This window comes from Leifsonia sp. Leaf336 (genome assembly GCF_001423695.1).
Classification (GTDB): Bacteria; Actinomycetota; Actinomycetes; order Actinomycetales; family Microbacteriaceae; genus Leifsonia.
In genome coordinates this window covers 169,810-223,976 of the sequence record NZ_LMOZ01000001.1, presented here as the reverse complement: position 1 = coordinate 223,976, position 54,167 = coordinate 169,810, and the positions used below count along the sequence as shown (strand labels likewise).

Here is a 54,167-nt window from a genome sequence, read left to right as displayed (position 1 = left end):
GTCACCGCCGCGCCATGTGCCGTGAGGTCGGCAACGAGCGTGCGGCCGCCTCGCCCTCCGAAAGACGGGTCGGCGTCGAGCTCGTGGAGGCGGCGCTCATCGCGATCGACGACGAGCACGTGGGCCCCGGCGTCGAGGAACCGGAGGGCGCAGGTCGTTCCGATACCCCCGGCGCCGGCGATGACGACGCGGGCCCCGTCGAGGCCGAGCCAATCGGGCGTGCGCGTCGGCGCCTCCTGGGCACTGGTCTGGATCGTCACCGAGGCCACCTCACTTCGTCGTGTTGGACTTCATCATATGAAAGTCACTTTCGTCGGATGAATTTACGCTCCGCTTCACCCTGGTGTCAAACCCCGACGGCGCGGAGCATCCGCGCGACGGCCGACAGCGCCGCCGGATGGCCGGGCTCGTTCAGGAAGCCGTGCAGGGCCCCGGGAGCCCTGCACACCTCGGTGTCGACTCCTGCGGCGATCAGCGCGCAGGCGAACGCCTCCGCCGACGCGCGCAGCCGGTCGCGCTCGGCCGTCAGCAGCAGCGTGGGCGGCAGGCCGTCGAGCGCGGCTCCCGCCGGGAAGGCGTAGGGGTCGCCAGGGTCGGCGCCGCCCAGGTAGTTGGCCGTGATGGCCGCCACCGCCTCGGGTGGAAAGGTCAGCGCAACAGGCACACCCTCCAGGGCCGCGAGCAGCGACGCGTCGGCCGCGGGCAGCTCGGCGTGCAGCACGGGGTAGGCCAGCAGGAGCGCACTCGGCGCCGCGCCCGCCCGGTCGCGCAGCCGGACCGCCGCCCCCGCGGCCAGGTTGCCGCCGGCGCTCGCCCCGCCGAGGGCGACGCGGTCGACCGCGGCGCCCAGCTCGGAGGCGTGCGCCACAGCCCAGTCGAACGCGGCGACCGTCTGCAGCGACGCCACCGGGAAGGCGGCACGCGGGCCCGGACGCATGAGGAAGAGCTCCTCCGGGGACGGCATGCCGTCGACTCCGTCCGGCTCCGGCAGTCCGGCGGCACCCTCCTGCGGTGCGAGCGTGTAGTCGACGGACACCACGCTCACCCCGCCGGCGGCGAGCGCGCGGGCCACGGCGTCCGCCTCCGGCATGTCGAGGTCGCCGAACATGAAGGCGCCGCCGTGCAGCCACACCAGCGCCGCGCCCGAGGGCTCCTCGGCGCGGTAGATCCGGGCTCCGAACGTGAATCCTGCAGCGTCGAGTACGATGTCGTCATTCATTGTGTGAAAATCTCTTTCATATTGATGGTGACTGTTGATTGGATCGATCGATGACGTCCCGCATCCCCCGGCTCCGTCCCGACGAGCTCGACGCCGAGCAGGCCCGGCTCTACGACGCGATCGCGGGCGGACCCCGCGCGGCCGGACCTCAGCACTTCCCCCTCCGCGACGCCGACGGAGCGCTGCGCGGACCGTTCAACGCGTTCCTCCTCGCGCCGCCGCTCGGCGACGCCGTGCAGAGTCTCGGTTCGGCCCTCCGCTACCGCGGTGCGCTCCCCGACCGCGCCAGGGAGCTGGCGATCCTCCTCGTCGCCCGGCACTGGGACAGCGCGTTCGAGTGGGAGGCGCACAGCGCGGTGGGCCGTGCGGTCGGCCTCACCGACCCCGAGTTGGAGGCGCTGCACGCGGGTCGCGTCGGCGCCTTCAGCGGGGACGAGGGCGTGGTCGCCCGCGTGACGGCCGCTCTGCTCGCGGGTGACCTCGACGACGCCGGCTGGGCGGAGGCCGAGGCGGCGATCGGAGCCGACGGGGTCTTCGAGGTCAGCACCCTCGTCGGGTACTACGGGTTGCTCGCGCTGCAGCTCCGCGTCTTCGGCGTGGACAGGCACGGGGGCGGGGAGTGAGGCCTGACGCGGCCTTGCGCTCCCCAACGCACTGAGATACGGTTTCACTCCATGAAAGCCCCTGACGGCAACCGCTACCGCATCGAGGCTCTCGCCAAGGGTCTCGACGTGCTCAGCCTCTTCGACGAGACGACGACGTCGCTCAAGCTCCGCGACATCTGCGACCGCACCGGCATCCCGATGCCCACCGCGTTCCGCGTCGTGGCGACCCTCGAAGAGAGCGGCTACCTGGAGCGCCTGGCCGACGGCACCATCCAGCCGGGCGTCGCGGTGCTCACGCTCGGCTCCGCCGCGCTCCGCGGCTCCAGCCTCGTGCAGCTGAGCGAGCAGCCCCTGCGCCAGCTGGCCGAGGCCACCGGCGAGACGGTCAACCTGGGCGTGCTGCTGCGCGACCAGGTTCTCTACCTGGCGCGCATCCGCAACACCGACCTCGTGACGGCGAACATCCAGGTCGGCTCGACGCTGCCCGCCGCCTTCACCTCCATGGGCAAGCTGCTGCTCTCGTACCTCGACACCGCGGAGCTGCGCGACCTCTATGCCGACGCCGACTTCGCGGCCGCAGGCCCCAACGCCGCGCACTCCGTCGGCGAGCTGGAGTCCCGGCTGGCGACCGTTCGCCAGCAGGGTTACGCGCTGCAGGACGAGGAGGTCGCTCCGGGCCTCCGCTCGGTCTCCGTCCCCGTGTTCGGCAGGGACGCCCGCCCGGCCGCAGCGATCAACATCGCGGTCAACACCACCCGTCACGACCTGGCCTCCCTGCGCGGGCCTCTGCTCGATAGCGCCCGTGCGACGGCCGCGGACATCTCCCTCCGCCTCCGTTCCGCCTGAGCCGGCGGCTCACCGCAGCACACGCACGCAGAAGGCGATCGCCGCCTCCAGCAGCGAGTCGCGATCGACGTCGCCCTGCCAGAGGTGCCCCGCGGCGGGGACCAGGGTCAGCTCCACAGGCGCGCCCACCCCGGTCAGCGTCGCCGCGAACAGCTCGCTCTGCGAGTGCGGCACCGCCTCATCGGCGAGCCCGTGCGCGATGAGGGTCGGCGGAGCGCCTGGTCGCACCTGGTGGCGAGGGCTCGCGGCGCGCGCCCGGGCCGGGTCGGCCGAGATGGGGTGCCCCAGCCAGCCGGCCTCGCGCGTTGCGGGGTCGGCCGACTGGCCGAGGGCGGCGGCGAGCGCCTCCAGGTCGGCAGGGCCGTACCAGTCGACGAGGCCGCTGACTCCGGAGTCGGGCTCGAGCGCGACGAGCGCCGCAAGGGTCGCCCCGGCGGACTCGCCCCAGAGCACGACGCGGGAGCCGTCGACACCGAGGTCGCCGGCATGCGCGCGCAGCCAGGCCAGCGCCGCGCGCACGTCGTCCACCTGCGCGGGGAAGACCGCGTCGCCGCTCAGCCGATAGTCGACGGACGCGACGGCCATGCCGGCCGCCGCGATTCGGGCGAAGGGGCTCGGCTCGCCGTGCATGGTCGGCACGAAGGTCCCGCGGTCGCCGGCGCGCCAGCCGCCTCCGTGCACGAAGACGACCAGCGGCGGTAGCGAGCCGAGCGGGTCGTGCGCGGTCGGCAGGTGGAGGTCGAGCCGCAGCGGCCCGGATCCCGCCGGCTCGGCGAAGACGTGCGCGCTCACGCGCTCGACGACATTCTCCGCGGTCACGGGCTCAGTCGTCGAGGAAGTTGTAGTCCGGCCGGAACACCGTGCCGTAGAGCTCGCCGGCCGCGCGCATCTGGTCGAACGACGGCGCGTAGAACTCCGACGGCTGCGGGATGCCCGGCTTCGTCGTGGGGGTTCCCATCGCGTGGAAGAAGCGTGCGAAGCCTCCCGTGCTCACGCCCAGCACCCGTGCGGTCGACTCGATGCGGAACGCGTGGATGGTGCCCTTGGGCACGTAGCCGAAGGCTCCCGCCTGCAGCACCCGGTCGTCCTTGAAGCCCTTCTCGTCGTCCATCCACAGATGCACGGCTCCGTCGATGACGAAGAAGATCTCGTGGGTGTACGGGTGGATGTGGGCCGGGATGATGTCGCCGGCGTTCCCCTCGGTCGTGAAGACGTCGTACTGGCCTTCGGTCTCGTCGCCCGTGAGCAGGACCGTGAACAGCGTGTCGAACACGACGCTCTTCTCGCCCTCCCCCTTGTCGAGGAAGAACGGGTTCGGGGCGCCGGGAAGAATGCCGGCGTGGGGATGGGGGCCTGGTCTCGTGGTCTCGTCCAGTGACATGGGTCAACCTCCTCGTTGAGTCGCGTCCTCAGCAGCCTGAGCGCACGGCGACGGGAAAGCCAGTACGTCTTGCCTACCGCGCGATAGGCCTGACCTCATGAACTTTCGTTCCGCAAAAGTTACTTTCATTTTCGTTCGGACCGTGCTAGAACCGACTCAAGTATCGGCAGCCGTGCCGATCGCGACGCAAAGGTGCACGCATGATGAACACAGCCAACTCCCGCCGCGGGCTGCGGCGGTCCCTGCTGGCCGCGGCCGCCCTCGCCGTGACCGTCGGGCTCGGCCTCGCCGGCTGCAGCGCGGGATCGCCGGCGGACCCCGCCACGAAGGGCGGATCGACCAGCAAGGCACTCCGCATCGGCTTCTCGCCGTTCACCCTCCAGGTGCCCGCTCTCAAGGGCCTCGCCGACGGCCTCACCGCAGCAGCCACCGCACAGGGCGACAAGGTCGTCACGGCGGACCCGAAGGGCGACCCGTCGACTCAGCTGCAGCAGCTGCAGCAGTGGGTGCAGCTCGGCCAGGTCGACGCCATCTGGGTCATCCCGCAGGCGGCCAAGACCATCGCCCCCGTACTGTCGCAGGCCACAGGCAAGGGCATTGTCGTCATCGCCTCCGGCATCCCCTCCGACTACGGCTTCAGCGGCAAGCAGCCGGGGATCACCTTCACCAACGTGGACAACGCCGACTACGGGACCAAGCTCGGCAGCCTGACGGCCGAGTGCATCGACAAGCGCCTGGACGGCAAGGGTCAGGTGATCTTCCTGCAGAGCCCGGCCGGCGCCCAGAGCACGACCGCGATCAACGAACAGTTCAAGAAGACGCTGACCGAGAAGTCGCCCGGCACGAAGATCGTCAACCAGCAGGACGCAGCCGACCGGCTGAAGTCGCAGCAGATCATCTCCAGCGCGCTGCAGGGGGCGCCGGGCGCCAACACGGTCGTCGGCACCGACGACGAGTCGAGTCTCGGCGGCCTGGCGGCGTTCACGCAGGCGGGCAAGGACCCGGCCAAGACCTGCATCGTCGGCGCGGGCGGCGGCACGGAGGCTCAGCAGGCCGTCAAGGACGGCAAGCTCTACGCCGACCTCGCTTTCGACTTCCAGGCCGACCTCATGCAGAACCTCAAGCAGCTGCACACGCTCGCCGCGGACCCGACCGCCAAGGGCACCCAGCTGACGACGCCGATCACCGTCATCACCAAGTGACGCGCTGAATCGGCGATGATCCGGAAGGACAGCACCATGACCACCCACGACGCCTCCGCGTCGAAGCAGGGCGCCGCCCGCTCCACCGCACCCCGCCCGGGTGCGGCGGAGCGGGACGGCGGCTCCGGCTCCGGCGTGCGCACCCTCGTCTTCCTGCGCGACCGCGGGATCATCGTCCTCTGGATCGTGCTCGTGGCGATCTTCGCCTTCTGGGCGAGCCCGTACTTCTTCACGCTGGCCAACGCCGCCCTGATCGCGAACGCCGCCGCACTCACCGCCGTCTTCGCGGCCGCCGTCGCCGTCGGCATCCTCAGCGGCGCGCTCGACCTCTCGATCCCCGGGTCGGCGACGATGGGCGCCGTCGTCGGCGCGACCATCATCCACAACGGCGGACCGGCCTGGGCCGGCATCCTCGCCGGGCTCGCCGTCGGCGCGGCCGTCGGCGCCGTCAACGGGGTGCTGGTGCTGCGCGGACTGAACCCGCTGGTGGTCACGATCGCCTCGCTGACCGTGCTCGGCGGCCTCGCCCAGCTCGTCGCGGGCGGCGTGCCGATCACCGGCATCACCCAGCTCGGCTGGATGGGCAGCACCTCCTACTTCGGCATCCCCGCCCCGGTCTTCGTCGTCGCCGTCGTGTACCTGGCCGGCTGGCTGTTCCTCACGAAGACCCGGTCGGGAGGCCGGCTGCTGGGCGTCGGCGGCAACATCGACGCCGTGCGACGTGTGGGCATCAACGCCGACCGGTACCGTGTCCTCGGCTTCATCCTCTCCGGTCTCTGCGCGGCGATCGGCGGCCTCCTGGTCACCGCCACCACCACGCAGGCGTCGCCGAACCCGAGCGTCGACCTGCTGTTCTCCGCGCTGACCGCGGTGGCGCTGTCCGGGATGCCGCTGACCGGCGGCCGCGGCAGCCTCCCGCGCGTGCTCGTCGGCGCTCTCATCATCGCGACCATCGCGAGCGCGCTCATCATCCGCGGCATCCAGCCGTACTGGTCGACGATCGCGACCGGCGTGCTGCTCGTGCTCGCCCTCGGCTTCGAGCGGCTGATGTCGCGCGCTGTCGCCAACCGGCTGGCCCCGCCGCCGCGGGCGACCCTCGACGGCGCGTCCACCACCCACATCCCCGCGCAGGAGGCCTGAGATGAACGGCATCGACCCGAACACGCTGTCCGACGCGGAGGCCCCCGGCCTGCGCCTGAGCGGCGTCGCCCTCAACTACGGCTTCGTCCGCGCCATCGACGGCGTCGACTTCGAGGTCGCCTCCGGTGAGGTCGTCGCGCTGCTCGGCGACAACGGCGCGGGCAAGTCCACGCTGCTCAAGGTCATGTCGGGCGCCCATCGGCCTTCCGAGGGCGCCATCGAGGTGAGCGGCCGGACGGTCGAGTTCCGGTCGCCCCGCGACGCCTCCGACGCGGGGGTCGAGATGGTCTACCAGGACCTCGCGCTCGTCGACGCCGCCGACATCGCCAGCAACCTGACGCTCGGCCGCGAACCCGTGCTCAAGGGGCCGCTGGGCTGGCTCGGCTTCCTCGACAAGCGCGCCATGAGGCGGGAGGCCGCCCGCGAGCTCGAGGCGCTCGGCGTCACGACCGCACCGGTGACCCGGCCCGTCGAGATGCTCTCGGGAGGTCAGCGTCAGGTCGTCGCGCTCGCCCGCTCGGCCGTGCGCGCCACCGCCCGCGGTCGCGGAGTCCTGCTCCTCGACGAGCCGACGGCGGCGCTCGGATACGCGCAGACCCGGCAGGTCGCCGACCTGATCACCCGCATGGCCGGCCGCGGGATCGCCGTGGTCGTCGTGACCCACAACCTCCCGCTGGCGTTCGAGGTCGCCGACCGCATCGTGGTGCTCAACCGCGGACGCAAGGTCGCCGACGTGGCGACGCGGGAGACGGACAACGACGCGGTCGTGGGTTGGATCACCGGTGCGCGGCCGCCGCAGGCCGGGCTGATCCCAACGGCGTGAGCGGGATCCTCGTCACGGGCGCGCGGCGCGGGCCTCGGCCTCCACGACCTCCACGAAGGCGGCGACGACCGGCTCGCGGCGGCGGCGCGTGCACAGCAGGATGGTCGCCGGTTCGATGTCGGTGATCGGGACGAACGCCAGCTCCGCGCGGCGGTAGTGCGTCGCCGCCGACGCCGCGGCGATGTTCACACCCATCCCGGCTCCGACGAGCGCGAGGATGCCGTCGATGTCCTGCGCGACGGGACCGACCCTCGGGTGGCTGCCGTCGGGCCGCGGGTCGACCAGCCACCACGCCACGGCCTTCGGGTCGCCGCCGGACACGGCGACGAACGTCTCGTCGCGCGTCTCGTCGATGCCGATGGACGTGCGCGACGCCAGCGGATGGTCGGCCGGCGTGACCAGGACGCGCGGCTCCGTCCACAGCGGCGTCGCGGTCACGACCTCCTCGTCGACCTGCAGCGGAGCGGGCGCGAAGACAGCGTCGACCCGCCCGGCCGTGAGCTCGACCTGCGGGTCGAAGAAGCCGACCTTGCGCATCTCGAGCCGGAGCCCCGGGATGCGCTGCACCGCGCTCGCGATGGCCCGCGACGTGAGGGGCCCCGCGCCCGCGGCGACCACGCCGATCCGGAGCACAGGGGCCGGGGTGGCGCGACGGCTGCCGATCCAGTCGAGCACGTCGCCATGGGCCTCCACCGCCCTCCGTGCGTGCGGCAGAAGCTGCTCCCCGGCCTCCGTGAGCTGCACGGCGCGGGAGGTCCGGTCGAAGAGCGGCTCGCCGACGGCCGACTCCAGACGCGCGATCTGCTGACTGAGCGACGGGGGCGCCATGTTCAGCCGGGCCGCGGCCGCGGCGAAGTGCAACTCCTCCGCGAGCACGCAGAAGTAGCGCAGCGTGTGAATGGGAACGTCCATCAGACTCCGACTATGGCAGATCCGGCGCGCGAAACGTCCTAGGGCGCGTCTGGGACGCCGTCACCCATGTCCCGCGCGTCGACCAGGTCCACGGCGAGGACGATCGCGACCACGGCCGCGACGACGGCGGCGCACAAGGCCAGGGCGATCACGAAAACGCGCACCCCCTGATCGTCCCGCGTCGGGTCACAGAAGCCGCTAAGGATGCGACGCGAAGGGCCGCCGCCCCTCAGGTCATGCCTCCACCCGCTCCTCCGGCTCCGCGGCCGCGACGGAGGCGCGAGCGGTGCGCCCCCGCCCGGTGACCGTCAGGTAGACGACCAGTACCAGGATGGCGGCGAGGAAGATCAGGCTGGTGACGATGGTGCCCAGGCCCAGGCCGCCGTCGGAGGTCGGCTGCGACAGGTAGTCGCCGAGCGACGCCCCGAGCGGACGCGTAAGGACGTACGCGATCCAGAACGCCACGATCGCGTTCAGCTTGAATCCGAAGTGGGCCAGCGCCACCACGCCGATCGCGACCGCGAAGACGATCACAGAGACCAGGTAGCCCAGGTTCAACTGCTCGGCGACGAGGTCGCCCGCGGCGGTTCCCAGGGCGAAGGTGAAGAGCACGGCGAGCCAGTAGAAGGCCTCCCGCCGCCGGGTCACGATGTCATGGATGGAGAGGGTTCGCTCGAACTTGTACCAGACGACGAACGTCGCGATCAGCGCGATCGCGAACACCGCCGTGGACACGGCCAACGGCACACCGAGACCATCGGTGAGATTGTCGGTGATCAGCGTGCCGACGATGCTGATCAGCACAACGGTGAGCCAGTAGAGGCCCGGGATGTACCGCGCGCTCCGGAACTGCGCCACGAAGGCGATGAGGAACACGACGGCCATCACCACGCTGGTCAGCTGCGTGCCGAGGTGGAGGCTGGAGGACAGCAGATCGGCAGCGGTCTCGCCGACGGTGGTGGCGAGGATCTTGATCGCCCAGAACGACGCGGTGGGTTCGGGCACTTTGTTCTCGCGGAGGGCGAGGCGGTTCGGCTCGGTCATTGGGCTCTCCTTCGAAGGATCGGATCGACTGATCGGGTCGGAACCCTCCGAACGCTACGGTCGACTCCCCAAGGCGTCGCTAAGAAACCGTTCGCGCGCGAATCGGCGCACGTTCAGCCGGCGCACAATCCGCGCGCAGCTTGCCCGTCTACGGTCGCGGAACGCCCCCGCAGCGGAAGGAAGGAGGGCGGCGATGCGAAGACTGTTCGCCGGAGTGATCGCGACCGCGGTCGTCCTCGTGGTCGGCTGGTTCGCCGTCGCGTACGTCGCTCCCGCGCTGACCGCCGGCGCGTCGGCGTCCGGCGCGAATGCACGCGCGGCCTCCGCTCCGAGCTGTCCGGCGGCCGCACCCGTCACGGTCGGCACGATCGTGGTGCCCGCCGGCCCTGTCGCCGGATTCTGCCAGCCGGAGCTCATCATGGCCGCCCACATCATGAACGCCGCGCGCGACCAGGGCATCGGCACCCGCACCCAGGCCGTCGGGGTCATGACCGCGATCGGCGAGTCCGGGCTCCGCAACCTCGACTACGGCGACGTCGCCGGCCCGGACAGCCGCGGGCTGTTCCAGCAGCGCGACAACGGCGCGTGGGGCACCCTGGCCGATCGGATGGATCCGTACACCGCCGCCACCCATTTCTTCGACAAGCTCATCACGATCGACGGCTGGCAGACGATGGCGCCCTCCGCCCTCGCGCACGCGGTGCAGGTCAACTCCGACCCGGGCTACTACGCCCAGTACTGGGAGGCGGCGCAGACCATCGTCGCCGCGCTCAGCGGGTAGTCGCGCCGCCGCGAGCAGAGTCGTCCGGCCGGCCCGCGCGACCTCCAGGAGACGCGGACCGGCCGGATCGACGGCGGGTGATAACGACGCTACTGGGCCGCGATCCCCTCGCCGCCGGCGCCTCCGGGCACGAGCACCGATCCGACCTTCGTCAGGCTGCCGTCGAGGTTCACGCGGAACCCGTCGACACCCCCTGCGGCGCCGGTCTGCACGTACAGGTACCGGCCGTCGCTCGTCACGGTGGCGTCGACGGTTCCGGCGCCGGTCGGGGTCGTGCCGAGCGCACTCAGCCCGCCCGCGCCCGCGTCGGCGTAACCGGAGAGGCTGCCGCTGCCCGCATTGGACGCGTAGAACCACGACCCGTCACGGGCGATCCAGCACGTGGCAGCCTGCCCGGTCGCGGAGGTCGCGATCGGCACGACCGCGCCGCTCGGAGCGATCGAGAAGGTGGCGACGGCGTTGGTCCCCGCCTCCGCGACCACCAGATGCGCGCCCGCGTCGAAGCCGACCGCGAACGGCACGGCCCCCGGCTCCACCGTCGTCACCGGGTGCGGGGAGAGCCCGCCGAGCCGGTCGACGCCGAACACGTCGATCGCGCTGCCGTTGCCCTTCGTGGTCACGACCAGCTGCGAGCCGCTCGGAGTGAAGGCGACCTGACCGGGTGTGTGCGTGAACTCGGGTGCGAGCGTGGGGTCGAGCCCGAGCGGCCGGTTCCAGACCGGGATGCGGATGAGGAAGTCGGCGACGCGCACGAAGCCCTGGACGGAGCCTCCCGACCGCGCGTTGAGGACGTAGACGAGACCGCCGTGCGCCGTCACGCTCACCGGGAACGACCCGCCCGAGCCGATGACCTCGCGCCGCACGAGCTGGTCGCCGTGCACGGCGAAGACGGTCACCGTGTTGCTTCCGGCGTTCACCGCATACAGGAGGCCGCGGTCGAGGACCAGCGAGCCCTGCGACGCGAGGTGATCGACGACCGAGCCGGCGAGCACTCCGCCGAGGCCGCCCGTCGGATAGGTCCCGACCTGGTGGAGCGAGCCGTCGGGTGCCCGGTCGTAGGCGACGACGGCGTTTCCGCCGACGCCGTCGGTCTGGACGAAGACCGCGGAGGAGGCTCGCGTGTCGGTGGAGGCGCCGGCGCCGGCGGGCGCGGCGAGTGCGGGGGCCGCGAAGAGCGCCGTCGCGGCGACGGCCGCCGCCGACGCGAGAGCAAGACGAACTGGGGTTCTCATGATTCTCCTTCGATCGTTCCGTTCCGGTGGCCGGAGATACCGGTCATCGAGCGCGACGCGGACGACGCGTTCGAGGGGTGAGTGTCGGTGGGCGCGGGATGCTTACCCCGCAGCCGGAACTTTCTCGCCGAGGGCGGCCGAGCAGCGCGAGCCGGAGGCCATACCATCGACCCATGGAGGTCGGTGATCGCGCGGAGACCGACGACTGGAGGCGCCGGCTGACCGCCGGTGGATCGGTCCAGCGCGACGCGCAGGAGGAGCTGTACCGGCTGCTCCTCCGCGTGGCGCGCGGCGAGGTCCGCCGTCGCTCGGCCTCCCTGCCGTTCGCGGGGCCAGAGCTCGACGACATCGCCCACCAGGCGGCGGCCGACGCGGTGATCGGCGTGCTGCGACGCCTGCACGAGTTCCGCGGCGAGAGCCGCTTCACGACCTGGGCCTACACGTTCGCGATCTTCGAGGTCTCGACGAAGACCGGCCGCCATTTCTGGCAGCACCGCACCCTGTCGCTCGACGCGTCCGGGTGGGAACGCCTCCCCGATCGCCTCGGGATCTCGCCGGAGGAAGCGGGGATGGCGGGGGAACTGCTGGGGGCGCTGCGGCACGCCATCGAGACGGTCCTGTCGCGACGGCAGCGGGAGGTGCTGCTCGCCGTGGTCGTCGAGGGCGTGCCGCTCGAGGCGCTCGCGGTCGCCCGGAGGACCAGCCGCGGAGCGCTCTACAAGGTGCTCTTCGACGCGCGAAGGAAGTTGCGGGGCTACCTTGTCACTAATCACTATCTGGACGAAGACGGCCCGGATGCAGACGAGCACTATGAAGACGGAGAGGAGGCGAGATGAGCGCGCGAACGCGGATCAGGGACTTCCTGGGGTCCGGTGAGCCCGACGCCGGTTGCGGCGAGACGATGTCGGTCATGCATGTCTTCGCCGAGCTCGTCCTCGCCGGGGTGGACGCGGCCGCCCGCTACCCGGGTGTCGCCCTCCACCTGTCCCGCTGCGCGGCCTGCGGCGACGACTACGCCGGCCTGCTGGCGGCGCTGCGGGCCTGACCACGCTGGCATCGCGGGTTCCTGCAGCGGGGTGGGAGGACCGCGATCCTCCAGCCGCCGCCCGCCGCCCGTACCAGCCGGCGTTCGACCGACAGCGTCGAACCGCAGAACGGGCAGGCGGGCAGCTCCGTGCTCGCTTCTCCGGTCTCCGCGACATCCGTTCGCATGCCGCCACGATCCGCTCTGTGCGGTCGGCGGAAAGGGGATTGCCAGAGCGCCCTTTCCATGATCCGCCGCGTCGTCACCACCTCGGGACGCCCCCGTCAAGCGCTTTCGTGGGGCCGGGCGCCCGGCTAGCTTCGCCCTCATGACCACCTACACCGCGACCAAGCCCATCGACGGCGACACCGACGCGTACTTCGCCTACATCGCCGATCCCGAGAACCTGCCGCAGTACTTCCCGCACATGGTGAGCGCTCACGAGCAGCCGGACGGCACCGTGGAGACGACCGCCCGCGTCGACACCGACCGCGACGGCCAAGAGGAGATCGTCACGGCGGACGCCCGCTTCGACGCCGACTTCGCCGCGAAGGAGATCAGCTGGTCGGCGCCGGGATCGCACGACTACAGCGGGTCGCTGCGGATCGCCGACGGCGCGGCGACGTTGACCATCGACACGACGGAGGACATCCCGGGCATCCAGCAGTCGCTGGAGGACGCGCTGGACGCGATCGCGGCGAACCTGCAGCGCACGGCCTGAGGCCGCACCGGTTCGGCACGGGCCGTCGCCGGACTAGATTGTCGCTACCGGCTCGTCCCCAGCCGGCTGAGCGACGGCGATGGCGGTGACCCGAGTGAGTTCTGAATCCCCTGCACGGGTGGAGCAGGCCTCCGACGACGAGCGCACCGTCATGATGCACCCGCGGCGCACCTTCCACGGGATCCTGCGGGCGGGCGCGCTCGCCTCCATCCTCCTCGTGGTGGCCGTCCTCCTCGCGCTGATCTGGGCGAACATCGGCGGGTACGAGGCGTTCTGGACCCAGCGGCTCGGGATCACGGCCGGCCCGTTCGCGCTCTCGTACGACCTGCGGACCTGGGTCAACAGCGGCCTGATGACCCTCTTCTTCCTGGCCGTCGGGCTGGAGGCCCGCCGAGAGCTCGACCTGGGCGACCTCCGCGAGCGCAGCCGCCTCATCCTCCCGATCACCGTCGGACTCGTCGGCATGGCGCTGCCGGTCGCCATCTACCTCCTGATCAACCACGGGCTCGACTCGGCCCGCGCCTGGGGCGTGGCGATGTCGACCGACACCGCGCTCGCGCTGGGGATCCTGACCTTGCTGGCCCGACGGGCCCCGAAGCGGACCCGCACGTTCCTCCTGACGGCCTTCGTCGTCGACGACGTCGCCGCGCTCATCATCATCGCCGTGCTCTACAGCGGGCCGATCTCCCCGATCCCGCTGGTCGCCGCGGTCGCCGCTTTCGCCGGCATCATCGTGGTGCGGAGGCTCAACCGGACACTCGGACGCAACCTCGCCCTCGTCCTCGGGGTGCTGATGTGGCTGGCTCTGCTGCTGAGCGGCATCGACCCTGTGGTCTCCGGCCTCGCCATCGGGCTGGCGACGACCGCGTACGTCCCGGTCCGCGCCGACCTGGAGCGCGCCACCGGGCTGGTGCACGACTACCGCGTGAGCCCGAACGCCGAACTGGCGCGGTCGGCCGCGGCCGGCCTCGCGGACTCGCTGTCCGAGAACGAACGCATCCTCTACCGGCTCAGCCCGTGGACGAGCTATGTCGTCGTGCCGATCTTCGCGCTGGCGAACGCGGGCGTGGTGATCACACCGGAACTGCTGGGTCGCTCCGCCGTCAGCGCGGTGACGATCGGCATCGTCGTCGGCTACGTCGTCGGCAAGCCGGTCTCGGTCGTCGGCAGCTCGTGGCTGCTGAGCAGGTTCTCCCGGGGACGCCTCCATCCCCAGGTCGGCTGGCTCTCCGTGCTGGGGAGCGGCACCGCGGCGGGCGTCGGCTTCACGGTCTCCCTGCTCATCGCCGGCATCGCCTTGTCCGGGCCGCAGCTGGCCGAGGCGAAGATCGGGATCTTCTTCTCGGTGATCGGCTCCGCCGCGCTGACGTGGCTGGTCTTCGCGTGCGTGCGATTCATCCCGGCGAACCGGCGGACCCTCGCCCTCAACGGGCGCCCCGATCCCACCCTGGACCTGCTGACCCCGATCGATCCGGATGCCGATCATCTGCGCGGGGCTGAGGACCCGCGGGTCACCGTCGTCGAGTACGGCGACTTCGAGTGCGGCTTCTGCGGCCGCGGCGAACCGACGGTGCGGGAGCTCCTCGAACGTCACCCCGATGTGGCGCTCGCGTGGCGGCACCTCCCCCTCACCGACGTGCACCCCAACGCGCTGCGTGCGGCGGAGGCTGCGGAGGCCGCGGGCGCGCAGGGGGCGTTCTGGCCGATGCACGACCTCCTGCTGGCGCACCAGGACCGCCTCGGCATCCGCGATCTCGAAGGCTACGCCCAGCAGCTCGGGATCGATCAGCAGCGGTTCCTCGACGACCTCCGCTCCCACGCCTTCGCCGACCGCATCAGGCACGACATCGCCAGCGCCGAGGAGAGCGGCGCCGCGGGCACTCCCACCTACTTCATCAACGGCCAGCGCCACGAGGGTCCGGTCGACATCGACTCGCTCTCGAAGTCGATCGAGACCGCCCGGGTCGGCGCGACCGCGCCGGCGTGATCGGCATGATGGGCCCGATCGGGCCTGATCGACGAATCCTCATGATCTCCTAGGCCAGGCGGTCCGCCTAGGGCTACGCTGAGCGCGCCGGGCCCCCACCTTGCACTTCTTCCTCCTCCTCCAAGGGGCTTCTCATGACCGATAGCTCTTCCGGCTCACCTACCGTCGTGCTCGTGCACGGCGCCTTCGCCGACGCCTCGAGCTGGGCCGCCGTCACCGACATCCTCCTGAAGGCCGGCGTCCCGGTCCTCGGCCCCGCCGTGCCGCTTCGCGGTCTGGCGAGCGACGCGGCATACATCGCCTCCGTGTTCGCCCAGATCGACGGCCCGATCGTCGCGGTCGGCCACTCCTACGGAGGCGCGCTCATCAGCATCGCCGCTGCGGACGCCCCGAACGTGAAGTCCCTCGTGTTCGTCTCCGGCTTCTTGCCCGAGGTCGGGGAGGCCCTCGGCGAGGTGGAGGGCACCTCACGCGACAGCGCGCTCGCCCCCGCACTCGTGCAGCGCACGTACCCCACCGGCGCGGGCGATGCCACGGCCGTCGAGCTCTACGTCGACACCGAGCAGTTCCCACGGGTGTTCGCTGGCGACCTCCCCGAAGACCAGGCGCAGGTCTTCGCCGCCACCCAGCGTCCTGTCGCCGCGGCGGCGTTCGATGAGAAGCCAGGGGCGGCGGCGTGGAAGTCGCTGCCGTCGTGGGCCGTCGTCGCCCGCGGCGACAAGGCCGCCGGCTCCGACGTCCTCCTGTCGATGGCCCAGCGGGCCGGCGCGAAGATCCTCGAGCTCGAGGGCTCCCACCTGATCATGGTCTCGCAGCCGCAGCCCGTCGCGGAGGTCATCATGACCGCATTGAAGGCCGTGGACCGATGACCGAGGACGCGACACCCGACGCTCCACGCGATGCGCTGGCCGGTCGGCTGAAACGCACCGAGCTGCAGCACAGGCCGTCGTCGATCCCTGGACGGGACATCGTCCAGGTGCTCACCGAGATCCCGGCCGGAGTCGAGTCGGGCTGGCACACGCATCCCGGAGAAGAGGTCGGGTACATCCTCGCCGGACACGTCGAGATGAAGATCGCCGGACGCGACCCGCTGCTCCTGAACGCCGGCGACCCCTTCCTCATGCCGCCCGGCACCGCTCACAACGCCCGCGACCTCGGACCCGAGACCGGGATGATGCTCTCCACCTACATCGTCGACCCCGCGGAGCCGCTGGCGAGTTTCGTGGAAGCGCCCTGACGGCGTCGACTCCCCTCACCTCTAGCGCAGATTGGTTTTGTCCCCGTACTATGTGGACAACCTCCGCGCCAGCGGACTACGACAGAGGAGTCGTTCATGACGATCGCGATCATCGGTGCCGGCATCGGCGGGCTGGTCACCGCCCTCAGCCTCCACGAGGCGGGCTTCGACGACATCCGGGTCTACGAGCGGGTGCGGGAGCTGCGACCGCTCGGCGTCGGCATCAACCTCCTGCCGCACGCGGTCCGCGAACTCACCGAGCTCGGGCTGCGCGACGACGTGGAGGCCATCGCCGCCGCGCCTCGCCGGCTCGGCTACGTCAACCGTCACGGCCAGCCCATCTGGAGCGAGCCCCGCGGCACCGCGGCCGGATACCGGTGGCCGCAGCTCTCCGTGCATCGGGGCGAGTTGCAGCTGGCGCTGGTGGAGGCCGTGCGCGACCGGCTCGGCGCCGACACGATCCGCCTCGGCCACCGGCTCACCTCGCTCGACGCGACGGACGACAGCGCCCGCGCCGTCTTCGAGACGCTCGACGACGAGGTCGCGGTCGACGCCGACCTCGTGATCGGCGCCGACGGCATCCACTCGGCCGTGCGCGCACTGCGCTACCCCGATGAGGGCGCGCCGCGCTGGAACGGCCTCACCCTCTGGCGCGGCACCGCGGTCGTGCCCGCGTTCCTCGACGGAGCCACCATGATCATGGCCGGCGACGACCAGCTGAAGTTCGTGGCCTACCCGCTGCGGCACGAGCCGGACGGGTCGGTGACGGTGAATTTCATCGCCGAGCAGCGCTCGGACGGGTCGCGCGCCGAGACCGTCGACTGGAACCGCCAGGTACCGATCGCCCCGATCGCCGCGCTCTTCGACGCGTGGAGGTTCGACTGGCTCGACGTTCCGGCCGTCATCGCGAGCGCGCACGAGCTGCTCGAGTACCCGATGGTCGACCGCGATCCGCTGCCACGGTGGACGTTCGGCCGGTCGACGCTGCTGGGCGACGCCGCGCACGCCATGTACCCGAACGGGTCGAACGGCGCCTCGCAGGCCGTCCTCGACGCCCGCACGCTCGCGTACTCGCTCGCCACCGCGGCCGATCCCGCGGAGGGCCTCCGCCGCTATGAGGAGGTCAGGCGCCCGGCGACAGCCGACCTCCTCGCCCTCACCCGGCAGCATGGGCCCGAGCGCGTGATGGTCCTCGCGCACGAGCGGGCGCCGCAGGGCTTCGCCGACATCACCGACGTGATCCCGGCCGCCGAGCTGCAGGAGATCGCCGACGCGTACAAGCGCACCGCGGGCTTCCATCCCGAGGCGCTCAACACCCGGGCGTCGCTCGACGCGCGACGGGGTGCCGGCGCATGAGCGACACCGTCGGCGCCCTCGACTCCCGACGCCTCGCCGCGCTCATCTCGCCCCTGCGCCGCCACCTCCTCGCCCTCAGCCGCGAGACCGCCGGACTGCCCGACGTGCCCGACTCGCAGGTGGAGGTGCTGCGCGCCCTCCCCCGCGGCACCGTGAGCACGCCGAGCGCACTCGCACGCAGGCTCGGCCTCCGCAAGTCGACGATGAGCAACCTCCTCACCGCGATGGAGACCGCCGGGCTCGTGGTGCGACGCCCGAGCCCGGACGACCGCCGGCGGGTGGACGTGCTGGCCAGCCCACACGCGCTCAGCATCTTCGACCGCTTCGACGCGACCAGCGCCCTGCTGCTCGCGGAGGCCGCGGCGACCCTCCGGGCCGACGACCGCGCCGCCCTCGCCGCCGCGGTGCCCGCGCTCGAGCACCTCGGCGACGCCCTCGCCGACCGCCGCCGGCGCACCATCGAGAAGGACCCCGAATGACCGAGACGCTCCCCGTCCCCGCACTCGTGCCCTCCCTGCAGGTGCGGGTCGAGCTGGCCGACCTGGAGGATCACGGGCGCACCGCGGCCGGCCACCGCCGCGTGGTCCCGATCGTCGGAGGGACGGTCACCGGCGACTTCACCGGCGCGATCCTCCCGGGCGGAGCGGACTGGCAGCTGGTGCGCGACGACGGCACGATCGAGATCGACTCGCGCTACTCGGCGCGCAGCGACGACGGCGCCTTCCTGTACATCCGCGCGATCGGTCTGCGCACCGGCCCCGGCGACGTGCTCGCGGCGCTCGGCCGCGGCGAGGAGGTCGACCCGCGCAGCTACTACTTCCGCACGACGGTCTGGCTGGAGTCGTCGGCGCACCCGGAGCTGGCGAACCAGCTCTTCGTGGCGGCGTGCGCGCGCCACCGCAACGAAGTCGTCTACACCGCCTACCGCGTCTCGTAGCCGCGAGTCAGGTGCGCGCTACGCCGCGACCCGGCGCCCCCGGCCGGCGAACACCCGCGACGCGACCAGGTTCCAGAGCCCGGCGAACAGCAGCACGCCGGCGACGCCGTTGAGCACGCCGCCCACGACGTCCGAGCCGTAGTGCACGCCGACATAGAGCCGCGACCACATCACGAGGAGGACGAAGAGCGCGCCGACGACGATCACGATCGTGCGCGAAAGCGTTCCCCGGCACACCATCGCGAGCGCCGTCACCAGCGCGGCCGCGAAGACGACGTGACCGCTCGGATAGCTGAGGGTCGCCGGGTTCACGTGCAGCACGTGGGTCAGGCCCGCGGTGGTCGGACGCGGCTCGGCGACGACGGTCTTCACGATCAGAGTGCTGAGCCAGCCGAGACCGGTGACGACCACGGCGCCGAGGGCCAGCCTCCAGCCCGTCACGAACAGCAGCACGATGAAGACGATGACCAGGATGACGGCGACGACCGTCACCTGGTCGAGCTTGTCGAGCACGAGCGCGAGCTTGTCGAGCAGCGGGGAGTTCACCCGGTTGATGGAGGCGTCGAGCGACTCGAAACGGAGCGCGGCGATCCCCTTGGCCGCGAAACCGAGCGCGAAGGTCAGAGCGAACAGGACCACGGTCCAGACGATCCAGTGACGGGGGATGCGGAGCTGGGCTGGCTTCACGGGCGGAGTCTCCTCTCGGGCGGAACTGCCAGTCAAACACTGTACGGCTCAGCAAGTTCTAAGAGGAGGAGGCGAACCTGAGCGTTCCCGCAGTGTGGCGCCTAGGCGACGTTGGCCGGCCTCGTGTTGACGACCTCCACGTGCGAGTCGATGAACGAGTGCACGCTCTCGTGGATGTGGTACTGCGTGTGCGACAGGCGCGCGTCGCGCGAGTGCAGCGCGGTTCGGGCGGCCGCTCGACGCGAGCGGATGCCGAGCAGCGAGACGGCGGCGCAGATGACGACGGTCAGCACGACCGCCACGGCCGCTGCGCCGGCGAGCAGCAACCAGCCCTCGGGGAGCCCCGCGTTGAGTGCGAGGTCGAAGCCGGCGCCGGCGAGCACCAGCAGCACCACGGAGACGATGAGGGTGCGCCGGGCGAGTGTCAGCGCCGGAATCGCGAGCAGGGCGGCGGCCTCGGCGATCTCGCGCTCCTGCTGGCGGCGGCGCTCCTTGGCCCAGTGGAGGTCGCGCTCGTGGCGGCGGGCGAGGCGCTGCGCGTCGTCGTGGGCGCGATCGTAGGCAGGCAGAGTGTTCACAGACGTGTCCTTCGGGTAGACGTGGCTGTCGTCGGGTAGGTGTTGCGGGTGGGTGCGTGGAGCTGCGGAGGCGCCCGTCGGGTGGGCGCGACCGTCAGTTGACGGGGGTCGAGACCACCGAGGGGGAGGCAGGCGCGGTCGGCGCGGAGAGCGGTGCGACCGAGGCGAGCGTCGGAGGCGGACCGAACGCGGGAGCCGTCGCGGCGGACGACGTCGGCACGGGAGGCGGGGTGAGCGCCACGACAGGCGCCAGCGTCGGCGAGGTCGGGGCAGACGTCGGGGTCGACGGGGCGGAGACCGAGGGAGCAGTCGTGGTCTCCGCGGCGCGGCGTCCGCTCGGGGACGGCAGCGACTCGGGAGAACGCAGGCCGATGTCGGTGAGCGTGCTCTCCGTCCAGCCGGCTCGGGTGGCGCTCTGCCAGCCCGACACGTAGTCGGCGATGGCGGCATCCAGGTCGTTGAGTCGCTTGGCGAGGTCGCGCACGGCGTCGAGCCGTGCGGTGATCTCGGATTCGAGGAGCACGTGTGCGCGCTCCGCTGCCGTCTCGGGATCGACGGCGCCGTAGGGCTGGGTCATGGTACGTCCTTCCGCTTGCGTCGGGTCGGTGCAAAAGGCTGTAGCTGGTCGACGCTGCGATGCGTCAGTGAGGAGCATAGCTAGAAAGACCGGTCTGTGGGTTGTTTGGAGGACACGAATCTGTCCCCCAATTCAGGCGACACGCACCCTCACCCGCCGAGCCCTACGGCCGCAGCAGCACCTTGCCCGTGCGACCCGAGCGGGCAGCGACCTCCACGGCCTCGCGCACCTGGTCGAATCCGAACACGCCCTCCACCGGGAGGGTGATCGCGCCGGTCGACGCGGCGCGGATCAGCTCGCCGAACAGCTCGCCGCGCTTCGCCGGCGCCATCGCGGCATTCACCTTGCTGCCCCAGAAGCCCTTGACCGTCGCCTGCTTGAAGATCAGGTCGCCCGACGACAGCCGCATCCCGTCGCTGCCCATCGCGCCGAACGACACCAGGGTGCCGTTCTCCGCCAGCAGCGACAGGAGGTCGCCACTGGACTCCCCGCCGACCGAGTCGACCGCGGCCGCGATCGGAGCCCCGTCGGCGAGCGCGCGCACGCGGTCGCGCCAGTCGTCGTCGCTCGTCGCCACCAGGTTCGGGATGCCCTGAGCGGTCAGCTCGTCGACGTCGTGGCGCCGGCGCACCAGGCCGATGACCTTCTCGCCGCGTTCCAGCGCGAACTGGGCGGCCAGGCGGCCGACTGCACCGTTGGCGGCGTTCTGCAGCACGACCTCCCCCGGCTTCACCTCGAGGAAGTCGAGCAGGCTCAGCGCGCTGAACGGCATCGCGACCAGCTGGGAGGCGACCTCGTCGCTCAGCCCGTCCGGCACCGGGATGAGCGCGCCGGCCGGTGCGACGAACGCCTCCGCCCAGACACCGAAGGTGCCGCCCGTGACCACGCGCTGACCGACGGAGAGCCCCTCGACGCCCTCGCCGAGCGCGTCGACGATGCCGACCGCCTCGGTTCCGGCTCCCGCGGGCAGTGTCGGCTTGAAGCCGTACGTGCCGCGGATGGTCCACAGGTCGTGGTTGTGGATGGGCGAGAGCACGGTGCGCACGCGCACCTGCTTCGCACCGGGTTCGGGGAGCGGTCGCTCCTCCACCTTCAAGACCCGGGCCGGGTCGCCGAACTCGTCCTGGACGATCGCGCGCATGGCCCCCAGCCTAGGCCGAGGGCGACCCCGCTGCGAGGGCCTTCTCGAGCATCCCCTCGTACGCGCGCTTGGCGTCGTCGTGCACGCGGGCCCCTTCGGCCGTGATGCCCACGAAGAGCGCTCGGCGGTCGTAGTCGCAGGTGTTCCGTTCGACGAGGCCCGCCTTGACCAGCCGGTCGACGATGCGGGAGAGCGCGCTCTGCGTCATCGGCGTCAGGTCGACGAGGTTGCGCATCGTGCACGACTCGTTCGCGTAACCGGCGACGAGGTCGAGCACTTCGTACTCGCTGAGGCCGAGCTGGTGCCCCTGCTGGAGGGTGCGCTCGAGCTCTGCCGCCGTATTGAGGTAGAGGCCCTGCAGCTCTCGCCAGCGGGCCGAGACGTCGACCGGTTCGTTCACGGCTGCAATGATACGCGGGTTTAGATGCGAATTAGATGAATGTGCATACTTTGCTGACACAATCTATTCCGTGTCATAGACTTGCCGGGTGCTGAACTCCGATACCGCCTCCCGCCCCGCCGTCCGGCCGCCGGCGACGCCCGCCGGATCCACCCGCGTCACCTGGAGCCGCGCCCGCCGGCTCCTCCTCTTCGCCACCTGCATCGTGATCGCCCTCGACGGTCTCGACGTCTCCATGGTCGGCGTCGCCCTCCCGTCCATCGGCAAAGAGCTGAACCTCCAGCCCGGAGCCCTGCAGTGGATCGTGTCCGGCTACGTGCTGGGCTACGGCAGCCTCCTGCTGCTCGGCGGCCGGCTCGCCGACCTGCTCGGCCGCCGCACCGTGCTGCTGGTGGCTCTGAGCGTCTTCACCATCGCCTCCCTTGCCGGAGGGCTCTCGGCGGACGCCGGGCTGCTCATCGCCAGCCGGTTCGTCAAGGGAGTGGCAGCGGCCTTCACCGCGCCCGCAGCGTTCTCCCTGATCACGACCAACTTCGAGGAGGGCCCGGAGCGCAACCGGGCGATCTCGATCTTCACCACCTTCGCCGCGAGCGGGTTCTCGCTCGGCCTCATCATGAGCGGCCTGATGACCTCCCTCAGCTGGCGATGGACGTTCCTGTTCTCGGTGCCGCTCTCAGTGCTCGCCCTGGTGCTCGGCTTCTTCTTCGTGCCGAAGGACCGCCGCGAACGCGGCGCCGGTCACGACATCCCCGGCGCCGTCCTGCTCGCCGCGGGGATGCTGCTGCTCGTCTACACGGTCGTCTCGGCACCGGGCGTCGGCTGGGGTTCGGTGCCGACCATCCTCGGCTTCGTCGTCGCGGCGGCGCTGCTCGCCGCGTTCGTCGTGCTGGAGCTGCGGGTGCGCCACCCGCTGATCCGGTTCGGGATCTTCCGGGTGGCCTCCGTGCTGCGCGCGAACCTCACGGCGATCACGCTGTTCGGCTCCTATGTCTCGTTCCAGTTCGTGCTCACCCTGTACCTGCAGGACGTGCTCGGCTGGTCGCCGCTCGCCATGGCACTCGCGCTCCTGCCGACCGGGCTGGTCGTGGTGCTGAGCGCACCCTTCACCGACCGGCTGATCGACCGCTTCGGATCGACCGTGCTGATCATCATCGGTCTCGGATCGCTCTCCGCGGGCTACCTGCTCTTCCTGCGGCTCGGCACCGCGCCGGTCTACTGGCTCGACGTGCTGCCTCCCGTCGTGCTGCTCGGCGTCGGCTTCGGCGTCGGCTTCCCCGCCATCCAGGTGCAGGCGACGACCGGCGTGCACGACGACGAGCAGGGCCTGGCGGCCGGGCTCGTGCAGACCAGCTCCCAGGTCGGGGGTGCGCTCGCGCTGGCCGTCACGACCGCACTGATCGCCGGAGGCTCGACCGGCGCGGGTGCGGGCGGTGCTGCCGGACTCGCCGAGCAGCTCGCGCACTACCGGCCGGGCCTGTACCTGAGCGCGGGGCTCGCCGTCGCGGGGCTCGTCATCGCTGCGCTCCCGCGCCGGCGGGGCGCCTTCGTCGCCGAGCCGTAACCCTCTCGCGCTCCACCGCTCTACCCACGAGGGGCACGTTGTTGTCGCTTTCGGGCCTCCGAAACGACAACGACGTGCCCCTCGACGCTGGGCGGCGCGGCGCGCGTCAGCGCTGCTCGACCGGGCCCGAGAGCGCCGGCGGCGCGACACGGAAGAACCGCGTGCGCCACAGCAGGTAGCCGAGGCCGAGGGCGACCCAGACCGCGCCGACGATCATCGCGCTCGGCTCCAGACTGAACCACAGCGCGACGTTGATCGCCACGCCGAGCGCCGGCAGCACCAGGAAGCCGAGCGCCGACCTCCAGCCGCGCTCCTTGACGAAGCGCACGTAGGTGAAGATCACCGACAGGTTCACGAAGATGAATGCCACGAACGCGCCGAAGTTGATAAGGGAGGCCGCACGGCTCAGGTCGAGGAACACCGCCGAGCACGCGAGCGCCGCGATGAGAAGCACGTTCCCCGCCGGCACGCCCGCGCGGTTCAGCCGGCCGAAGAAGCGCCGCGGCAGGGCGCCGTCGCGGCCCATCGCGTACAGGAGGCGCGCCGCGCTCATCTGCTGCGTGATGCCGCAGCCCAGCACCGCCACCATGTAGCCGCCGATGAACACGGCCTGGAAGGCCGCGCCGCCGATGTACTTCGCGATCTCCGGGGAGGCGCCGACGATGTTGCCGACCGCGGACACGTCCGGGAACAGCACCTGCATGACGTAGGTGACGCTCACGAAGAACAGGCCAGCGACGCCGACGATGATGAGGATGGCGCGCGGGATGTCCCGCCGCGGGTGCTCGGCCTCCTCGGCGAGAGTGCTCACGGCGTCGAACCCGAGGAACGACAGGGCGAGGATGGCCGCGCCCGACGCGATGGCCCCGGCGTCGATCCCCGACGAGAAGAACGGCGTCAGAGAGAACGACGACCCGTTCGCGCCCTCCACGATGTTCTTGATCGTGAGCCCGACGAAGGCGACCGCGACGACCACCTGGATGACGACCAGGATGACGTTCACCTTGGCCGCGATCCGCACCCCGATGAGGTTGAGCACCGTGCAGACGAGGATGGTGGACAGGATCCACACCCACGATGGCACCCCCGGGAACGCCGCCGTCATGTAGATCGCCGACAGCAGCGCGTTGATCATCGGCAGCAGGAGGTAGTCGAGCGTGGCCGCCCAGCCCACGAGGAAGCCGAGGTGCGGGTTGATCGCCTCCCGCGTGTACGTGTAGGCGGAGCCGGCGCGCGGGTAGAAGCGCACCATCTTCGCGTAGCTGAGCGCCGTGATCAGCACCGCGACGAGCACCAGCAGGTACGACAGGGGCACGTGCCCGTGCGTGATGTCGGCGACGATCCCGAACGTGTCGAACACCGCGAGCGGGGCCATGTAGGCGAGCCCGAGGAACACGATGTGGCGCAGGGTGAGGCTGCGGCGGAGGCCGGCGGCCTCCAGGTCGCCCGGCGTCTCGGCCGAGCGGGCGGGGGCGATGGAGGGGTCGAGCTGGGACATTCGGGGTGGATCCTTTCGCGACAGCGGGAGAGGACGGGAGTGCGGGGTCTGGTGGGCGGGGTCTCGTCGGCGAGGCCTAGTGGGCGGCGGCGGAGCAGTGGGCGAGTGCGCCGTGCTGCTCGGGAAGGGGTGCGTCGCGGTCGGCGTCGTGCACGATCGCCCCGCCGACGACGGTGAGGGCGGCGTGCTGGTCGAGCAGTGCCGCCGGGTCGCCTTCGTGCTCGTACAGGTCGGTCGACCAGGCGACGACGTCGGCCTTCGCCCCGACGCGGAGCACACCCAGCTCGTCCTCCGCGTGCCAGGCCCAGGCGCCCTCGCGGGTGTAGCCGCGGAGGGCGTCGTCGAGGCCGACCCGCTCCGCGGGAGTCCAGGCGTCGCGGCCGTCGAGGCCGGCGCGGGTGAGCGCCGAGTAGAGCCCGACGAGCGGGTCCATCTCGCCCACCTGCCAGTCGCTCGACAGCGCGACATGGGCTCCGGAGGCCATCAGCGACCGGAGGCGCCACGCGCGGTCCCAGCGCTGCTCGCCGATGTTGTCCATCCAGGTGCCGGCGACGAGGTCGGGCGAGCAGTGGCGCGGCTGCATGGCCGCGGTGATGCCGAGGGCGGCGAACCGCGGGAGGTCGTCGGGGTGCAGGCACTCGACGTGCACGATCCCGTGCCGTCGGTCGTGCGTGCCGTTGGTGCGCCCGGCGGCCTCGATCGCGTCGAGGGCGAGCCGGATGCCGCCGTCGCCGGTCGCGTGCGTGTGGGTCTGGAACCCGAGCCGGTCGAGCTCGGTGACGATGCGGGTCAGCTCGCCGACCGGCGCGGACGGGTGGCCGCGGTGGCCAGGACGGTTTGCGTAGTCGTCGAGCATCCAGGCGGTGTGCGGCTCGATCACGTCGTCGGCGTAGAGCTTGACCGGCCCGAACCGCAACAGGTCGCTCGCGGTCGCGCCGTCCACGGCCTCCCGCAGCTCGCGCCGGAAGGAGCCGTCGGCGTCGATCGGGTGGAAGAGCGCGGCGATGACCCGCGACGACAGGAGGCCGGCCTCCCGCGCCCGGTCGAAGAGGCCGAGCTCGGCGAGCGGCACTTGCGGCTCGACGACCGTGGTGATCCCACTCGCGGTGGCGAGAGCGAGGCTGCCGAGCAGCTTGCGATAGCGGCGCTCCGGCGAGTACATCGGGATGTCGCGCTGCAGTCCGGCGAGCCCGGCCGTGGTCATCGCGCTCGTGTAGAAGTCGGTGACCCAGCCGGTGGGCTCTCCGCGGTCGTCGCGCTCGGGCCGGCCCCAGGGGATGTCGCCTCCCGCCGCGATGCCGAGCGCGCGGAGCGCGGCGTCGTTGAGCCAGACCGAGTGCTGGTCGTAGGTGGTCACGAAGACCGGCCGGTCGGTGAGGCCGGCGAGGTCGCCGGCGTTCGGGCGCCTGCCGGGCACGACCGAGTAGACCGCGTTCTCGGCGCAGATCCAGTCGAGGTCGGGGCGGCTGACGGCGAGGTCGCGGATGCGTCGGCGCACCTCGTCGAGTGTCTCGGCGCCCTCGAGGCTCACCGCGTCGGGGTCGAAGCCGAGCAGGAGGTGGTTGTGGCTGTCGATGATGCCGGGGGTCACGAGCGCGCCGCCGAGCTCGCGCGTCTCGCGAGCCGCGGGGGCCTCGGCGGCCGGTCCGACGTAGCTGATCCGGCCGTCGGTCACGCCGACCGCCTCGGCCCACGGCAGTGCGTCGTCGAAGGTGCGGACGCGGGCTCCGGTGAGGAGGAGGTCGGTGTTCTGCGGTGCGCTCACGGTGGTTCCCATCGGCGGTGAAGGAATTCTTTGACACTTGCGTCAAAGAATTCCAGCAGTGTGTCACGCGGCCACGAGCGGTGTCAAGCGAACGGGGCCTCCGCACGCCGGTAGGGTCGAGGGCATGGCACGACCCCGCAAGCAGGACGAGCGTCGCGCCGACCTCATCGAGGCGGCGCTGAGCGCCGTCGGCGAGCGCGGCCTCCGGTCGCTCTCGCTGGCCGACGTGGCGGCCAAGGCCGGCCTGACCCGGGGCGCGATCCTCTACTACTACGAAGACCTCGACCAGCTGCTGGTGGAGGCCCACCGCGCCGGACTCGAACGCTTCTGCGACCACCGCGACGCGGTCGTCGCCGCCATCACGGAACCCCAGCTGCAGCTCGCGGCCGCCATCCGGGAGGGCCTCCCGAGCGGACCCGACGACGCCCTCATGCGCCTGCTCTACGAGTTCGATGTGCTGGCGGGCACCTCCACCCTGCACGACGAGCTGGTCGAGCGGATGTACCGGCGCCAGCTCGCGACCTACGCGGGGATTCTGGAGCGGGGCGTGGCCGCGGGAGTGTTCGCACCCGCGCTGCCCCTCGAGACCCTGGCGATGAACCTGGTGGCGCTCGAGGACGCCTACGGGCTGCACATCGTGGCGGGCAACTCGCTGATCACGGTGGCGAGCGCGGAGGCCGCGATGCGGGCCGCCGCCGACGGCCTCGGGGCACCGACGGCGCTCTGACGACCCGCCGTAGGCTGGCCTCATGACGCGATGGGGAATCCTCGGCACGGGCGGGATCGCCGCGGCGATGACCGCCGACCTCCAGCTGCACGGGCACATTGTCAATGCCGTCGGTTCGCGTACGGCCGAGTCGGCCGCGCGGTTCGCGGCAGCGCACGCCCTCCCGCATTCGCACGGCAGCTACGAGGAGCTGGTCGCCGACCCCGATGTGGACGTCGTCTACATCGCGACGCCGCACCCGCAGCACGCGCCGAATGCCCTCCTCGCCCTCGCCGCCGGCAAGCACGTGCTGGTCGAGAAGCCGTTCACGATGGACCGCGCCGAGGCCGAGCGCGTCGCGGAGGCCGCGCGCGCCTCCGGCCTCGTCGCCCTCGAGGCGATGTGGACGCGCTGGCTCCCGCACATCCGGCGGATGCACGAGATCATCGCCGACGGCACCATCGGCGAGGTGCGCACCGTGATCGCGCAACACGCGCAGCGGGTGAGCCCCGACCCGGCCGGGCGGATGCTCGACCCGGCGCTCGGCGGCGGCTCCCTCCTCGACCTCGGCATCTACCCGGTGTCGTTCGCATGGGACGTGCTCGGGGAACCGGTCGCCATCGAGGCGCTCTCGACGCCGACCTCCACAGGTGTGGACGCACTGACCTCGATCCTGCTGGGCCACGCGGGAGGCGCCCAGTCGGTGCTCACCTGCGGCCTGGAGGCGCGCGGCAGCAACACCGCCCTCATCGTCGGCACGGAGGGCCGCATCGAGCTCGGCCCGTTCTACTTCACGCCAACGTGGCTGCGCGTGGTCGATTCCGACGACCGGGAGGTCGAGCGCTTCGAGGCCCGGATCACCGGGCGCGGCATGCAGTACGAGGCGGACGCCATGGAGCGACTCATCGCGGCCGGCGGCGGCGAGGACCCGCTCATGCCCGTGAGCCAGTCCGTGGCGATCATGGGCACCCTCGACACCGTCCGCGCCCGCATCGGCCTCACCTACTGAGCCCCGAGTCGCGCCGTCAGCCTCCCGAGGGGCACGCAAACGCCCCTAAAACGCGCGCGTAGGGGCACTTACGTGCCCTTCGATGAGCCTCCGGACGCGGCGAATGAGCTCACCGCTCACGCGGAGATCGTCGGCGGTGACGCGAATCATTCGCCAGCCGAGGTCCTCCACGCGCTCGCGCCGACGGATGTCCTTCTGCCAGGTGCGCCGATCGACCCGGTGGATGTCACCCTCATATTCGAGCGCGACGCGGGCATGCGGATACGCGAGGTCGATGCGCGCGACGAAGGCGCCGGACGGATCCCGCAGCTCGTGGTTCAACAGCGGCACCGGCAGGCCCGCGTCCACCAGCAGCAACCGGAGCCGGGACTCGCCCGGCGACTCCGACCCGTGCCGGATCGAGTCGATCGCTTCGCGAGCGCGACCGATCCCTCGCCTCCCCGGCGACTCGGCCACCGCACGGGCCAGCGAGAGGCGATCGGTCAGCGGAGCGTCGCCTCCGACGAAGTAGTCGCCCGCGACCACCAGGACGTCGCGAGGGAACAGCTGCGCCAGGTCGATCCAGGTCTGTTCCGGTGTCGTCACGGGGAGGTCATGGACCGTCCGCGTCTTCCACCGCGATAGCGTGTGGCCGACGTGACCGCCGATGGTGGGCGCCCGACCGGGTGCGCGGACCGTGACGTGGATGCGATCGACTCCGTAGAGCGCCGCCGCGGTCGTGTGGCTGAAGGCGAAGTCGACTCGGCGATGCAGAGCGTAGGCACGGCAGCGGGCGATGAGCCCATCCGCGTCCGGCGTCAGACGCGTGCCGCGGATGGGCGTGAGGAGGTCGCCCCCGCGGAGGCGTTTGCGACCGACGCCGATCGCGGTGGCGTCGGCGACGGTGAACGGGACGATCCGGAGTCCCGGCGGAAGGTCGGCGCGCTGTCGTGGCATGCCCGCCACCCTGCCAGGCGGCCGCCCTGCCCTCCCGAGTTATCCACAGCGCACGTCGTCGAAGGGCGCCTTAAGGCCCCCAAAGCGCGGCTTTAGGGGCGCTTACGTGCCCTTCGGCGGGAGGCTAGCCCGGCGGCGCCGTGCTCGCCCGGCGCACGAGGCGCGTCGGGAGGCGCACATGCGTCGGATCGGGGGTCTCGCCCGACATCAGCGCGACGACCATCTCGGCCGCCGCGGCGCCCAACCTGCCCATGGGCTGCCGGACGGTCGTCAGCGGCGTGGAGAAGCGGGAGGCCTCCGGGATGTCGTCGAAGCCGACCACCGACAGGTCGCGCGGCACCTCGAGGCCGAGCTCGTGCGCCACCTCGATGACGACGATGGCGGACAGGTCGTTGGCGGCGAAGATCGCGCTGGGCCGCTCCGGCGCGGCGAGGAGGCGCCGTGCAGCCTCCCGGGCGCTCTCCTGCTCGTAGTTGCCGACGCCGACGATCGCCGGGTCGAAGGCGATGCCGGCCTCGCTCAGCGCCCGCCGGTAGCCCGCGTCGCGCGCCGCCGACGACCGGAGGTCGGGGCGGCCTGCGACGAAGCCGATGCGGCGGTGGCCGAGGCCGATCAGGAAGTCGACCGCGCTGCGCGCCCCGCCGAAGCTGTCCGACTCCACTGTGGGGAGGTCGGCGCGGCCGGTGTGCGGGTCGACCGCGACGATCGGCACGTCGGCATTGGCGTTGACGACCGTCGGGGTCACCATGATGACGCCGTCGATGAGGGTGCCGCTCAGCCGGCTGAGCGAGCGGCGCTCCCACCCCTCCGGGGAGAGCTGGCGCGACCCGCTGTAGGCGAGGAGGTCGTAGCGGGAGTCGGCGAGCGCCGCACCGACGCCTTTGAGCACCTCGGCGCTGAACGGCTCGAAGTCGGCGACCAGCACCCCGATCACACCGGTCTGGCGGTTGCGCATGCTGCTCGCGACCAGGCTGGACTCGTAGCCGAGCTCCTCCACGATCTGGAGGACGCGCTCGGCCGTGTGGGAGGCCACACCGTAGCGGCCGTTGACCGCTTTCGACACGGTCGCAGCGGACACACCGGCCGCTTCAGCCACGTCGTTGATGGTTGGTCGTCGTCCCATGACCGTGCAGCCTAGCAAGATGGAAAAGGATTTCGAAAAGGATTTCGAAAACGTTTGACACCCCTGGGAGAGGTTGCGACACTGACACGGTCCGGTCAGCCTCCCGGACCCCGACGAGACCGTGCACCGGCGCAGGCGAGAGGCTTCGCAGGCCCGGTAACCCCCCCACACGGACTCCCGTCACCGGGCATCGACGAACACGTGGATGCCGCTCAACGAAGAGAACAGGTTGGAATCACATGAAAGCCAAGAAGCTCCTCATCGGAGCAGCTGTCCTGGCCGCCGGCTCGCTCGCGCTCACCGCCTGCAGCGGCACCAGTGACAGCTCCAGCAACAGCAAAGTCAGCATGACGCTGTGGCAGAACTCCACCACCGGCCCCGGCCAGCAGTACTGGAAGGACGCCATCGCGGCCTTCGAGAAGGCCAACCCGAACGTCACCATCAAGATGCAGTCGATCCAGAACGAGGACCTCGACGGCAAGCTGCAGACGGCGCTCAACTCCGGCGACGCGCCCGACATCTTCCTGCAGCGCGGCGGCGGCAAGATGGCCGCCATGGTGCAGGCCGGTCAGCTGATGGACCTCACCGGCAAGGTGTCCTCCGACACCAAGAAGGTCATCTCGTCCGGCTCGTTCAAGGCGGAGACCTACCAGGACAAGGTCTGGGCGATGCCCCTCGCCGTGCTCCCTGGCGGCCTGTTCTACAGCCAGGACCTCTTCAAGGCGGCAGGGATCACCGAGGCTCCCGCGACCATCGACGACCTCAGCGCCGACGTTCAGAAGCTGAAGTCGACCGGCGTCGCCCCGATCGCCCTCGGAGCGAAGGACGCCTGGCCGGCCGCGCACTGGTTCTACTGGTTCGCGCTGCGCGAGTGCTCCGGCGCCACGATGGAGAAGACCGCTGACTCGAAGAGCTTCAGCGACCCGTGCTGGACGAAGGCCGCTCAGGACCTCCAGGACTTCGCCGGGAAGAAGCCGTTCAACGACGGCTTCCTGACCACCTCCGCCCAGCAGGGCGCCGGCTCCTCCGCCGGCCTGGTGGCCAACCACAAGGCCGCGATGGAGCTCATGGGAGCCTGGGACCCGGGCGTGATCGCCTCCCTGACCCCCGACCAGAAGCCCCTGCCCGACCTCGGCTTCTACCCGTTCCCCGAGCTGTCCGGCGGCAAGGGCGAGCCCGGCTCGATCATGGGTGGCGTCGACGGCTACTCGTGCTCGGTGAAGGCTCCGAAGGAGTGCGCCGACTTCCTCAACTTCATCGCCACCACGCCGCAGCAGGTCGCGTACTACAAGGCGTTCAACTCGCCGCCCGTCAACACCGACGCGCAGAAGAGCGTGACGGAGCCCTACCTCAAGGATGTCCTGGCCGCCTACAACAAGGCGCCGTACGTCTCCCAGTGGCTGGACACCGTCCTCGGCCAGAACATCGGCAACGCGCTCAACGTGGCCGTGGTCGACATGCTCGCCGGCAAGACCGACGCCAAGGGCATGATCCAGGCCGCGAACGACGCCGCCAAGAAGGGCTGAGAGGCCGCACAGTGAGCAACACCCGCGAGTCGACCTCGACCGAGCACGTGTCGACGGCGGATCTCGCGCAGCACGACGGGAGCGGCGCAGCCGCGTCGCTCCCGTCGCCGCAGCGCCGCCGCCGCGGCGCGGGCTGGGGCCTCCGCGCCGAGATCCTCCTCCTGGCCGGCCCCGCCGTCATCGTCTTCCTGGCGTTCGTCATCTTCCCCGTCGTGATGGCCGCGTACTACGGCTTCTTCCGCTGGGCCGGATACGGGACGCCCACCGACTTCGTCGGCCTCCAGAACTACCTGGTCATCCTGACCGACCACGCCTTCCAGGCGGCGCTCGGACACAACGCCTTCATCGTCGTGATGTCCATCGTCATCCAGGGCCCGATCGCGATCCTCCTGGCACTACTGCTGAACAGGAAGATGAAGGGCCAGTCGATCATCCGCGTGCTGATCTTCGTGCCCTACGTCATCTCGGAGGTCGTGGTCGGCACGGGCTGGAGCCTGATGCTCGCCACCAACGGCGCGCTCAACGGCTTCCTGCACAACGTCGGCCTCGGCTGGATGGCCCAGGACTGGCTGTCCAACTCGAGCATCGCCATCTGGACCTTGGTGGGCATCCTGACCTGGAAGTACGTCGGCTTCGCCGTCATCCTCTTCCTCGCCGGCCTGCAGGGCATCCCCGAGGAGCTCTACGAAGCGGCCGCCCTCGACGGCGCGTCGTACTGGCAGATCCAGCGCAGGATCACCCTGCCGCTGCTCGCGCCCACACTGCGCATCTGGGCGTTCCTCTCGATCATCGGCGCGCTGCAGCTGTTCGACCTCGTCTACATCATCTGGGGCCAGTACGTGGCCGGCGTCGCCGGCACCTCGACGATGGCGACCTACATGGTCGCCAACGGCCGCAACGCCGGCAACTACGGCTACGGCAACGCCGTCGCCGTGGTGATCTTCCTGATCTCCCTGTTCGTCGCGCTCATCTATCAGCGCTTCGTCCTCCGCCGCGACACCGCGGGAGCCATCACGAACGCCAAGGACGTGGAACGCGCTTCGAAGCGCGCCAAGCGCGGCGCCGCCAAAGAAAGGACAGCGTGATGACCACCCTCACCGCTCCCTCCACCCGGTCCCGCGCCGCGCGCCGCGCCGAGCGGAAGAGCCTCCCCTGGGGATCTCCCGCCGTCTACTTCATCGCGCTGGTCGTCATCGCCCTGATGATCGTGCCGATCGCGTACATCATCATCGGCGGCTTCCGCACCAACTCGCAGATCACGGTCGACCCGGCCGGCTTCCCGAACCCGTGGAACCCGGCGAACTACCTCGACGTGCTCACGGGCGGGGTGTTCTGGGGCCAGGTGCTCAACTCGACGATCACCGCGCTCGTCACCACGGTCGGCGCCGTCGCGCTGGGGCTGATGGCCAGCTACGTGCTCGCCCGGTACACCTTCCGCGGCAGCGGCTTCCTCTACGCGCTGTTCGCCGCCGGCCTGATGTTCCCGATCACGGTCGCCATCACGCCGCTCTACATCGTGGTGCGCAACCTCGGCCTGATGAACTCGCTCGCGGGCGTCATCATCCCGCAGATCGCGTTCGCCCTGCCAACGACCATCATCATCCTCGTGCCGTTCCTGCGCGCGATCCCCGACGAGATCCAGGAGGCCGCCTTCATCGACGGCTGCAGCCGCCTGGGCTTCTTCTTCCGGATGGTGCTGCGGCTGTCGCTCCCCGGCGTTATCACGGTCGGCATCCTGGCCTTCATCGGCAGCTGGAACAGCTACCTGCTCCCGCTGTTCATCCTGAACGACCAGGCCACCTTCACCCTCCCGCTGGGCGTGCAGGCGTTCTCGTCGCAGTACGCGACGGACACCTCGAAGGTGCTCGCCTTCACGTCCCTCTCGATGATTCCCGCCCTGATCTTCTTCAGCCTGTTCGAGCGCCGCATCGTCGGCGGTCTGACCGGCGCGGTCAAGGGCTGAGCCCTCCCGGCTCGACGCACACCCACGTACGCAGGAAAGACCTATGACTACTGACAACCTCCCGGCCGCCTCCGATCGGGTCCGCCGGCTGCTGAGCGAGATGACGCTCGACGAGAAGCTCGCACAGATCGTCGGCTACTGGGTCGACAAGGGCGACGACAACGTCGCACCGCTCGACGGCGAGATGACCACCGGCCAGAGCTACGAGGACGCGACGAAGCAGGGCATCGGGCACCTCACCCGCGTGTACGGCACCCGTCCCGTCGACCCGGTGGAGCGCGCGAGCTGGCTGTGGTCGGAGCAGCGCCGCCTGCGCGAGGAGACCCGGCTGGGCATCCCCGCGCTCGTGCACGAGGAGTGCCTGACCGGGCTGGCGGCGTGGAAGGCCGCGACGTTCCCGACGCCGCTCGCGTGGGGCGCCGCGTTCGACCCCGCGCTGGTGGAGGAGGTGGGCGCCGCGATCGGCGCCTCGATGCGCGAGCTCGGCATCCACCAGGGCCTGGCACCGGTCCTCGACGTGATCCGCGACCCGCGCTGGGGCCGCGTCGACGAGTGCATCGCGGAGGACCCGTACGTGGTCGGGACGATCGGCACCGCGTACGTGCGCGGCCTGCAGTCGTCCGGGGTGCACGCGACCCTCAAGCACTTCGTCGGCTACTCGGCGTCGCAGGCCGGGCGCAACCACGCGCCGGTGCACGCCGGCGTGCGGGAGGTGCGGGACGTTCTGCTGCCTCCGTTCGAGATGGCGATCCGCGACGGCGGCGTGCGCTCGGTGATGAACTCCTACGCCGAGATCGACGGCGTGCCGGTCGCCGCGAACCCCGACTACCTCACCGGCGTGCTCCGCGACGAGTGGGGCTTCGACGGGACGGTCGTGGCCGACTACTTCTCCGTCGCCTTCCTGCACACCATGCACCGCATCGCGGCCGACCGCGGCGAGGCCGCCGAACTGGCGCTGACGGCAGGCATCGACGTCGAGCTGCCGACCGGCGACGCCTTCCTCGCCCCGCTGGCGGCGCGGATCCGCGAGGGTCTCGCCGACGAGGCGCTGGTCGACCGGGCCGTGCTGCGGCTGCTCGCGCAGAAGGAGGAGCTGGGCCTGCTCGACGAGACGTTCGACACGCCGCCCACCTCGGTCGAGCTCGACTCCCCCCTCCACCGCGAGCTCGCGCTGCGGCTGGCCGAGGAGTCGCTCGTGCTGCTGACGAACGACGGCACGCTGCCGCTCGAGGGCGACCGCGCCGCCGCGCGGATCGCGGTCATCGGGCCCAACGCCGACGCCGCAGAGGCCCTGATGGGCTGCTACTCGTTCGCCAACCACGTGCTCGCTCACCACCCGGAGGTGCCGCTCGGCTTCGAGCTGCCCTCGGTGCTGGAGGCGCTGCACGAGGAGTTCCCGACGGCCGAGCTGGTGCACGCCCGCGGCTGCGACGTGGAGGGCGACGATCGCTCCGGCATCGTCACCGCGGTGAGCGCGGCCGCCGACGCCGACGTCGCCGTCGTCGTGGTGGGCGATCGGGCGGGCCTCTTCGGCCGCGGCACGGTCGGCGAGGGCAACGACGTGGAGAGCCTGGAGCTGCCCGGCGTGCAGCGCGAGCTGGTGGAGGCTGTCGTCCGCACCGGCACGCCGACCGTCGTGATCCTGCTCTCCGGCCGCCCGTACGCCATCGACTGGGCCGTGGAGGGACCGGATGCGCCCGCCGCGGTGCTGCAGGCCTTCTTCCCGGGTGAGGAGGGCGGCCGCGCGATCGCCGCCGTGCTCTCCGGCCGCGTCGCGCCGTCGGGCCACCTCCCGGTCTCGCTGCCGCGGTCGGCCGGCGCGCAGCCGTTCTCGTACCTCCACCCGCTGCTCGGCGGCCCTTCGGACGTGACGAGCGCCGACAGCACGCCCGTCCTCCCGTTCGGGCACGGCCTGAGCTACACGACGTTCGAGCGCAGCGGGCTGGAGGTCGACGCGACCGTCGCCGCCGGCGCCGCGTTCGAGGCGCGCGTGACCGTGCGCAACACTGGCGAGCGGGCGGGCACCGACCTGGTGCAGCTCTACGCGCGCGACGTCTTCGCGAGCGTCACGCGTCCCGTCGCGCAGCTGCTCGGCTACACCCGCCTCACGCTGGAGCCCGGCGAGGAGGCCGTGGTCGCCCTCCGGGTGCCGACCGCGCGATTGGCCTTCACCGGCCGCGACGGCGAGCGCATCGTGGAGCCAGGCGACGTGGAGCTGTGGGTCGGCCCGTCCTGCGCCGAGCGCGAGACGGCGACCGCCATCGAGCTGACCGGCCCGACGCACGTCGTCACGCCCGACGACGGCCGCCTCGTGGAGGTCGCTGTGACGACCCCCGCGGCCGCTCCCGTCGTCTGACCCCGTCCTCCCGCACCTCCCTCGCGAACGGAGGAGATCCGCCCCCAGCGGGCCCGGATCTCCTCCGTTCGCTGCTTCCCCCGGGCGCGTCGAGCCGAAAATCCTCCGTTCCCGACACCGCCCGCCGCGGTTAGGCTCGGCGGCGGGAGGCACCATGTCGAATCTCGTCGTCCATTTCGAAATCCACGCCACCGAGCCGCAGCGCTTGATGGACTACTACTCCGAGCTCCTGGGCTGGACCTTCACCCGGTTCGGTGACATGCCCTACTGGGCGATCGACACCGGGGAGGGCGCCATCCGCATGGGCGCCGCAGGCACCGGCATCAACGGCGGACTCACCCAGCGGATGGGGCCGCCGCCGGCCCCGGACGCCCCGATCTCCGGCGCGAACATCGTGGTGGGGATCGACGGGAACGTCGACGATCTCTACCGCCGCGGGCTCGACCTCGGCGGCAGTGAGGCGCTGCCTCCCGACGACATGCCGTCGATCGGCCGCGTCGCCTACCTGCGCGATCCGGACGGCAACGTGTTCGGGCTCATCTCCCCCGTGCTCTCCGACGGCACCGACGTCACCGCCGGCAGCGCGAGCTGAGCCGGGGTGCGGTCCTCCTTCCGCACGGGCGGAGGCCGCGGGTAGGGTGCGGGTGTGGGTGGGAGCGCTCGGGAAGGAAGCATGCGATGGCGGACCTCTCGGGGCGCAGAGCCCTCATCACCGGCGGAGCGAGCGGCATCGGCCTCGCCTGCGCGGAGGCCTTCTCGGCCGCCGGTGCGCACGTCACGATCGCCGACCTGAACGGCGAGGCCGCTCGCGCGGTCGCCGACCGGCTGGGCGGCGAGGCGTGGGAGGTCGACCTCTCGCAGACGGCCACGCTCGGCGACCTGCGGCTCGACACCGACATCCTCGTCAACAACGCCGGCCTCCAGCACGTGCGCCCGATCCCCGAGTTCGAGCCAGAGAGCTTCGCGCTCCTCCTGCGGATCATGCTGGAGGCGCCGTTCCTCCTCATCCGCGCCGCGCTGCCGGGGATGTACGAGCGCGGCTTCGGCCGCATCATCAACGTGTCGAGCGTGCACGGCCTGCGCGCCTCCGAGTTCAAGTCGGCCTACGTCGCCGCCAAGCACGGGCTGGAGGGCCTGTCGAAGGTCACCGCGCTCGAGGGCGCCGCGCACGGCGTCACCTCCAACTGCATCGAGCCGAGCTACGTGCGCACGCCGCTGGTCGAGAAGCAGATCGCCGATCAGGCGCGGCTGCACGGCATCCCGGAGGACGAGGTGGTCGAGAAGATCATGCTCACCGAGCCGGCGATCAAGAGCCTGGTCGAGCCGGAGGAGGTCGCCGGGCTCGCGCTCTGGCTGGCGGGCGTCGAGTCGCGCATGGTCACCGGCGCGAGCTACACGATCGACGGCGGCTGGAGCGCGCGATGACGTCCGAGGCACCGGGGAGCGACCCTGGTCCCTTCCGCGTCGCGGTCGACGGCGGCGAGCTGGCCGGTGGCCAGTGGCACGCCGGCGCCGCGGGGATGCCGGTGGTCGGCATCCACGGCATCACCGCCAACCACCTCTCCTGGGCGGCCGTCGCGGAGGCACTGCCCGGCGTGCGCCTGGTCGCGCCCGACCTGCGTGGCCGCGGTCTCAGCGGCGACCTCCCGGGCCCGTACGGCATGGCCGGTCACGCCGAGGACGTCACGCGCATGATGGACGGCCTCGGGATCGAGCGCGCCATCGTCGCCGGCCACTCGATGGGAGGTTTCGTCGCCGTCTGGCTGGCCGCACACCACCCCGACCGGGTGGAGCGTCTCGTCCTGATCGACGGCGGCCTCCCGGTGACCCGCACGGCCGATCTCGGCCCCGCCCGCGACCGGCTGCGGATGACGTTCGCGAGCGAGCAGGACTACCTCGCGTTCTGGCGCCGGCATCCCGCGCTCGGCCCCTGGTGGAACGACCACGTCGAGCGGTACGCGCTCTACGATCTCGTCGGCGCCGCACCCGAGCTGCGCTCGAGCGTCTCCGAGGAGGCGATGTCGGTCAACGCGCTGGAGATGGACGGCAGCGGAGGCTACGCGCAGGCTCTCGCCGGGCTGACGCTGCCGATCGCGTTCGTCCGCGTGCCGCGCGGACTGCTCGACACCGACCCGCTCTACCTGCCGGAGGAGGTCGCCGAGTGGCGCGGCCGGCTGCCGTGGTTCGAGGCCTACGAAGCCGACGACGTGAACCACTACACGATCGTGATGACGGAGGCCGGCGTCCGCCAGCTGACGCCGCACCTGCCGGGCGACTACCCGCCACACCCGCACCCGCACTCGACCCGAAGGAGACCGCAGTGACCGCAACCCTGCTCCCGGGCATCGTCGCCCGCAGCATCCCGACCTCCCGCTACACCGCGAACGTGCTGAAGCGCGCCGCCGACCCCGACGACGCCGGAACGACCATCGTGTTCGTGCACGGCAACGTGTCGTCGTCGCTGTTCTGGCAGCCGCTGATGCTGGCGCTCCCGGAGGGCACCCGCGCGCTCGCCGTCGATCTGCGCGGCTTCGGCGACAGCGAGACGCTCCCGGTCGACGCCACGCGCGGCGTCGCCGACTTCTCGGACGATGTGGCCGCCGTGCTGGACGAGCTCGGCACGGGCGCCGTGCACCTGGTCGGCTGGAGCATGGGAGGCGGCGTGGTCATGCAGCTGCTGCTCGACCGCCCCGACCTGGTGCGCAGCCTCACCCTGGTGTCCACCGTGTCGCCCTACGGCTTCGGTGGAACGGCGGCCGACGGCAGCCTCCTCAACTCCGACGCCTCCGGCACCGGTGGAGGCGGGGCCAACCCCGACTTCGTGGCGCGGCTCGCCGCCGGCGACACGGGTGAGGAGTCGCCCACCTCGCCGCGCGCCGTCTACCGGTCGGCGTACGTCGCGCCCGGCTTCACGACCGAGTACGAGGACATCTGGGTGGAGTCGATGCTGTCCACCGCGACCGGCGAGGACAACTACCCCGGCGACGCGACCGCGACGGATGAGTGGCCGGGCTTCGCGCCAGGGGCGCGCGGGGTGCTCAACACGATGGCACCGATCTACTTCGATACGACCGGGATCGTGGACGCGGCCGCCAAGCCGCCCATCCTCTGGATCCACGGAGCCGTCGACGCGATCGTCAACGACGCGTCCTTCTTCGACCTCAACGGCCTGGGTGCGGCCGGCATCGTGCCCGGCTGGCCGGGCGAGGAGGTCGCACCTCCGCAGCCGATGCTCGTGCAGATCCGCGCCGTGCTGGAGCGCTACGCCGCGGCCGGCGGTGACACGAGGGAGGTCGTGTTCGAGGACTGCGGCCACTCCCCGCACATCGAGCGGCCCGAGGAGTTCCTGGCCGAGCTCACCGCGTGGGTCGGGTGAGGGCGGCCGCCGTCTTCAGCGCATCGGCGATCTTCAAGAAGAGGATGCGCTCGGAACCGTCGGGGAAACGACGGAAGCCGAAACGCTCGTAGAAAGGGACGACATCGTCGTCCTTGGCGTTCACGATGAGCGCCCGCATCCCGAGCGTCTCCGACGCCTGGATCGCACGGCGCACCGCATCCTGGAGCAGCGAGGCGCCGAGACCCGCGCCCGCGTCTCTGCGATCGACGGCGAGGCGGCCGAGAAGGGCGACGGGGATGGGGTCGGGCATGCTGCGGGCGACAGCCCCAGGGGCTTCGCCGCGCACGATCGAGCTCGCCGAGAGGCAGTAATAGCCGGCGACGCGATCGGTGCCGGTCGCGACCGACGCGTAGGTGCGGGAGCCGCCGGCGGCCTCGTTGTGCCTGGCCCAGCCTCTCAGCCAGCGGTCGAGCACCTCGATGCCGCAGTCGAACTCCGAGACGACGTCGCCGACGGCGAGGGGACGAGGCCGGTGGTACTGGGGCACGCGGAGCTCAGTCGACGAAGACCGACGATCGACGGAACAGGTCGCCCAGCCCGTCGATGTCCTGCGCCGGAGCATCGAGCGCCGCAGTGAACGCCGCGAGGGCCGCGTCTTCGACACGCAGCTCCCGATCCCGCCGGATCACTTCTTCAGCGCGCTCGGTGAGGGTGTCCGCCGTGAAATCGGAGACGGTGCGGCCCTGGAGAACCGCCGCGCGCTCGATGAGGTCGCGTTGGGCGCTCGTGACGCGCACTTCGATCCGCTTGTCTTTGATGGGCACACCCCCAGTGTACGGCAATTACCCGTACACCACCGTGGCCGCCGTCACAACAACGCGCCCGACCCCAGCCCCAGCATCCCCTCGAGGGCGTGCGCGAGTTGCGAGCCGCGCTCGGCCGCGCCTCCCCAGCGGACGAGAGCCTGGGCGTTGAGGCCGTCGATCATGCCCAGCAGCTGCCAGGCGACGGCGCGCGGATCCTCCGCCCGGAAGTCGCCAGAGGCGACCCCGGCGCCGATGACGTCTTCGATCACGTCGCGCCACGCGTCCATCTGGTCGCGCACGACCGACCCGAGGGCGGCGTTGCGCCGGCCCAGCGCGAACGCCTCCACCCAGATCACCGTCACGTCGTCGCGCGAGCCGTCGAGGAGCGTGCTCATCACGGCCGCGAGGCCGCGGACCGGGTTCGGCTCAGCGGCGAGCAGCGCCCGCACCTCGTCGATCTCCGCCGCCACCACGCTGACGAACGTCTCGGCGACGAGCCCGTCCATCGACTCGTGATAGTGCGCGACCAGCGCCGGCGTCACTCCGGCTCGCGCCGCGACCGCGCGCAGCGTCACCGCCGAGAGGCCTTCGTCGAGTGCGAGCGCGCGGGCGGCGGCGGCCAGCTCGGCGCGGCGCTCGGCGGGCGGTTTGCGGGCTGCTCTTGACATCGTGGGTCCAGTATAGGTATCTATTGATCATCCGATCAATAGAGCCCGGAGGTTCATGATGACCTGGCGTATGCCCGCCGAGACCGCACAGCACGAGCGCACGTGGATGGCTTTCCCGCGCGCCGGCATCACCCTCGGCGACGACGCAGCCTCCGCCGAGGAGGCGTACGCAGCCTGGACCGCCGTCGCCCACGCGGTCGCCGAGTTCGAGCCCGTCACCATGGTGGTCGACCCCAGCGAGCGCGAGCGCGCCGCTCGCATGCTCGGCTCGCACGTGGAGCAGGTGGAGGCCCCGCTCGACGAGTTCTGGATGCGCGACTTCGGCCCGACCTTCGTGGTCGACGACGAACGCCCCGGCGTGCTCGGCGCGGTCGACTGGACCTTCAACGGCTGGGGGGACCCCGCCTGGTCCGAGTGGCGCAAGTCGGCGGAGATCGCCCGTTTCGTCGCCGAACGGACGGGCGCCGAGTTGGTCAGTTCCGTGCTGGTGAACGAGGGCGGCGGCATCCACGTCGACGGCGACGGAACGGTGCTGCTCACCGAGACGGTCCAGCTGGACCCGCGGCGCAACCCGTACGCCGACAAGGCCCGGGTGGAGGCCGAGCTCGCCCGCACGATCGGCGCCACGCACGCGGTCTGGCTCCCCCGCGGGCTCACCCGCGACTACGACGACTTCGGCACGAACGGGCACGTCGACATCGTGGCCACCATCCCGTCGCCCGGGCGCCTGCTGCTGCACACGCAGCGCGACCCCGAGCACCCCGACTTCGAGGTCTCCCGCGAACTGCGCGCGTTCCTCTCCGGAACCACCGACGCCGCCGGCCGCTCGTGGGACATCATCGACCTCCCCGCGCCCGCCACCATCCGCGACGAGGAAGGCTTCGTCGACTGGAGCTACGTGAACCACCTCGTCGTCAACGACGGCGTGATCGCGTGCGGCTTCGGCGAGCAGGCGGCCGACGCCGAGGCGACCGAGATCCTGGAGGCCGCCTACCCGGGCCGCCGCGTGAGCATGGTGGACTCGCGCCCGATCTTCGCCCGCGGCGGCGGCATCCACTGCATCACGCAGCAGCAGCCGGCGGTCGCACGATGACCCGGTCGGCCGCGCAGCCCTTCGACGTCGTCGAGGCCGGCATCGCCGAGCTGCGGCGAGCGCTGGAGGCCGGCGAGACCACCAGCGCCGAGCTGGTCGACGCCTACCTCGCCCGCGTGGATGCGTACGACAGCGCAGGCGACGACAGCGCAGGGCCGGCCCTGAACGCCGTGGTCGTCCGCAATCCCGACGCCCGGGCGGAGGCCGCGGCCTCCGACGAGCGCCGGGCACGGGGCGAGACGCTCGGCCCGCTCGACGGCATCCCGTACACCGCCAAAGACAGTTATCTGGCGCGCGGCCTCACCGCCGCCGCGGGCTCGCCCGCGTTCGAGCACCTCATCGCGCAGCGCGACGCCTTCACGATCGAGCGGCTGCGTGCGGGCGGGGCGATCCTGCTCGGGCTCACCAACATGCCGCCCATGGCGAACGGCGGCATGCAGCGCGGCGTCTACGGCCGCGCGGAGAGCCCGTACAACGGCGACTACCTGACGGCCGCCTTCGGGTCGGGCTCGTCCAACGGATCCGGCACCGCGACCGCCGCGAGCTTCGCAGCGTTCGGGCTCGGCGAGGAGACGTGGTCGTCCGGCCGCGCCCCGGCCTCCAACAACGCCCTGTGCGCCTACACCCCGTCGCGCGGCGTGATCTCGGTGCGCGGCAACTGGCCGCTGGTGCCGACGATGGACGTCGTCGTGCCGCACACCCGCACCATGGCCGACCTCCTGGAGGTGCTCGACGTCATCGTCGCCGACGACGCCGAGACGCGCGGCGATTTCTGGCGCGCGCAGCCGTGGGTCCCGATCCCGCCCGCGTCGCAGTTGCGGCCGGCGTCGTATCCGGCGCTGGCCGGCGCGACCGGTCTCGCCGGCAAACGCATCGCCGTCCCGCGCATGTACATCAACCGCGACGAGGAGGCCGGCACCGCCGAGGACGGCGGCATCGGCGGCCCGACCGGGCGTCGCATCGAGACCCGGCCCTCCGTCATCGCACTGTGGGAGGCCGCCCGCCGCGACCTGGAGGCCGCCGGCGCCGAGGTCGTCGAGACCGACTTCCCCGTCGTCACCAATTACGAGGGCGACCGCCCCGGCGCGCCGACGATCGCGACGCGCGGCCTCGTCTCGCCGGCGTACCTGCGGCGCGAGATCATCGACCTCTCGGCCTGGGCGTGGGACGACTTCCTCGCCGCGAACGGCGACCCCGCACTGAACACGCTCGCCGACGTCGACGGGGCGCGCATCTTCCCGGCGCCGGAGGGCGCCCTCCCGGACCGCTACGACGGGTTCGACGACGACATCGCCGAGTATCCGGGCTGGGTGCGCGAGCACCCCGGTTCGACGCTCGAGTCCATCCCGGAGCTCGCCGACGGCCTCCGCGGTCTCGAGGAGACCCGCCGCGTCGACCTGGAGGAGTGGATGGACGGCCTCGGTGTCGACGCGGTCGTCTTCCCCGCCGCCGCCGACGTGGGGCCCGCCGACATGGACGTGAACCCGGCCTCGGCCGACCTGGGCTGGCGCAACGGCGTGTGGGTGTCGAACGGCAACCTTGTGCCCCGGCACCTCGGCATCCCGACCGTCACCGTGCCGATGGGCACCATGGCCGACATCGGGATGCCGGTGGGGCTGACGTTCGCCGGCCGCGCCTACGACGACACCGCGCTGCTCGGGCTCGCGGCCGCATTCGAGGCGACGGGCCGCCGCCGCACCGAGCCGCCGCGCACTCCGCGCCTCCTGCGCCTCCCGTAGGAGCGCACCTGCCAGCCCTGGCAGGTCCCTCTTGCGAGGGATGCGGTTACGTCGCGGGGGCGACGACGGGGGTGCGCTCCGCTGCGACGCTGGAAGCATGGCCCCCGCTCGCACCGCCCCCGCACGTCGCGGCCTCCTTCCGGTCGCGCTCGCCCTGTCCGCTCTCGTCGCCCTCACGGGCTGCACCGCAGCGACGACCGCCGTCGGCGTCGCACCCGTGCCGACCGATGCATCGCAGCTCACCGACGACGACGGCTACATCGCCGCAGGCGACTCCCTCACGCTCGACAGCGACCTCCCCGCGATCCAGCGGCTCGACCCCGACCTCCTGAAGGCCTTGCGCGCCGCCGACCGGGCCGCCGTCGACGAACGGGGCACGACGATCACCATCGTCGACGGCTGGCGCTCGCTGCGCTACCAGGAGTACCTCTTCGCACGGGCAGTTCAGAAGTACGGCAGCGAGCAGGAGGCCGAGCGCTGGGTCAAGCGCGGTGCGGACTCGTCCCACGTCTCCGGCAAGGCCGTCGACATCGGCACAGCCGACGCCATGGACTTCCTCAACCGCTTCGGCTCGCAGTGGGGGATCTGCCAGACCTACGCCAACGAGAACTGGCACTTCGAGCTCGAGACCACGCCGGGCGGCGAGTGCCCCGCGATGGAGGCGGACGGGCGCGGTTGAGACGTCAGGTCACCCCGCGACGCCCACCGCCTGACGCTCGGTCTCCGGACGATCGAGGCTCGCGATCATCGCCGCGGCGAGGTCGGCGCGCGAGACACTGAAGCTGCGCGGCACGCTCCCGCCCACGCGGGTCTGGTAGCGGCCGGTCGCCTTGCCGTTGGTGAGCAGGGGAGGCCGGAAGGCCGTCCAGGCCGCGTCGGAGGCAGCGAGCGCCGTCTCCATCTCGCGCAGGTCGTCGTAGACGGGTCGCAGCACCCGACCCACGATCGGGAGGGCGACGCGACGGCTGATGAAGCTGTCGTCCGCGGCGGGAGGCCCGACCGGCGCCGCGCTGATGACGACGATGCGGCGTGGCTCCGCGGCCAGGATCTTCCGCGTGGCGGGCGCTGCAACGGGCGCGTCCGCCCGCGAGCGCGGGCCGATCGCGGAGAGCACGGCGTCCGCGTCGCCGATCGCGGCGCGCAGAGCGGCGGTGTCGGAGAGATCGGGGACGACCCGCACGACGACGCGCGGATCGAGGGCGGCGGGCCTCCGTAACACGGCGGTGACCTCGTCGCCGCGATCGAGGGCCTGCTGGACGAGTTGTGCGCCGGTGCGACCGCTGGCGCCGAAGATCGTGAGCTTCATATCGGCATGCTAAGTGATAATCACAGCAATGTGCAATCACTGATTGGTACGATGTCAGGATGCCCGTCCCGGATGAACAGCACCCCGTCCCCGCCCTCGAGACGCGCGCCAGCTTCCTCCTCTCCCAGCTCGGCCTCCAGAGCGCCCAGCGCTTCACCGCGGCGCTCGCCCCGCTCGGGATCACGCCCAACCGCTTCGGAGTGCTCGCCCACCTCGCCCGGCAGGAGGGCCGCACGCAGCAGGAACTCGCCACGGCGCTCGGCCTGCACCGCAACTCGATGGTCGGGCTGATCGACGACCTGGAGGCCAGGGGTCTCGTCGAGCGCCGCCGGCACCCGGACGACCGCCGCGCCTACGCCATCCACCTCACGCCGTCGGCGTGGGAGATGCTCGCCGCCGGCGACCGCCTCGCCGACGAGCAGGAGGAGGCGATGCTCGGCCCCCTGAGCGCCCAGGAGCGCACCGCGCTGATCGGCACCCTGAGCCGGCTCGTCGCCGCCGCCGGCTACCGTGCCGGTGTGCACCCGGGGCTGGGTTCGGAGCACTGACGCCCGCACTAAGCTGGAAACCGTGTCCAAAGTCTTGAGCAGTCTTCCGGTCGGTGAGCGAGTCGGCATCGCGTTCTCGGGAGGTCTCGACACCTCCTGCGCGGTCGCCTGGATGCGCGAGAAGGGTGCCGTGCCCTGCACATACACGGCCGATATCGGCCAGTACGACGAGCCGAACATCGACGAGGTCCCCGGCCGCGCCAAGGAGTACGGCGCCGAGATCGCCCGATTGGTCGACGCCAAGCGCGCCTTGGTCGAAGAGGGGCTGATCGCGCTGCAGTGCGGCGCGTTCCACATCCGCTCCGGAGGCAAGACCTACTTCAACACCACTCCGCTCGGCCGCGCCGTCACCGGCGTGATGCTGGTGCGCGCCATGATGGACGACGGCGTCGAGATCTGGGGCGACGGCTCCACCTACAAGGGCAACGACATCGAGCGGTTCTACCGTTACGGGCTCATCGCCAACCCGCGCCTGCGCATCTACAAGCCGTGGCTCGACACCGCCTTCGTCGAGGAGCTCGGCGGCCGCACCGAGATGAGCGAGTGGCTCGTCGCGCGCGGCTTCCCCTACCGCGACCCCAGCGAGAAGGCCTATTCGACCGACGCCAACATCTGGGGCGCCACTCACGAGGCCAAGCGGCTGGAGGAGCTCGACGCCGGGCTCGACATCGTCGACCCGATCATGGGCGTCGCCGCCTGGCGCGAAGACGTGGAGGTCATCCCCGAGACCGTGTCCGTACGCTTCGAGGCCGGGCGTCCCGTCGCCCTCAACGGCGTCGAGTTCTCCGACCCGGTCGCGCTCGTGCTCGAGGCCAACGCGATCGGAGGCCGGCACGGCCTCGGCGCGTCCGACCAGATCGAGAACCGCATCATCGAGGCGAAGAGCCGCGGCATCTACGAGGCCCCGGGCATGGCGCTCCTGCACATCGCCTACGAGCGGCTCCTCAACGCGATCCACAACGAGGACACCGTCGCCAACTACCACAACGAGGGCCGCCGCCTCGGCCGCCTCATGTACGAGGGCCGCTGGCTCGACCCGCAGTCGCTCATGCTGCGCGAGTCCCTGCAGCGCTGGGTCGGCTCGGCGATCACCGGCGAGGTCACGCTGCGGCTGCGCCGCGGCGACGACTACACGATCCTCGACACGACCGGACCGGCGCTCAGCTACCACCCCGACAAGCTCTCGATGGAGCGGGTCGGCAACGCCGCGTTCGGCCCGTCCGACCGCATCGGCCAGCTGACGATGCGCAATCTCGACATCGCCGACTCGCGCTCGCGCCTCGAGCAGTACGCGACCGCCGGCCTGATCGGAGGCCCGACCGGCGAACTCGTCGGCGAACTGCAGGAGGGCAGTGCCCGCTCCATCCTCGAACTCGACGTCAGCGAGGCCGACGACGCCCTCTCCCGCGAGATCGACGCGTCCTCCGAGGGCGCGGCCTTCGACGCCGGGACCGACTGAGGCACGACCGTGGCGCAGGTGGCGTCGGGAGGCGACGACGAGCGTGAGCTCGGCGAGCGCGAGCCCGGCGAGCGCCGGCACGGCGAGGCTGCCTTCGACGAGGCCGGGCCGGGCAACTGGCCGCTGGGCCGCCTGCTCGGTGCCGCGTCCCGCGCCGTGGAGCGTGCCTGGTCCGAGGCGCTCGAGGCGCGCGGGCTGACCCACGCCGGGCTCATCGTGCTGCACTTCGTCGAACTCGGCTTCCGCTCGCAGACCGACCTCGCCCGAGTCGCCCAGGTGGAGGCCCAGACCATGTCGCGCACTGTCGACCGCCTGGAGCGCGAGGGGCTCGTCACGCGTGAGCCCGACCCGGACGACCGCCGGCGCCACATCGTGGCGGTCACGCCGCGCGGGCGATCCGCCTTCGAGGCGGTGCGCGGGCTGGAGGACGAGGTGTTCCCGACGGTCGACGATCCTGCCGCGCTGCGCGCCGCGCTGATCCAGATCGTCAGCGCGGCGCCGGCGCGTCAATCGCGCTGAGGCGGGGTGCCCTCGGACTCCGAGTCGGATCCACTGTCACCGTCGTCGACGGTCTCGGCCGACGCGTCTTCCTTCTTGGTCTCCTTGCGAAGGATCCGGACGGACTCGCCGAGGCTCTTCGCCAGGGCGGGGAGCTTGGTGGCGCCGAACAAGAGCAGCACCAGGGCGACGAGGATGACGATGTGCCATCCGCTGAATAGGTTCCCGAACATCCGACTGCTCCTTTCGACCGGATCAGGCGATCCGGTCGTCGCCCTCGTAGCGGTTGCGTCCGAGCGGAAGCCGCGGCCGCAGCAGCCCGAGGTCGTAGGCGATTCGCACGGCCTCGTCGCGGGAGTTCGCTCCGAGCTTGCGGTAGATGCTCCGCGTCTGGGTCTTCACCGTGTTGATCGATACGACGAGCGATCGTGCGATGTGCTCCAGGCTCGCGGTCGACTGCAGACGGTCGAGCACGATTCGTTCGCGCTGCGTCAGCTGCGCCGCCATCGCCGCCTCAGAGAAGAGCGGCCTGATCTTCGCCAGCGCGATCATTCCCGCCGACTCTTCCGGGCCACCTGACACCGCGAGCGACGGGGCCGGGTGGCCCGCGATCGTGAGCACGAACGGGGTGACGAGATTGTTGGCCTCGGCGACCTGACGGGCGTTGAGCCGGATCGTCACCGCCCGCGCGCTCTTGAGCCGCTGCAGCGCTTCGGCCTGCACGAGGAGCGTCTCGACTCGAATCCGCGGACCGGTACCCTCTGCCAGCACCGCCTCGGCCAGTAGCTGAGCGCTCCGGTACTCCCGGAACATGAGCAGCAGGCGGGCCGAGACCGGCCGCAGAGCGTTCGTACCGTCGGGGAACGACTTGATCAGCTTCTGCGCGGCCACGAGGTTGCCCTGCGACATCAGGAGGTCGGCCTCAAGGGCGACGAACCGAGCTCGTTCGGAGTTGCTCGGGGTGTGGGGAGATTTGCTGAGCAGCTGGGCGTCGATGATCTGCTGCGCCTGCTCCAGCTCGCCGGAGGCGAGAGATCGCAGCACTGCCGCATAGGCGGAATAGCTGTGGAGCTCGCCGAGGTCGTTTTCCAGGCCGGCCCACGGAGCGGCGTCCAGCTCCTCGCCGTCCGGGTCCACCTCCGTCGCAATCAGTCGGGAGGCGACAGCGACCGGGATGAACGCGCAGGGCCGCAGCGTGTGGTCGCCCTGCGCGAAGGCCTCGACCCGAGCTGCCACGGCTTGCGCCCTGTCGATCTCACCGTGCAGGGCGTATGCCAGCGACGCGGCCCCGGAAGCGTACGTGTACAGGTTCGGGTCGTCCACCGCACCGATCGCCGCGCGATCGAACGCGGTGGCGGCCTCGTGGTCGCGGCCCAGCCGCAGCTGGGTGAGCCCGATCTCGAGCCAGGCCAGCGGAGGTTCGGCCAGGCCGGCGTCGGGAGACGTCAGCGCCGACAGGAAGTCGTCGGCCTGCGACAGTCTGCCGACCTTGCGGAGGGCGATCATGCTGGTCAGGTCGGTCCAGTACTGCCGCACGGGTTCCAGGCGACGTCCGCGCAGAGCCTGCGGCTCGGCTGCGGCGTGGTAGTAGTCGAGGGCGCCCAGTGGGTCGCCGCCGGCGTTCTCACGCAGCAGGCCGGTAACCGTCAACAAGATGACCGAGGAACGGAGGGCTCCGAGGTCGAGTGCGCCGAGCTCCTCCAGGTATTCGTCGGCTTCCTCGGTGAAAGCGGACGTCCAGTTGCGCGCAAGGATAGTCTCCGCCGCAGCGATCTCGTTGCGGCGGAGCGCCTGCCGCAACGCCGTGATCGGGTCGCCGTTCGCCTCGAGCACGTCCAGGAGCTCGTCCGCGAGCCGATCACCTTCACCGGGCGACTCCGCCTCGAGCTGCGTACGGAGGATCGCACGCACCGGATCGAGGAATTCGTAGACCAGTCGTCCTTGCCCGCGCACGTACGTCCAGACGCCCACGCCGGCCGACTCAGCCAGGGCGAGCGCCCCGTCGTCGGCGCCCTCCGACTCGATCCTGGCGACGATATGCGGTGTGAGATAGGGCGCGACGGCGGCGCGCTGCAATGCGCTCCGCTCGGGGGTTCCGACTGGCACGTGGGCGAGCAACTCGGAGGCCACCGTCTCGGATATCTCGTCTAGTGCTCGCGCGACGACCGGTTCTGGCAGTGCGGACCGCGGGTCGTCGAAGACGCGGACCATCGCTCGCGCGGCGAGCGGCCAGCCATGGCTGCGCCTCCACACATGGTCGAGCACGCGCGGCTCCACGTCGATGCCCAGGAGCTGCACGACCTCGTCGAGCTCGTCGCGATCGAACGCAAGATCGTCGTTCTGAACGACGACCAGGTCGAGCACCGCCGAGAGCGCGGGCGCCTCGAAGGAAGTCAGGGCGCGCGTGAGGACCATGAGGTGCAGGTTCGGCGTGCGGCGAAGAAGCTGAGCGAGCTCGCCGGAAAGCGGGCCGTCCCACTGCCGCGTGTACCCGTCGAGCACGAGCACGACGGTGCCGTCGCGTCGTCCGATCTCCTCCTGCAGCGTCATGAACGGGTCGGTGTGCCAGAACGCCGACTCATCGCCTGGATCGAAGGCTCTGCGAATGGCCTGCCAGAACCCGTCGACACCTCCGCTGACGAGGTCGAGGTCGATCCAGGTCGCCGAGCGGTTCGCGGCGTCCGGTCGGTCGAGCCACTTGCGGACCAGCGACGTCTTGCCGTACCCTGCCGGTGCCCGAACGATGGTCACCTGTTCGCGCAGGGCGCGGTCGAGGCGTTCGAAGAGCGCAGCCCGCTCGATCGTGTATCGCGAGAGACGGGGAAGCCGCGACGACCCTCCGGCGTCTTCCGGCGGTCGCGTCTCGCTCAGGTGCGTTGTTGTCATGCTGGACTCCTTCGGCTCGGTGTCACTGCGTACGATCCCGCTACCGCGCGGACCATAACGCGCACGTGTCGCGACGCGACCTTTCTCTGACTCATCGTTCGTCTCCCCCTCGTGCTCGGTGCCGGTGCCGCGCCCCCGTCTGGTTCGGTCGGGCACGCCCAGGAGCGCATGTGCGATGATCGCAGCTCGTTTGCGAGCGATGCCGTTCAGCGGAAGACCATAACGGAGGTCTCCGCCCGCTGGGACAAGGGGCTTCATCTTCTGAATCACCCGATTTCTGCAAGTAACATTACAGAGATCATACGTGGCGTTCCTTATTATCACCTGTGCCTCACCCCGCTGGCCCACTGATCGGAATGCTCGAAGATTGGCGAATACCGGGGTGAAAGTCGGTGCTGTGCAGAGGTAGACATCGGCGTTCACCGCGTTTCCGTGCGACCGTGGAGGCGTCTGGGTAACCGGCAGCAAAGGAGTCTCGATGACAGAGCCCACCGCCCGCGGCGACCATTCGAGAGCCGCCCTCGCCCGACGGATCCAGCTGCTGCAGGACTTCGCCGAGGTGATGACGGGAGCGCCGTTCTCGTACGCGGAGTTGATCGGCGCCCTGAGTGTGCGCGATCTGTCCCTGCGTCCATCCGAGTGGTCGCAGTTGGTCGGTGGCGCCAGCGGCGAACTTCCCCCGGGCGAAGTGTTCGCTGGACTGGCGGGAGTCTTCGGCGTTTCGGCGTCATTCCTCCTGGAGGGAGGAGCCCTGCCTCCCGCCCTGGAGGCAGTGACCGGACCGATCCTCTCGCTCCGCGCGAACCGCATCCGGGAGCTGGCGGACCGCCACCTGGTCGATCTCGCGCCGAATGTACTCGACGACGTGATCGCCGCGCTCGCACCGCTTGCTCCTCTCCGCTCCTAGAGCGGCAGGTATGTCTCGCGGTGCCTGAGCGGTCCGTCGCTCTCATGCCGTCGCTTGCGCACCCAAGAGACGATCGAGACGAGGCTGTAGAGGACCAGGAGCGCCCCGATCCCGACCAGCCAGGGCTGCAACGACGTGCTGTTCTTCACGATCGCCAGCCAACCGATGCCGGGAACGGCGTACCAGACGCGACCCCGCACCTGCTCCGCACGCACCGGCGACGCATCGGCGACGGCATTGGCGTCACCGCGGGTGACGTATCGCCTCGTCCCGTCGGAGCTCGCCTCGACCCGGACGATGCGATGGGTGACGACATCGGGCTTGCCGGACTGGAGCTGATAGGTCACGACGTCGCCGATATGGAGGTCGGCCGCGGCCGTGGGACGCACGACGAGGAGGGTGCCGGGCGGCAGACCGGGCTCCATCGATCGCGTCAGCACCGTGTACGTATCGGATCCTGTCGCGATCGGAACGCCGACCGTCACCACGAGCAGGCCGCAGACGATGATCAGCATCCCGGCTGCGATCGCCGTCCCGACCGCTCGCGCCGTCCGTCGGACTCTTCCCGGCCTGGGTGAGCCCACCGCCCGGCGTCCATGCGCGCTCTTCGTGGTGGCCATGTCATCCCTTGCCTTTCGAGTCGCGGCGGACACGCCGGCGTGCCGCCGGGCGCATACGGGTGGCGAGGACGGCGGCCGTCCCCGTGCCCCCGACGAACGCGGCGATCCAGATCGCCGCGAGCAGGTCGGATCCGGTCGCCGCGAGCGGTGCGGCGTTCGGGCGTTCGGGCGGCCCCGGGGGCGGGGTGCCGCCTCCCCCGCCCGCACCCCCCGTATCGCAGCCGGCGCCGGCCGGGTCCGCGTCGAGGATCACCAGGAGCGAGTAACCGATCGGCTGGGCCTGCCCGGATGTCCCGGTCAGGTCTCCCAGCGCAAGCGCGGCATCGACGTCGACGGAGGCTCCCGGTGCCACCGGTTGCGCAGAGAGAACTGTCACGCACGAACCGGAGGAGTCGAGCGGCACCACGGGACCGGAGCCCCTGGCCGTCGAGATGCCGAGTGTCAGAGCGCGTCGCAGGCCGTCGTCTGGCACATCGACGGACCTCAGCGCGATACGGAGGTAGGCGATGCCTCCCGAGCCGTTCTGCACGGCGAAACGGTCGTGCGCTGTCGCCAGCGGAACAAGGATCGAACCGTCGAAAAGCGGGTGCGAGCTCCTCACGACGCTGTCCTCCTGCGCGGTGAGGACGTAGAGCTCCGGCGCGGCAGCCTCGACTCCCGCATCGGAGGAGCCGGCGACGCCGGCTACGGCGAACGCGAGGGCGACGGCGGCGGCGGCCGAGGAGACGAAGGTCATGGCCGGTACTGGTTCGCGTCGAGGAGGATTGTGAAAGTGGCCACGGTGGTGCCGGCGGACGAGGCCGGGACGTCGGGAGAAAGGGTGACCGTCAGGCAGTAGGACGCGAAGGTGCTGCCGGGCAGCGCGTCGCCCACGTTCTGCGGTGAGGCAGCGAGCTGCACCGGGGCTCCCGCCGGCGCCGTGCATACGCCGGGGGCGAGGGCCCACCCCAGGTACGGACTCGCCGCGGACGCCGCGTCCAGAGACGCGGCCACCAGGAAGGCGGTCGTCCCGGTGTTGCCGACCGTGAGCGTCGCCGAGCGGACCTCCCCCGGAAGCATGTCGGCGAACGCGGCCGGGTCGAACGCGGCCAGGGTCGCGGTCGGCGAGCCCGTATCGCCGACCGCGACGGTCGCCGTCAGGGTTCCGGAACGGACTTCCGTCCCGGAGATCGGGGCGGCCCCGTTCCAGAGCGCGTAGCTCCCCCCGACGCTGACGCCTGCGACGAGTGCGATCGACGCGGTCAGGAGGGCCGGATGCAGCGGCGACCGTCTCGCCTGTCGTCGTCTCATCACCGCCCCTCCCGTCGCGTGCCGCGCGATCGAACCGTCGTCAGGGTGTCTGCTGCAGCAGGAACTGGAGTCCGCTGAGTTGCACCGACTGACCCTGCGCCACCGTTCCGGTGACCGAGTCCGGGGGGAAGGTGACGGTGACCGTCACTGGCGCTGTGATCGGAGCGGTCGTCGTCGGCGCGGCCGACACGACATCGAACGTGTTCGGCTCACCCGCGACCGGGGTGAGCGTGCCTCCGGTGGTCGCGCCGACCGACATCGTGATCTGGAGGGCCGCGAGGAGCTCCGGGTCGCCGGTGATCGACGACGGGTCGATCGAGAGCTGCGAGTGCAGGTTGTCACCTTGCGCGACGATCGACACGTCGGCGGTGTAGGTCGCGGTGTCACCCGGCGACCAGGCGGTGATCGTGTCGTCCCATGCGCCTCCAGCCGCATCGACCGTGAGCACGCCGGAGTCGACCGCGCCCGCGTCGAGTGTGGCCGCGTCGTTCCAGAGCGCCAAGGTCCCGGCCGATCCGATCAGCAGCGCCAAGCCCGCGCCGCCCGCGATCAACCCTTTCGTGAGTTTGTTCATCGGTCTCTCCAACCGTCTCTGATGAGTTCCTCTGCCGCTCGGAGAGCCCGGGCGTGCGGCTCACGGTAGCGACCGATCAGGTGAGCGCCGGGGCGAGAGCGAGGTGAAATGCTTGCATCACGTGCATTGCAAGGCGGCGGGTGATCTTCGTTCCGAGCAGGGT

At 71.1% G+C, this 54,167-nt stretch carries 59 protein-coding genes and 1 pseudogene (1 of these 60 running past the window's edge); 33 read left to right on the top strand and 27 right to left on the bottom strand.

Going from position 1 to position 54,167, the window contains the following annotated elements:
• Positions 1 to 260, bottom strand: the 5' end (the start) of a protein-coding gene (locus tag ASF88_RS01100) for an SDR family NAD(P)-dependent oxidoreductase (protein WP_235493218.1). Its footprint begins 538 nt before the window's first position; only the first 260 of its 798 coding nucleotides appear in the window; the start codon lies at positions 258 to 260; its stop codon lies off the left edge, out of view.
• A gap of 86 nt (positions 261 to 346) precedes the next feature.
• Positions 347 to 1,219: an alpha/beta hydrolase fold domain-containing protein gene (locus ASF88_RS01095; RefSeq protein WP_055913086.1), complete on the bottom strand. Its 873-nt coding sequence runs from the start codon at positions 1,217 to 1,219 to the stop codon at positions 347 to 349.
• A 50-nt stretch (positions 1,220 to 1,269) separates the two neighbouring features.
• Between ASF88_RS01095 and ASF88_RS01090 the strand changes: the two genes are divergently transcribed.
• Both ASF88_RS01090 and ASF88_RS01085 read left to right on the top strand, forming a co-directional pair.
• Positions 1,270 to 1,842 carry a carboxymuconolactone decarboxylase family protein gene (locus ASF88_RS01090; protein WP_055913083.1) on the top strand — a complete coding sequence of 191 codons (573 nt, stop codon included), beginning with the start codon at positions 1,270 to 1,272 and terminating at the stop codon, positions 1,840 to 1,842.
• A 51-nt stretch (positions 1,843 to 1,893) separates the two neighbouring features.
• Positions 1,894 to 2,670, top strand: a complete 777-nt coding sequence (locus tag ASF88_RS01085) for an IclR family transcriptional regulator (RefSeq protein WP_055913080.1) — start codon at positions 1,894 to 1,896, stop codon at positions 2,668 to 2,670.
• A 9-nt stretch (positions 2,671 to 2,679) separates the two neighbouring features.
• Here the strand turns inward: ASF88_RS01085 and ASF88_RS01080 are convergent.
• Together ASF88_RS01080 and ASF88_RS01075 are read right to left on the bottom strand one after the other, a co-directional pair.
• Positions 2,680 to 3,573: pseudogene (locus ASF88_RS01080) on the bottom strand (alpha/beta hydrolase fold domain-containing protein); the annotation flags it as partial.
• Positions 3,494 to 4,051, bottom strand: coding sequence for a quercetin 2,3-dioxygenase (locus ASF88_RS01075; RefSeq protein WP_055913077.1), 558 nt, complete (start codon positions 4,049 to 4,051; stop codon positions 3,494 to 3,496). The pseudogene ASF88_RS01080 and the gene ASF88_RS01075, both read right to left, overlap by 80 nt.
• A 200-nt stretch (positions 4,052 to 4,251) precedes the next feature.
• On the opposite strand from ASF88_RS01075, the gene ASF88_RS01070 reads away from it, so the two are divergent.
• The 3 genes from ASF88_RS01070 to ASF88_RS01060 are packed head-to-tail and all read left to right on the top strand — an operon-like array spanning position 4,252 to position 7,216.
• The gene (locus ASF88_RS01070) at positions 4,252 to 5,253 is read left to right on the top strand and encodes a sugar ABC transporter substrate-binding protein (RefSeq protein WP_055913074.1); all 1,002 of its coding nucleotides are present in this window, start codon (positions 4,252 to 4,254) and stop codon (positions 5,251 to 5,253) included.
• A gap of 36 nt (positions 5,254 to 5,289) precedes the next feature.
• Positions 5,290 to 6,393, top strand: coding sequence for an ABC transporter permease (locus ASF88_RS01065; protein WP_162242550.1), 1,104 nt, complete (start codon positions 5,290 to 5,292; stop codon positions 6,391 to 6,393).
• Between the two features lies 1 nt (position 6,394).
• Positions 6,395 to 7,216, top strand: coding sequence for an ATP-binding cassette domain-containing protein (locus ASF88_RS01060; RefSeq protein WP_055913068.1), 822 nt, complete (start codon positions 6,395 to 6,397; stop codon positions 7,214 to 7,216).
• A gap of 12 nt (positions 7,217 to 7,228) precedes the next feature.
• On the opposite strand, the gene ASF88_RS01055 is transcribed toward ASF88_RS01060, so the two are convergent.
• The 3 genes from ASF88_RS01055 to ASF88_RS01050 all read right to left on the bottom strand — a co-directional run bounded on the left by ASF88_RS01055 (position 7,229) and on the right by ASF88_RS01050 (position 9,172).
• Positions 7,229 to 8,128 (bottom strand): LysR family transcriptional regulator, encoded by a 900-nt coding sequence (locus tag ASF88_RS01055; RefSeq protein WP_055913063.1) that lies wholly within the window; start codon positions 8,126 to 8,128, stop codon positions 7,229 to 7,231.
• Positions 8,129 to 8,166: 38 nt separating this feature from the next.
• Complete coding sequence (locus ASF88_RS21040) at positions 8,167 to 8,292, bottom strand: hypothetical protein (RefSeq protein ID WP_268765632.1); 126 nt, start codon at positions 8,290 to 8,292, stop codon at positions 8,167 to 8,169.
• Positions 8,293 to 8,362: 70 nt separating this feature from the next.
• Positions 8,363 to 9,172 carry a COG4705 family protein gene (locus tag ASF88_RS01050; RefSeq protein WP_055913056.1) on the bottom strand — a complete coding sequence of 270 codons (810 nt, stop codon included), beginning with the start codon at positions 9,170 to 9,172 and terminating at the stop codon, positions 8,363 to 8,365.
• Between the two features lie 193 nt (positions 9,173 to 9,365).
• Between ASF88_RS01050 and ASF88_RS01045 the strand changes: the two genes are divergently transcribed.
• Positions 9,366 to 9,953 carry a hypothetical protein gene (locus ASF88_RS01045; RefSeq protein ID WP_055913053.1) on the top strand — a complete coding sequence of 196 codons (588 nt, stop codon included), beginning with the start codon at positions 9,366 to 9,368 and terminating at the stop codon, positions 9,951 to 9,953.
• An 89-nt stretch (positions 9,954 to 10,042) separates the two neighbouring features.
• Here the strand turns inward: ASF88_RS01045 and ASF88_RS01040 are convergent, their stop codons facing one another.
• Positions 10,043 to 11,185 carry a lactonase family protein gene (locus ASF88_RS01040; protein ID WP_055913050.1) on the bottom strand — a complete coding sequence of 381 codons (1,143 nt, stop codon included), beginning with the start codon at positions 11,183 to 11,185 and terminating at the stop codon, positions 10,043 to 10,045.
• A gap of 173 nt (positions 11,186 to 11,358) precedes the next feature.
• Here ASF88_RS01040 and ASF88_RS01035 point away from each other — a divergent pair, with 173 nt between their 5' ends.
• The 9 genes from ASF88_RS01035 (at position 11,359) to ASF88_RS00995 (ending at position 18,447) form a co-directional block, all read left to right on the top strand.
• Entirely contained in the window at positions 11,359 to 12,021 is a 663-nt protein-coding gene (locus ASF88_RS01035; RefSeq protein ID WP_055913047.1) for a sigma-70 family RNA polymerase sigma factor, read from the top strand.
• Entirely contained in the window at positions 12,018 to 12,230 is a 213-nt protein-coding gene (locus ASF88_RS01030; RefSeq protein WP_055913045.1) for a hypothetical protein, read from the top strand. Before ASF88_RS01035 ends, ASF88_RS01030 begins: the two co-directional genes overlap by 4 nt.
• Before the next feature lie 307 nt (positions 12,231 to 12,537).
• A complete protein-coding gene (locus ASF88_RS01025; protein ID WP_055913042.1) occupies positions 12,538 to 12,930 on the top strand; it encodes an SRPBCC family protein in 393 nt (130 codons plus the stop codon).
• A 94-nt stretch (positions 12,931 to 13,024) separates the two neighbouring features.
• Positions 13,025 to 14,917 (top strand): Na+/H+ antiporter NhaA, encoded by a 1,893-nt coding sequence (locus tag ASF88_RS01020; protein ID WP_200935210.1) that lies wholly within the window; start codon positions 13,025 to 13,027, stop codon positions 14,915 to 14,917.
• A 134-nt stretch (positions 14,918 to 15,051) separates the two neighbouring features.
• Positions 15,052 to 15,786, top strand: coding sequence for an alpha/beta fold hydrolase (locus ASF88_RS01015; protein WP_055913039.1), 735 nt, complete (start codon positions 15,052 to 15,054; stop codon positions 15,784 to 15,786).
• Positions 15,783 to 16,154, top strand: a complete 372-nt coding sequence (locus tag ASF88_RS01010) for a cupin domain-containing protein (RefSeq protein WP_055913036.1) — start codon at positions 15,783 to 15,785, stop codon at positions 16,152 to 16,154. Before ASF88_RS01015 ends, ASF88_RS01010 begins: the two co-directional genes overlap by 4 nt.
• 96 nt (positions 16,155 to 16,250) lie before the next feature.
• Positions 16,251 to 17,510 carry a flavin-dependent oxidoreductase gene (locus ASF88_RS01005; protein WP_055913034.1) on the top strand — a complete coding sequence of 420 codons (1,260 nt, stop codon included), beginning with the start codon at positions 16,251 to 16,253 and terminating at the stop codon, positions 17,508 to 17,510.
• A complete protein-coding gene (locus ASF88_RS01000; RefSeq protein ID WP_055913033.1) occupies positions 17,507 to 17,989 on the top strand; it encodes a MarR family transcriptional regulator in 483 nt (160 codons plus the stop codon). The genes ASF88_RS01005 and ASF88_RS01000 overlap by 4 nt, the downstream gene beginning before the upstream one ends.
• Positions 17,986 to 18,447: a DUF3237 domain-containing protein gene (locus ASF88_RS00995; protein ID WP_055913031.1), complete on the top strand. Its 462-nt coding sequence runs from the start codon at positions 17,986 to 17,988 to the stop codon at positions 18,445 to 18,447. The genes ASF88_RS01000 and ASF88_RS00995 overlap by 4 nt, the downstream gene beginning before the upstream one ends.
• An 18-nt stretch (positions 18,448 to 18,465) precedes the next feature.
• On the opposite strand, the gene ASF88_RS00990 is transcribed toward ASF88_RS00995, so the two are convergent.
• From ASF88_RS00990 to ASF88_RS00970, 5 genes are all read right to left on the bottom strand, one after another.
• Positions 18,466 to 19,134, bottom strand: a complete 669-nt coding sequence (locus ASF88_RS00990) for a phosphatase PAP2 family protein (protein WP_055913028.1) — start codon at positions 19,132 to 19,134, stop codon at positions 18,466 to 18,468.
• A gap of 101 nt (positions 19,135 to 19,235) precedes the next feature.
• A complete protein-coding gene (locus ASF88_RS00985) occupies positions 19,236 to 19,712 on the bottom strand; it encodes a hypothetical protein (RefSeq protein ID WP_055913024.1) in 477 nt (158 codons plus the stop codon).
• 94 nt (positions 19,713 to 19,806) lie between these two features.
• Positions 19,807 to 20,289, bottom strand: a complete 483-nt coding sequence (locus tag ASF88_RS00980) for a hypothetical protein (protein ID WP_055913018.1) — start codon at positions 20,287 to 20,289, stop codon at positions 19,807 to 19,809.
• A 163-nt stretch (positions 20,290 to 20,452) separates the two neighbouring features.
• A complete protein-coding gene (locus ASF88_RS00975; protein ID WP_055913016.1) occupies positions 20,453 to 21,430 on the bottom strand; it encodes a zinc-binding dehydrogenase in 978 nt (325 codons plus the stop codon).
• Between the two features lie 10 nt (positions 21,431 to 21,440).
• Complete coding sequence (locus ASF88_RS00970) at positions 21,441 to 21,830, bottom strand: MarR family winged helix-turn-helix transcriptional regulator (protein WP_055913014.1); 390 nt, start codon at positions 21,828 to 21,830, stop codon at positions 21,441 to 21,443.
• 88 nt (positions 21,831 to 21,918) lie between these two features.
• Between ASF88_RS00970 and ASF88_RS00965 the strand changes: the two genes are divergently transcribed.
• Positions 21,919 to 23,391, top strand: coding sequence for an MFS transporter (locus ASF88_RS00965; protein ID WP_235493217.1), 1,473 nt, complete (start codon positions 21,919 to 21,921; stop codon positions 23,389 to 23,391).
• A 106-nt stretch (positions 23,392 to 23,497) separates the two neighbouring features.
• On the opposite strand, the gene ASF88_RS00960 is transcribed toward ASF88_RS00965, so the two are convergent.
• Both ASF88_RS00960 and ASF88_RS00955 read right to left on the bottom strand, forming a co-directional pair.
• Entirely contained in the window at positions 23,498 to 24,889 is a 1,392-nt protein-coding gene (locus ASF88_RS00960; protein ID WP_055913012.1) for an APC family permease, read from the bottom strand.
• A gap of 76 nt (positions 24,890 to 24,965) precedes the next feature.
• Complete coding sequence (locus tag ASF88_RS00955) at positions 24,966 to 26,666, bottom strand: amidohydrolase (protein ID WP_055913009.1); 1,701 nt, start codon at positions 26,664 to 26,666, stop codon at positions 24,966 to 24,968.
• A gap of 112 nt (positions 26,667 to 26,778) precedes the next feature.
• Between ASF88_RS00955 and ASF88_RS00950 the strand changes: the two genes are divergently transcribed.
• Both ASF88_RS00950 and ASF88_RS00945 read left to right on the top strand, forming a co-directional pair.
• Positions 26,779 to 27,381 (top strand): TetR/AcrR family transcriptional regulator, encoded by a 603-nt coding sequence (locus ASF88_RS00950; protein ID WP_055913006.1) that lies wholly within the window; start codon positions 26,779 to 26,781, stop codon positions 27,379 to 27,381.
• Positions 27,382 to 27,403: 22 nt separating this feature from the next.
• Entirely contained in the window at positions 27,404 to 28,369 is a 966-nt protein-coding gene (locus tag ASF88_RS00945; protein WP_055913004.1) for a Gfo/Idh/MocA family protein, read from the top strand.
• A gap of 45 nt (positions 28,370 to 28,414) precedes the next feature.
• On the opposite strand, the gene ASF88_RS00940 is transcribed toward ASF88_RS00945, so the two are convergent.
• Positions 28,415 to 29,305 carry a hypothetical protein gene (locus tag ASF88_RS00940; protein WP_055916533.1) on the bottom strand — a complete coding sequence of 297 codons (891 nt, stop codon included), beginning with the start codon at positions 29,303 to 29,305 and terminating at the stop codon, positions 28,415 to 28,417.
• Positions 29,306 to 29,429: 124 nt separating this feature from the next.
• Positions 29,430 to 30,428: a LacI family DNA-binding transcriptional regulator gene (locus ASF88_RS00935; protein ID WP_055913001.1), complete on the bottom strand. Its 999-nt coding sequence runs from the start codon at positions 30,426 to 30,428 to the stop codon at positions 29,430 to 29,432.
• A 239-nt stretch (positions 30,429 to 30,667) separates the two neighbouring features.
• Between ASF88_RS00935 and ASF88_RS00930 the strand changes: the two genes are divergently transcribed.
• The 8 genes from ASF88_RS00930 (at position 30,668) to ASF88_RS00895 (ending at position 39,649) form a co-directional block, all read left to right on the top strand.
• Positions 30,668 to 31,954, top strand: a complete 1,287-nt coding sequence (locus ASF88_RS00930; RefSeq protein WP_055912992.1) for an ABC transporter substrate-binding protein — start codon at positions 30,668 to 30,670, stop codon at positions 31,952 to 31,954.
• A gap of 11 nt (positions 31,955 to 31,965) precedes the next feature.
• Positions 31,966 to 33,039 (top strand): carbohydrate ABC transporter permease, encoded by a 1,074-nt coding sequence (locus ASF88_RS00925; RefSeq protein WP_055912988.1) that lies wholly within the window; start codon positions 31,966 to 31,968, stop codon positions 33,037 to 33,039.
• Positions 33,039 to 33,917, top strand: a complete 879-nt coding sequence (locus ASF88_RS00920) for a carbohydrate ABC transporter permease (RefSeq protein ID WP_055912985.1) — start codon at positions 33,039 to 33,041, stop codon at positions 33,915 to 33,917. Before ASF88_RS00925 ends, ASF88_RS00920 begins: the two co-directional genes overlap by 1 nt.
• Positions 33,918 to 33,960: 43 nt before the next feature.
• Positions 33,961 to 36,273, top strand: a complete 2,313-nt coding sequence (locus tag ASF88_RS00915) for a beta-glucosidase family protein (RefSeq protein ID WP_055912982.1) — start codon at positions 33,961 to 33,963, stop codon at positions 36,271 to 36,273.
• 154 nt (positions 36,274 to 36,427) lie between these two features.
• A complete protein-coding gene (locus ASF88_RS00910) occupies positions 36,428 to 36,865 on the top strand; it encodes a VOC family protein (RefSeq protein ID WP_055912979.1) in 438 nt (145 codons plus the stop codon).
• A gap of 86 nt (positions 36,866 to 36,951) precedes the next feature.
• A complete protein-coding gene (locus ASF88_RS00905; RefSeq protein ID WP_055912976.1) occupies positions 36,952 to 37,698 on the top strand; it encodes a 3-hydroxybutyrate dehydrogenase in 747 nt (248 codons plus the stop codon).
• Positions 37,695 to 38,597, top strand: a complete 903-nt coding sequence (locus ASF88_RS00900; RefSeq protein ID WP_157498135.1) for an alpha/beta hydrolase — start codon at positions 37,695 to 37,697, stop codon at positions 38,595 to 38,597. The genes ASF88_RS00905 and ASF88_RS00900 overlap by 4 nt, the downstream gene beginning before the upstream one ends.
• Positions 38,594 to 39,649, top strand: coding sequence for an alpha/beta fold hydrolase (locus tag ASF88_RS00895; RefSeq protein ID WP_055912973.1), 1,056 nt, complete (start codon positions 38,594 to 38,596; stop codon positions 39,647 to 39,649). The genes ASF88_RS00900 and ASF88_RS00895 overlap by 4 nt, the downstream gene beginning before the upstream one ends.
• Here ASF88_RS00895 and ASF88_RS00890 read toward each other — a convergent pair.
• From ASF88_RS00890 to ASF88_RS00880, 3 genes are read right to left on the bottom strand one after another with little or no spacing between them, the layout of a single operon-like run.
• Complete coding sequence (locus ASF88_RS00890) at positions 39,630 to 40,157, bottom strand: GNAT family N-acetyltransferase (RefSeq protein ID WP_055912970.1); 528 nt, start codon at positions 40,155 to 40,157, stop codon at positions 39,630 to 39,632. The genes ASF88_RS00895 and ASF88_RS00890 overlap by 20 nt on opposite strands.
• 7 nt (positions 40,158 to 40,164) lie before the next feature.
• Positions 40,165 to 40,434, bottom strand: a complete 270-nt coding sequence (locus ASF88_RS00885) for a type II toxin-antitoxin system TacA family antitoxin (protein WP_235493216.1) — start codon at positions 40,432 to 40,434, stop codon at positions 40,165 to 40,167.
• A 44-nt stretch (positions 40,435 to 40,478) separates the two neighbouring features.
• Entirely contained in the window at positions 40,479 to 41,084 is a 606-nt protein-coding gene (locus ASF88_RS00880) for a TetR/AcrR family transcriptional regulator (protein ID WP_055912967.1), read from the bottom strand.
• Positions 41,085 to 41,142: 58 nt separating this feature from the next.
• Between ASF88_RS00880 and ASF88_RS00875 the strand changes: the two genes are divergently transcribed.
• From ASF88_RS00875 to ASF88_RS00865, 3 genes are all read left to right on the top strand, one after another.
• On the top strand, positions 41,143 to 42,177 hold the full coding sequence (locus ASF88_RS00875; RefSeq protein WP_055916527.1) for an agmatine deiminase family protein: 1,035 nt from the start codon (positions 41,143 to 41,145) through the stop codon (positions 42,175 to 42,177).
• A complete protein-coding gene (locus tag ASF88_RS00870) occupies positions 42,174 to 43,916 on the top strand; it encodes an amidase (RefSeq protein ID WP_055912964.1) in 1,743 nt (580 codons plus the stop codon). The genes ASF88_RS00875 and ASF88_RS00870 overlap by 4 nt, the downstream gene beginning before the upstream one ends.
• A 97-nt stretch (positions 43,917 to 44,013) precedes the next feature.
• Positions 44,014 to 44,595 carry a M15 family metallopeptidase gene (locus ASF88_RS00865; RefSeq protein WP_055912958.1) on the top strand — a complete coding sequence of 194 codons (582 nt, stop codon included), beginning with the start codon at positions 44,014 to 44,016 and terminating at the stop codon, positions 44,593 to 44,595.
• A gap of 9 nt (positions 44,596 to 44,604) precedes the next feature.
• Here ASF88_RS00865 and ASF88_RS00860 read toward each other — a convergent pair whose 3' ends face one another.
• Positions 44,605 to 45,222: an NAD(P)-dependent oxidoreductase gene (locus ASF88_RS00860; RefSeq protein WP_055912955.1), complete on the bottom strand. Its 618-nt coding sequence runs from the start codon at positions 45,220 to 45,222 to the stop codon at positions 44,605 to 44,607.
• Between the two features lie 59 nt (positions 45,223 to 45,281).
• Between ASF88_RS00860 and ASF88_RS00855 the strand changes: the two genes are divergently transcribed.
• From ASF88_RS00855 to ASF88_RS00845, 3 genes are read left to right on the top strand one after another with little or no spacing between them, the layout of a single operon-like run.
• Positions 45,282 to 45,770 carry a MarR family winged helix-turn-helix transcriptional regulator gene (locus tag ASF88_RS00855; RefSeq protein WP_055912952.1) on the top strand — a complete coding sequence of 163 codons (489 nt, stop codon included), beginning with the start codon at positions 45,282 to 45,284 and terminating at the stop codon, positions 45,768 to 45,770.
• A gap of 22 nt (positions 45,771 to 45,792) precedes the next feature.
• Positions 45,793 to 47,229 (top strand): argininosuccinate synthase, encoded by a 1,437-nt coding sequence (gene argG / locus ASF88_RS00850; protein WP_055912949.1) that lies wholly within the window; start codon positions 45,793 to 45,795, stop codon positions 47,227 to 47,229.
• Between the two features lie 9 nt (positions 47,230 to 47,238).
• Positions 47,239 to 47,748, top strand: a complete 510-nt coding sequence (locus tag ASF88_RS00845; protein WP_235493215.1) for a MarR family winged helix-turn-helix transcriptional regulator — start codon at positions 47,239 to 47,241, stop codon at positions 47,746 to 47,748.
• Here the strand turns inward: ASF88_RS00845 and ASF88_RS00840 are convergent.
• Positions 47,736 to 47,960 (bottom strand): twin-arginine translocase TatA/TatE family subunit, encoded by a 225-nt coding sequence (locus ASF88_RS00840; protein ID WP_082518662.1) that lies wholly within the window; start codon positions 47,958 to 47,960, stop codon positions 47,736 to 47,738. The genes ASF88_RS00845 and ASF88_RS00840 overlap by 13 nt on opposite strands.
• Positions 47,961 to 47,982: 22 nt before the next feature.
• Positions 47,983 to 50,613 (bottom strand): helix-turn-helix transcriptional regulator, encoded by a 2,631-nt coding sequence (locus ASF88_RS00835; RefSeq protein WP_055912946.1) that lies wholly within the window; start codon positions 50,611 to 50,613, stop codon positions 47,983 to 47,985.
• Positions 50,614 to 51,091: 478 nt separating this feature from the next.
• On the opposite strand from ASF88_RS00835, the gene ASF88_RS20625 reads away from it, so the two are divergent.
• Positions 51,092 to 51,520 carry a hypothetical protein gene (locus tag ASF88_RS20625; protein WP_055912943.1) on the top strand — a complete coding sequence of 143 codons (429 nt, stop codon included), beginning with the start codon at positions 51,092 to 51,094 and terminating at the stop codon, positions 51,518 to 51,520.
• On the opposite strand, the gene ASF88_RS00825 is transcribed toward ASF88_RS20625, so the two are convergent.
• The 4 genes from ASF88_RS00825 to ASF88_RS00810 all read right to left on the bottom strand — a co-directional run bounded on the left by ASF88_RS00825 (position 51,517) and on the right by ASF88_RS00810 (position 54,004).
• Positions 51,517 to 52,035: a signal peptidase I gene (locus tag ASF88_RS00825; RefSeq protein WP_055912940.1), complete on the bottom strand. Its 519-nt coding sequence runs from the start codon at positions 52,033 to 52,035 to the stop codon at positions 51,517 to 51,519. The genes ASF88_RS20625 and ASF88_RS00825 overlap by 4 nt on opposite strands.
• 106 nt (positions 52,036 to 52,141) lie before the next feature.
• Positions 52,142 to 52,876: a hypothetical protein gene (locus ASF88_RS00820; protein WP_055912937.1), complete on the bottom strand. Its 735-nt coding sequence runs from the start codon at positions 52,874 to 52,876 to the stop codon at positions 52,142 to 52,144.
• Entirely contained in the window at positions 52,873 to 53,430 is a 558-nt protein-coding gene (locus ASF88_RS00815) for a hypothetical protein (RefSeq protein WP_055912934.1), read from the bottom strand. The genes ASF88_RS00820 and ASF88_RS00815 overlap by 4 nt, the downstream gene beginning before the upstream one ends.
• A 40-nt stretch (positions 53,431 to 53,470) precedes the next feature.
• Complete coding sequence (locus ASF88_RS00810; RefSeq protein ID WP_055912931.1) at positions 53,471 to 54,004, bottom strand: alternate-type signal peptide domain-containing protein; 534 nt, start codon at positions 54,002 to 54,004, stop codon at positions 53,471 to 53,473.
• Positions 54,005 to 54,167: the final 163 nt, after the last annotated feature.

Excerpts from the sequence above, each read along its gene's own strand:
- ASF88_RS20625 (WP_055912943.1), top strand. The coding sequence starts at position 51,092 with ATGACAGAGCCCACCGCCCGCGGCGACCATTCGAGAGCCGCCCTCGCC.
- ASF88_RS00880 (WP_055912967.1), bottom strand. The coding sequence starts at position 41,084 with ATGTCAAGAGCAGCCCGCAAACCGCCCGCCGAGCGCCGCGCCGAGCTG.
- ASF88_RS01060 (WP_055913068.1), top strand. The coding sequence starts at position 6,395 with ATGAACGGCATCGACCCGAACACGCTGTCCGACGCGGAGGCCCCCGGC.
- ASF88_RS00820 (WP_055912937.1), bottom strand. The coding sequence starts at position 52,876 with ATGACCTTCGTCTCCTCGGCCGCCGCCGCCGTCGCCCTCGCGTTCGCC.
- ASF88_RS00910 (WP_055912979.1), top strand. The coding sequence starts at position 36,428 with ATGTCGAATCTCGTCGTCCATTTCGAAATCCACGCCACCGAGCCGCAG.
- ASF88_RS01025 (WP_055913042.1), top strand. The coding sequence starts at position 12,538 with ATGACCACCTACACCGCGACCAAGCCCATCGACGGCGACACCGACGCG.
- ASF88_RS00825 (WP_055912940.1), bottom strand. The coding sequence starts at position 52,035 with ATGCTGATCATCGTCTGCGGCCTGCTCGTGGTGACGGTCGGCGTTCCG.
- ASF88_RS00935 (WP_055913001.1), bottom strand. The coding sequence starts at position 30,428 with ATGGGACGACGACCAACCATCAACGACGTGGCTGAAGCGGCCGGTGTG.
- ASF88_RS01030 (WP_055913045.1), top strand. The coding sequence starts at position 12,018 with ATGAGCGCGCGAACGCGGATCAGGGACTTCCTGGGGTCCGGTGAGCCC.
- ASF88_RS00930 (WP_055912992.1), top strand. The coding sequence starts at position 30,668 with ATGAAAGCCAAGAAGCTCCTCATCGGAGCAGCTGTCCTGGCCGCCGGC.
- ASF88_RS01095 (WP_055913086.1), bottom strand. The coding sequence starts at position 1,219 with ATGAATGACGACATCGTACTCGACGCTGCAGGATTCACGTTCGGAGCC.
- ASF88_RS00950 (WP_055913006.1), top strand. The coding sequence starts at position 26,779 with ATGGCACGACCCCGCAAGCAGGACGAGCGTCGCGCCGACCTCATCGAG.
- ASF88_RS00915 (WP_055912982.1), top strand. The coding sequence starts at position 33,961 with ATGACTACTGACAACCTCCCGGCCGCCTCCGATCGGGTCCGCCGGCTG.
- ASF88_RS00900 (WP_157498135.1), top strand. The coding sequence starts at position 37,695 with ATGACGTCCGAGGCACCGGGGAGCGACCCTGGTCCCTTCCGCGTCGCG.
- ASF88_RS01015 (WP_055913039.1), top strand. The coding sequence starts at position 15,052 with ATGACCGATAGCTCTTCCGGCTCACCTACCGTCGTGCTCGTGCACGGC.
- ASF88_RS00945 (WP_055913004.1), top strand. The coding sequence starts at position 27,404 with ATGACGCGATGGGGAATCCTCGGCACGGGCGGGATCGCCGCGGCGATG.
- ASF88_RS00905 (WP_055912976.1), top strand. The coding sequence starts at position 36,952 with ATGGCGGACCTCTCGGGGCGCAGAGCCCTCATCACCGGCGGAGCGAGC.
- ASF88_RS00960 (WP_055913012.1), bottom strand. The coding sequence starts at position 24,889 with ATGTCCCAGCTCGACCCCTCCATCGCCCCCGCCCGCTCGGCCGAGACG.
- ASF88_RS00975 (WP_055913016.1), bottom strand. The coding sequence starts at position 21,430 with ATGCGCGCGATCGTCCAGGACGAGTTCGGCGACCCGGCCCGGGTCTTG.
- ASF88_RS00815 (WP_055912934.1), bottom strand. The coding sequence starts at position 53,430 with ATGAGACGACGACAGGCGAGACGGTCGCCGCTGCATCCGGCCCTCCTG.
- ASF88_RS01055 (WP_055913063.1), bottom strand. The coding sequence starts at position 8,128 with ATGGACGTTCCCATTCACACGCTGCGCTACTTCTGCGTGCTCGCGGAG.
- ASF88_RS01065 (WP_162242550.1), top strand. The coding sequence starts at position 5,290 with ATGACCACCCACGACGCCTCCGCGTCGAAGCAGGGCGCCGCCCGCTCC.
- ASF88_RS01070 (WP_055913074.1), top strand. The coding sequence starts at position 4,252 with ATGATGAACACAGCCAACTCCCGCCGCGGGCTGCGGCGGTCCCTGCTG.
- ASF88_RS00840 (WP_082518662.1), bottom strand. The coding sequence starts at position 47,960 with ATGTTCGGGAACCTATTCAGCGGATGGCACATCGTCATCCTCGTCGCC.
- ASF88_RS00940 (WP_055916533.1), bottom strand. The coding sequence starts at position 29,305 with ATGCCACGACAGCGCGCCGACCTTCCGCCGGGACTCCGGATCGTCCCG.
- ASF88_RS00980 (WP_055913018.1), bottom strand. The coding sequence starts at position 20,289 with ATGACCCAGCCCTACGGCGCCGTCGATCCCGAGACGGCAGCGGAGCGC.
- ASF88_RS00955 (WP_055913009.1), bottom strand. The coding sequence starts at position 26,666 with ATGGGAACCACCGTGAGCGCACCGCAGAACACCGACCTCCTCCTCACC.
- ASF88_RS01085 (WP_055913080.1), top strand. The coding sequence starts at position 1,894 with ATGAAAGCCCCTGACGGCAACCGCTACCGCATCGAGGCTCTCGCCAAG.
- ASF88_RS01040 (WP_055913050.1), bottom strand. The coding sequence starts at position 11,185 with ATGAGAACCCCAGTTCGTCTTGCTCTCGCGTCGGCGGCGGCCGTCGCC.
- ASF88_RS00865 (WP_055912958.1), top strand. The coding sequence starts at position 44,014 with ATGGCCCCCGCTCGCACCGCCCCCGCACGTCGCGGCCTCCTTCCGGTC.
- ASF88_RS00995 (WP_055913031.1), top strand. The coding sequence starts at position 17,986 with ATGACCGAGACGCTCCCCGTCCCCGCACTCGTGCCCTCCCTGCAGGTG.
- ASF88_RS00855 (WP_055912952.1), top strand. The coding sequence starts at position 45,282 with ATGCCCGTCCCGGATGAACAGCACCCCGTCCCCGCCCTCGAGACGCGC.
- ASF88_RS01035 (WP_055913047.1), top strand. The coding sequence starts at position 11,359 with ATGGAGGTCGGTGATCGCGCGGAGACCGACGACTGGAGGCGCCGGCTG.
- ASF88_RS01000 (WP_055913033.1), top strand. The coding sequence starts at position 17,507 with ATGAGCGACACCGTCGGCGCCCTCGACTCCCGACGCCTCGCCGCGCTC.
- ASF88_RS01075 (WP_055913077.1), bottom strand. The coding sequence starts at position 4,051 with ATGTCACTGGACGAGACCACGAGACCAGGCCCCCATCCCCACGCCGGC.
- ASF88_RS01010 (WP_055913036.1), top strand. The coding sequence starts at position 15,783 with ATGACCGAGGACGCGACACCCGACGCTCCACGCGATGCGCTGGCCGGT.
- ASF88_RS00860 (WP_055912955.1), bottom strand. The coding sequence starts at position 45,222 with ATGAAGCTCACGATCTTCGGCGCCAGCGGTCGCACCGGCGCACAACTC.
- ASF88_RS00920 (WP_055912985.1), top strand. The coding sequence starts at position 33,039 with ATGACCACCCTCACCGCTCCCTCCACCCGGTCCCGCGCCGCGCGCCGC.
- ASF88_RS00875 (WP_055916527.1), top strand. The coding sequence starts at position 41,143 with ATGACCTGGCGTATGCCCGCCGAGACCGCACAGCACGAGCGCACGTGG.
- ASF88_RS01045 (WP_055913053.1), top strand. The coding sequence starts at position 9,366 with ATGCGAAGACTGTTCGCCGGAGTGATCGCGACCGCGGTCGTCCTCGTG.
- ASF88_RS01050 (WP_055913056.1), bottom strand. The coding sequence starts at position 9,172 with ATGACCGAGCCGAACCGCCTCGCCCTCCGCGAGAACAAAGTGCCCGAA.
- ASF88_RS00870 (WP_055912964.1), top strand. The coding sequence starts at position 42,174 with ATGACCCGGTCGGCCGCGCAGCCCTTCGACGTCGTCGAGGCCGGCATC.
- ASF88_RS01090 (WP_055913083.1), top strand. The coding sequence starts at position 1,270 with ATGACGTCCCGCATCCCCCGGCTCCGTCCCGACGAGCTCGACGCCGAG.
- ASF88_RS00810 (WP_055912931.1), bottom strand. The coding sequence starts at position 54,004 with ATGAACAAACTCACGAAAGGGTTGATCGCGGGCGGCGCGGGCTTGGCG.
- ASF88_RS01005 (WP_055913034.1), top strand. The coding sequence starts at position 16,251 with ATGACGATCGCGATCATCGGTGCCGGCATCGGCGGGCTGGTCACCGCC.
- ASF88_RS00835 (WP_055912946.1), bottom strand. The coding sequence starts at position 50,613 with ATGACAACAACGCACCTGAGCGAGACGCGACCGCCGGAAGACGCCGGA.